The sequence below is a fragment of the Segatella oulorum F0390 genome (genome assembly GCF_000224615.1).
Lineage (GTDB): Bacteria > Bacteroidota > Bacteroidia > Bacteroidales > Bacteroidaceae > Prevotella > Prevotella oulorum.
This window is the reverse complement of sequence record NZ_JH114217.1, coordinates 173,014-230,684: the sequence shown is the minus strand read 5'-3', so window position 1 is coordinate 230,684 and position 57,671 is coordinate 173,014. Positions and strand designations below refer to the sequence as shown.

Sequence of the window (57,671 nt, the reverse complement as noted above, 5' to 3'; positions counted from 1 at the left end):
GTATTTAAAGGCAATGTCGGACCTTGGTGGAACCCACAGACCAAAGAGTTTCATTTGTCAAAAGAGGATGCATATAATATAATAAGCCAATCATTAGAATCATATTTTAGTAAATTTGGATCCTATCCATCAGAAGTGTTTATTCATGCAAGAACATACTTTGATGATGCAGAGTGGGCAGGTTTTGAAGAAGCCTCATGTAACAAATCAAAAATAATTGGTGTAAGAATCAGAAGTAACAACACCTTCAAATTGTATCGGCAATTTTCTTATTGTGTGCCGCGAGGACTAATGCTCCAATATGATGAATATAAAGCCCTTTTGTGGACCAAAGGTTATATTCCAAGGTTTAAAACTCAAATTGGATTGGAAACTCCGAATCCTATTGATATTCAAATCACCCGTGGAAATGCAAATATTGATATTGTTTGCAAAGATATTATGAGTTTGACAAAACTCAATTATAATGCATGTATTTATGGAGATGGATTACCTGTAACATTAAAATTTGCAGACTCAATAGGAGAAATATTGACAGCAGGAAAAGATTTAGACACAGGTGTATTACCTTTTAAGTTTTATATATAAAATTGAGATATGCCTACATTACATTGGATAGGAAAAGATAAGGTTGTTAACCATCATGCGGAGGTACCCTTCCGTGTGTTGGAACACAAATATGGGTATCGAGGAGACAAGCCTTCTGATACTTCGGAAACTCATAGTGGAAATAAGATTATTCATGGAGATAATCTCGAAGCATTAAAGGCATTGTTGCCAGAGTATGAGGGGCGAGTGGATTGTGTCTATATAGACCCTCCCTATAATACAGGCAATGAAGGATGGGTGTATAACGATAATGTGAACGACCCACATATACGCAAATGGCTCGGAGAAGTGGTAGGTGCCGAGGGCGAAGATCTCAGTCGACACGACAAGTGGTTGTGTATGATGTACCCAAGACTCAGGTTATTACATCAACTTCTTTCTCCCAAAGGAGTAATTTGCATTTCCATTGATGATAATGAGCTGTACAATCTGAAACAGATTTGTGACGAGGTGTTCGGGGCAAGTTGCTTTGTTGCCAATGTCTCATGGCAAAGGACATACTCCATGCGCAATGACTCAAAAGGAATTCCAAGTGAGATTGAGCATGTTTTGGTTTATAGTAAACAGCCACAATGGGAGCCATTAAGTCTGCCACGAACAGCTGAAATGGATAGGAATTACAAGAATCCGGACAAAGACGTAAAAGGTGATTGGCAGAATACATCAGCATTTGCTCCTGCTGCAGCGACCCATCAAGGTATGGTTTATGCCATTCAGCACCCTTTCACTGGAGAATTAATTTATCCGACAATGTCCGCGTGCTGGCGATACTCACAGGAAACCATGCTTGAATATATGACGGGTTGGACAGCATATAAACTCGAAGATTTACATGATGATGCAAAGCGTGCTGAAATCTGCGGAGTAAGTGCAGAGGAAGTAAAGAAAAATATTCCAGCTATTATCCTCTCTAAACCGCTGACAGAAGCAAAAAAAGAAGCGCAAACAGTTTACAAAGAAGGTAATTGGCCAAGATTTTTCTTTACAAGTGGAGGAAAAGGTGGCATTCGAAGAAAAACATATCTCTCGGGGCTTAAAGGGAAGAAAGCAACCAACTTTTGGTCATTCACAGAAGTGGGTCATACCGATGAGGCAAAGAAAGAATTGATTTCCATCTTTGGAGGGAAAGCCCCTTTCGATACCCCAAAACCTGTAAGATTCATAGATCGTATACTTTCCATAGCCACTAACAAAGACAGCATTATCCTTGACTCTTTTGCAGGCAGTGGCACTACTGCCCATGCAGTGATGAAGAAAAACAAGGAAGACAAAGGGCAACGTAAGTTTATCTTGGTAGAACTGATGGACTATGCAGAAAGTATTACTGCAGAACGAATACGCCGAGTAATCAAGGGCTACGGAGGAGAGAAAAAAGCAGTTGAAGGCTTGGGTGGTTCTTTCGATTACTACGAATTAGGTTCTCCTTTGTTCAATGAAGATGGAAACCTAAACGAAGAGGTAGGTATAGGAAAGATGCGTGAATATATTTATTACACTGAGACCCACGATTACCTGACAAGTCAGCAAGCAGAAGATTATCCCTATCTGTTAGACTACAAGGACGGTACGGGCTATTTCTTTTATTACGAGCCCAATGAGATTACAACTTTGTCGTATGACACATTAAACATAGTACCCAAGACTGCAGACCATTATGTCATTTATGCTGATATCTGCACGATTAGTAAAGAGCAGCTGGCGCAATTGAATATTACATTCAAGAAGATTCCTCGTGACATCAATAGATTTTAAAGTATGCAACTGAAAGAATATCAACACCAAGTGCTCCGAGATTTGGAGCAATATATTGAGACTTTGAATGGTAGCAAAAGTCTCTCTGTAGCCTATTCTCAATATTGGGGAAACAGAGGGGTTTCGGTGAACGGATTCAGTAACAGCTATCTGCATCCCTATGTCAATACCGTGAACGGTGCGCCGCGTGTAACGCTGAAAGTTCCTACAGCGGGTGGCAAGACATTCATTGCCTGCAATGCTATTAAAATGATTATGGATAACCTGCAAACAGGTAATCCTAATCGGGTTGTGGCATGGTTTGTTCCCAGCGATACCATTCTCAAGCAAACTTTGGAGAAGTTACAGGATGCCACTCATCCCTATCGTCAAACAATAGATGCATTATTTTCCCACCGTGTAACAGTGGTGGACAAGGAGGCTGCGCTGATGGGGCAAGGCATTAGCCCTGTACAGATGCACGATAATCTGACCATCTTCGTGTTAAGTGCCCAGTCGTTTGTGGAAACCATCCGTGTGAAGAAAGACAAAAGTGTAGAGCAATTGAAACCTCGTGCTTTTCGAGAGAATGGAAACTTCCTTGAACATACGCAATATTATGTTCACCCAGACCAGTTGATTGACAATGCAGACCCAACGGCACTCATACAGGTGATAGCCCAGCAGAACCCGTTGGTGATAGTAGATGAAAGTCATAACTTCAAGGCCGATCTAAGAGTAGAACTGCTCAACAATCTATCTCCCCGATTCATATTGGAATTGACAGCAACTCCACGCGACAATAGCAATATCATCAGTTTTGTAGATGCCATGCAACTGAAGCGTGAAAACATGGTGAAACTTCCCGTTATCGTGGAAAATCGCAACTCGCCTAAAGATGTGCTTGTTAGTGCTATCCGAATGCGTAATAGTCTGGAACAACATGCCGTTGAGATGGAAAAGCATGGTGGTAGATACATCCGTCCAATTGTATTATTTCAAGCTCAACCAAAGATTGATAACGACAACATTACCTTTGATAAGATAAAAAACAACCTTATTAGTTTTGGTATTCCTGAGGAGCAAATCAAAATCAAGACGGCTAATAAAGACGAATTAAAGGGCATTGACTTGATGAGTCGTGCTTGTGAAGTAAGATACATTATAACCGTAAATGCGCTGAAAGAGGGTTGGGATTGTCCCTTTGCCTACATTTTGGCAACATTGGCGAACAAAACAAGTCGTGTAGATGTAGAACAAATTTTGGGGCGCATACTCCGTCAGCCATATACCACCCAGCATCAGAATCCTTTGCTCAATCTTTCCTATGTTTTCACAAGCAGTAATGACTTCCGTGATACAGTCGAGAGAATCATTCTTTCGTTACAAAAGGCGGGATTCAGTAAAAAAGACTTCCGTGAAGTAAATATGGATAGTGTTGCTGAAGAAAAGAAAAGTATTCCCAATTTGTTTGATAAGCCACAAAATCAGGAGAAAGAGAATGAGGCAGAGGATGCTATCGAATTATCAATAGAAGAGGTAACTACAATCAAAGAAACGATACAGAACGATGCTCCAAGTAAATATATCCAAGACTTACAAAAGCAGGCGGAGCAGATGGGCAATGAGTATAATCGGAAAATAAATGAACAGTCACAAAGCGGAAACATCGATCCACTTGCGGCTATTATACCAACAGAAATGTATTATCCTATCAATGAAAGTTATAAAGAGGTAGTAGCAGAAATAAACCTCCCTGTCTTCTACACAAAGACTGTTGCATCAATATTCTCCGATGAGGAATGGATTCCTTTGGAAAAATCGATGTTATCGAAAGGTTTTGATTTGCCATCAAAGGATGCTACTGTAGATTTCACCATTGTCCGTCCACAGGGTGTTACTATCGATGTTGCGGAATCAGGCGATGATTATGTGCCAGTGCGTCGCAACAATCAGCAAGCCATAGACTTTATCCGACAGCAATATATGGATAAGTCCGCGAACACTCAGAAAGATATGCTAAGCAAGCAAATTGCAAGTATGATTAAGTTTGACAATGTTGTGGAGCCAGATATTAAGAAATACATAGATAGGGTGATTTCCGGGCTCGATGCCGATGCTATTGCTAGTTTGGTGGACAACCTCTACTTGACACGAGATACCATCAAAGAGAAAATAGAGATTCTCTTAAAGGATTACCAGAAACAGGTTTTCCAGCAATGGTTAAATGTGGGAAAGATTCAACTTAAAGGGCATTATACCTTTATTGATGCTATTGCAATGCCAAAAGAAGAAATGGTCGGCATCGATAAAGGGTTGTATGTTGCCGAAGAAACGGTCAATGACTTTGAATACGATGTCATTTCTGCCATAGCTGATAATCCCAATGTATTGTTCTGGCATCGTAATCGAGAAAAGAAGGATTTCTGCATTAATGGGTATATCAATCATTACCCTGACTTTATCGTTCGAATGAAGTCTGGAAACACTATTCTTGTAGAGACAAAAGGCGATCATTTAGTCAATGATGATTCGAGAAACAAGATTTGGCTTGGTAATAAATGGGCCGACCTTGCTGGAAGCGACTATAAATATTTTATGGTATTCCAGACAAAAGAGATAGAAGGTGCAATTACTGTTAAGCAGTTGTTGCAGTATCTGAATGAACTGTAAACGATGGCAAGACATTGTTCCGAAAAAATAAATGAGTATGGATTTCTATTATTTACCCAAAGAATATCAGCAAACACACAAAATGTGTTTTGAACTCATAGGACAAATAGAAGAGTTCTTGGTCAGAGATGAATATAAGTTCTTACAGGTAACTACTTATCCTATAGATGAAGTAGAGATACCAAACATCCAAAAAGAAGATTTTGATGTTTGGGATTATTTAAGAGAACATAATCAGGCCGGTTTTAGATTGCAGCTAAATAAAAGTATTATCTTGGGGCTATTGAAGGATTTCTGCTATTTTATGCAAGAGTCTCTAGACTGTTCGAACAAGATGCGATTAGTTGTAGCATATGCGTTATTAAGAAGACCGCTCGTGGATAACCTCAAAATATTATTGCGTTTTGTATATGATGATAATTTTTATGATGATTTTATCAAGCGCAATGATTACGATCCTGCCCATCTTAACGATGATACACTTAGGGAATACTTGGATAAAACGGACTCTATAAGGATGGCAAATAGTATTAAAGGATCATTCATATATGAATGTATTTATAAAAAAGAAAATATGGGGTCTATTCTGAATTTATCCAATAGAGCAATTCATCCTGTTACAACAAGACCATGGAATAAAACTGGAGAAATGAATTTTAATTTTATGTTTGCAACCCATGCTGATATTGAACACTTATGGCAACATTATTACGCGTATCTCCCAGCAATATTATTATTTTATGTAGAGTTGTTTAATAACACTATTTTCTGTCTTTTTGAAAGTGAGATAGATAAGGACTTATACCCTAAGAAAATAGAAAAGATAGTTGATATAATGCAAAAGAAACCAAGCAAAACGCAGTAAATGAATATTAACCATATACTATAAATAACGATGTATATATATAAGACAAAAATAGCCGTTATACTAACATATGTAAAGTATTAGAGATGACAATGCAAGAAATTACAACTCGTAAGGAAGACCAGACCTTTGATTGCAAAAGCATTCAAATTGATCCGAAGGCATTAGCAATTACCATTGTGGCATTTGCAAATGCTGATGGTGGAACGATTGCTATTGGTGTGTCTGATAAGACGAGGAAGATAGAGGGTGTGGATCAACATACAGAGAAGCTGAATGAGCTACTGCGCGTTCCTTTAGATTTCTGTAATCCTTCTGTGCCTATTACCAGCGACTTACTGCCCTGTACTGATAAGGAAGGGAACGACAATCATATCTTGTTAATGTATATCCCTGCTAGTTCGGAGCTACACGCTAATCAGGCAGACGAAGCCTATATGCGTGTTGGTGATAAGAGTAGAAAGTTGTCTTTTGAAGAGCGCATACAATTGATGTACGACAAGGGCGAGCGTTACTACGAGGATACGGCTGTGTATGGTGCTACGATAGATGATATTGATATGGCTGCTGTCGAAAGATATAAAGAATTGATAGGTTATACCAAGTCGGCAAAGCAATATCTGCAGGAGAACAATGGTTTCTTGACGATAAATGCAAAGGGAGAAGAGCAAGTAAGCGTGGCTTGTATTCTGCTGTTTGGCAAGTATCCTCAGAAGTTCTTCCCTCGTGGGCGCACTCGTTTCATCCGCTATAAGGGTACAGAGGAGCGAGTGGGTACAGAGATGAACGTGATAAAGGATGTAACCTTTGAAGGAACAATACTTGATCAGGTGAAAGCCACGATAGCTTATTTGGAAACCCAAGTGGAAGAACATACATTTCTTGGGCAACATGGACAGTTCGTTACCAATAGGGATTACCCAAAGTTTGTAATTCAAGAAATGGTCGTCAATGCTTGTTGCCACCGTGCCTACAATATTAAGGGCACGGAAATCCAAATCAAGATGCTTGATAATCGTCTCGTTTTTGAGTCGCCTGGTAGATTACCCGGAACTGTAAAGCCTACGAACATACGTCATACGCACTTCTCTCGCAATCCAAAAATTGCTCAATTCCTCAAAGCATACGGCTTTGTTAAAGAGTTTGGCGAGGGCGTGGATCGTGTGTGCAGAGAGTTGGAAGCTAATGGCACACCACATTTATCCTTCCATCTTGATGATTTTATTTTGAAGATCACAGTACCAAAAGTTATGTCAGAACAAGAAAAGTCTGTGAAAGAGAATGCAGATAAGGTAACTGATACTCTCTCAAAGGTATCTAAAAAGGTTACTGATGAGCAAGCAAAGGTATCTGATAGGGTTACTGATAAACAAACTAAGGTTACTGATAAGCGAGAGACGATCGTAAAAAAAACGGTGGCTAAAGCATTAGAAAATGGTGATAAATTAACGCAAAATCGTATTACCATCTTGCAGCTAATGGCTGAAAATCCCTATATAACCAAGATGGAACTTGCTTCTGCTGTTGGTATTAGTGCGACTTCTATTATGCGTAATATCGAATATATGCGTAATAAATACCTTCGCCGTGTTGGACCAGATAATGGTGGATTCTGGGAAATCATAGAATAATATGGCATTGTAACAAGCCCCAACCAAGTTTCTCGTTTGGTTGGGCTTGTTCCATATGAGACTACTTCTGTTTCCTTTGCATCAAACTATCTGTCTTTTGCTTTAATTCCAAGTCGTAGCCATCAGCTTTCTTCTGGATATTTTTGATTGCAGTTTCGTTTCTATGAATGTCAAACACATCGTTGAGCCATAGGATTTCCTTCGGGCTGCAACCTCGCCATACTCTGATAATTCGGAACTTCAAAGCATCGTCTTTGTATTGCTGTTTGCTTTGCCATAACCAAAAATTGCCGACCAAAGAAGCAAGACACACAACTGCTGTTATAACCACATAGGTGAAGACCTTAGACGATTTGATGTCAAAGCTATGCTTGTGGATATGTTCTTGCGGTTGTGGTTGCTTTTTCTGCTCCTCCCACTCATGTAACATAGTCAATACGCTTGCCACCAACTTATCAATGGATTTAGCTTCCTCATCCTTGATACGCATTTGTATGGCTATATACTTATTGAGTATTTCCTTCGTCCGTAGTTCATACTGTTTGAGCAATTCTCGGTCTTGTTGCTCATTACTTTGCGCTGGAGCAGTAGGTGTAGGAAGAGAAACAGAACTGATGTCCTTTTCTTTAAGTTCCCTTACTTCCTTATAAATTATTTCCAACTTATTCTTGATTTCCTCAAAGAGGACAAATGTATTATTATCTGCCATAGTTATAAATGTATTTTACGTTTTTTCTTTTTCTTCTTTTTATCAAGTGTATTGTAAACTTCCGCTGGGACTGTGCCGTGAGATTGAAATAGGTCTAATCCTCCCTCTATGAAATCATTGACAAGTGTACTCGTAACATCAGCAACATCCGATATAAGATTGACGGTTCCTTGTATCTGCAGACTATTTTCCCTGTCATTCTGCTGCAAGGCAAAATCAATCTTGGAATAACTGCAACTCCTATCCACCTTTGAGCCATTGAAATGGTAGCCGTTCTTCTCAAAGATAATGCCTTGCACTTCCTGTGTATTGCCTTTATACTTAAAGCGCATATCAATCCCTTCTTTTTTTAAGTAAGTAAGCAATGTTTTCCATTCTCTGCTTTTGGGGATCTTATCCCTCAAAGTCTGATAAATCTCATACTTGGTCTTGTCGGGCTCTTTCAAACGATGTTCCTTGATTTTCTCTTTGCCACTGGCAAAGTACAAATCATATTGGACAGTCAGTTCCTTGCAAACCTTCTCACTTCTGAATCTGTCGTTATTGTCGGAAATAGTCTTGCCGTTATTGTCTATCCGATTGAAAGCAATATGAACATGCGGATGTTCTTTGTCAAAATGACGACCAATGATATATTGCGTATCTTTAATACCCATCTTCTCCATATACTCACAAGCTACCTGTACCATGAACTCATTGCTTAATCTTGAAGAATCCTGTGTGGAGAAGCTCAACGAGATATGCCCCACAACCTTACTTACTCTTGGATTTAGATTTGTTTGGTCGATGAAGCTCTGAATGATGTGGCTAATATCATCTGTCCTTACCCCAAAACTGTCTATGAGTTCAGTTCCTTTCTTTGGATCGAGGATGTAATTGATGACACCCTTGAAGCCCGAACCTTTCATAATCTTGGCAATCATCTTCGTATCAAATTTAGGATTTCATCAATCTTGGAAAGGGTAAGTTTATGGAAGGGAGCGATGGTATAGAAGCCCTCCGCATTGGCACGATGTGTCAACTGATTGAGATTGTTTGCCATTCCACACAGCTTGCGAATGAAGTCAGCCTGCTCTATGGTCAAGCGTTCTATCACATTCCCTTTGTCGAGAACTTTTCTTACAAATTCACTCATGGATATACCTGCACTCTTAGCTTTACCTTTGAGGGTATAGTAATCCTCTGTGGTAAGTTTTACCGTGATACGGTATTTCTTTTTTTCGGCTGCGCCTTTGGTTGGGCGACCGCCTTTGTTGTATTCTGATTTAGTCATAACTGTTTCTTTAATTGATTTGATGGAGACCAGCGGGATAATCCCCTACACCTATCTTGGATGGTGGAGCAAGTGGTTTTGGTATGCCCAAAACATAAACTTGCTCCCCGAAAAATAGAAGATGTAAGACATCTACCACATTTATAATCCAAAACCCTTGTTTCTTTTTACTTCTGCTTTCTCTGATTGCTTAATTTCTGCACATAAATACTCGTTGAAGTCCTTAAAGCCATTGTATAGCGTGGAGCAATTAGAAACAGAATCGCCTAATTCTTTGGCTAATTGTTGATAAGCATTCCTGCCTGCATCGTCATTATCCAAGTAGCATTGGATGCTGTCGTAATGCGATAATTTCTCTGTAACCTTATGAATATTTGAGACAGTATTGAGGACTATGTAATCTTGTTGGCTTAGCCCTGTCCGATGCGGATTCTTCAATTTTCTTAATGTCATAAAAGACAAAAAGTCCATAAAGCCCTCGAAAAGAAAGCAAATCTTCTTTGACTCATTGGCATAGAAAACACTAATATCCTTTGGAGCAATGCAGCCTTTGAAGAATGGATTGCGTACTTCATACCCGCCTGCACTATTGGGAAAACCAATCCCGAAATAGTGTTTACCATTAGAGTCGTAATGGAGTTCTTTACATACTGCGGTAGCTACCTCCATATCAATGCATCTTTCATGTAAATATCTGATAAGGGCAGGGTGCGCCAAAGGTAGAACTTTTAAGTTCTCAAAGGGTTGTGTGTGTTGCGGTGATTCCTTCTTTGAATAAGGAAAAGATAAGGGATACACACAGGCTGGGGCATTGCGTTCTATCTGTCTAATAAGATAGGACACATCGGAAGACTTATATAGTTCCTCTGCCAGAGCAATGATGTTTCCACCTTTGCCAATACCAAAATCATACCATTGGTTACGATCGGTGTTTACCTTGAATGAAGCATGGCTCTCCTGACGAAAGGGAGAAAGATACCACAGCTTGTTGCCTTGTTGCTTAGTGGGAGTATATCCCAGACTTGCAAGAAAATCCTGCAACTTTATCGTTTTAATTTCTTGTATATTCATATTACAACGAAGTTGGATGGTTTGAAAAATTGATGATTTGATGAAAATGCACATAACCATTTCATAACAAATAAATTACTTGCTCATCATGGTTTCATCACCGGACTTACCAAAAGAAAAATATGTATTTCTCTTTTGGCCAGTATCGTCTTTTCCTATCATCATTTTTTCATACTGATGAGTGGAAAGATGAACCAAATAGGCATTGCCAATCAATCTGTTATGTATACCTTTCATCATTTCATCAAAATAATGATTAAATGTTTGTGAGTTGTTCCTTGGTTACGGTATAGTATCTGCCTATTCGTTTGATGGGCGAATAGTTTCGCAAACTGTTGTAATCTATCTGATAAGTCAGATATGTCAGCGTGTTGGAAGCAGGAGAAAGTTTCCAAATATCCTGTACAATCCTTCGGACTTGGCTTTTGTCAGCCTTGCAGCCTGTGTTATTCAGCAGACATACCATATCATTGATACAGAAAGAATACTCGGTAACCACCATCTGCTCCATTACCTCTAAGCAGAGTTCAGACATTTCCAACTCTATCTTGTTTCTATTGCTGCGTATTATATGCTGTAAAGCGGGTGTAAAAGTCAGCTTGGGTGCAAACCACATACGACTTTCCTTTTGGGTAGATAGCGTGCGACGCTGCAGGAAATAAAGAAAGGCAGGTATCTCGGCTTTCAGCTTTTGCAGAAAGTCGGTATCATCGCTTTTGAGACGCTCTATCTTCCTTACCCAATATCGGGTTTCTCCCATGTCTATAATGACAGGGAGCAACTCGTTATTGGAGCACAACACGAACTTGGCAAAGAAGGAGATTTCATCTCGGTCTTTGCCCTTGGCTTCCACCTTATAGGAAAGTGTTGTGCTAAGGTTTTTCAATCTTTCACTATCTTCTCTACGGTTAAGCAATACTTCATCCACCACAATAAGTAGTTTACCTGCCCAGTCTGCGTTAAACTGACTGCGAAAATCCTCGTTGGTATTGAACGTTACATTGTTTTGGAAAACAGCTTTGAGAAAGTTAAGGAACGTACTCTTACCTGTATTGCGTTCTTCTGATACCATCAAGAGAATGGGGAGTTTCTGCACGGGTTGGAGATAAAGCAATTGCAAGTAATCCATGCCCAGCTCGTATTGTTCCCCAAAGATGTGTCTTATCAGGGATTTAACGTGCTGAAACTCTCCTTCTTTTGGTTGGTGTCCTATCGGCTCATAGAGATTTAGGAACTTGTCAACCACTGGTTGGTAGTTGACATGATTAGGAACAGTGCAGAAACCATCGTACTTTGGGACGGTGGCAATGAAGTCCTTGCCATAGTCCTGGCGTAGCGTTTCATTATTCCATACTATACGCTTCTTGACAAAACCACCATTAATGCGAGGTTGGTTCACAATCTTATACAAGGTTGTGCCAACACGAATAAAATTCTCGTTTTCCATAGCCTTACTTCTGCATTAAAGGTTTGCTACCCATAATATATCTCTGTGCTTCTTGGGCTATTTGCGCAGAAGTCTTGATAGGATTCTGACGCAGCCATGCTTCGAGTTCTGCTTTCTCAAAATAAAGCATCTTACCTTGTGGCTTATAATGAGGAATCAGATTGCCCGATGTGAGCTTGTAGAGATAACTCTTTGAGAGGTTAAGAAACTTGCTTGCTTCATCAAAGCTAAGCACATTTTTGTTTGTAAAGAGAAGTTGTTCGAGTTCGTAAACTCGTTCCTCTATGGTCTTTTCCATATTTTTTATTTGTTAGGTAAAACGATAGAGGGTACGCACCCTCGTTGCTGTTAACGAGGGCAAAATTAGAAACGATAAAAGTAAATGGCGTTGAGCAATGTTTGAGGTATCAACCTATGCTCAACCTTTTTTCAGTTGTTTGATGTAGTTATCAATGGTTTCCCATCCTTTCGGCTGCTTCATGTTGATTTGGTCTGTTGCGGTGGAAAGGTCGGTGCGTGTCAGTGGCGTATCTTTTGTTTTTCCCAAGACAAGTTCATTACGAGCAATCGCAGATTGCCATTCATCAGTAATGAACCCTCGAAGATTAAGACTTTGCATGAGATATGCCAGCTGGCGATTGTTGTTTGATTTCAAAACACCTTTTAGTTTACAAGCAAAAAAGTCTTTGAGTATCTTGGCAGATATGTGGGTCGTGAATAATTGGATTTCGTTGATGCAAGCGGTAAGAATCTCAATTTGCTCTTCTGTAAAATTAGATTGAAATTGATTTGTTTCTTTGCCAAGAATGACAGGTTTCTTTTTCTGCCCACATGGTTCATCGTTTATCAAAATTGAAGAGAGAGGCTGAACGGTTTGTACCTCTGTCAATTCAATTCGTTCTATTTCTCCCATGAGATATTTTGCATAGCGTTCATATAGAATCGCATCGACAAGATACGAGAACATCGGCAGGACATCATTATATAAGGTGTGTGTCTCAATGTATTTCGCATATTCAAACGAAGATACAGAGAATGAGGCATATTTCTGTTTTTGTTCTTTGGTCAGTGATTCAAAGAAGGAGCTTTCCCACAAAAAGTCATCATCGTTGTAATACTCCTCTACACATGCAAGAGCAGGATAATTCAGATAAATGGAAGATAGTTCATCGGTTATTCGGATATATTCTTTTTGCAAAATCTCTTTGAACTGTATATTGTTGATGCAACCTTTCTTCCTCAGAATATTTCCAATGAGCACATTGTAGGTCTGAGTAATGCAATAGCTTAATATTCGTTGAATACTGTCAAGCTGTATCTTTAGATTGTCATTTTCCATTTTTGCAATTTTCTAAGATAGGTATTGTTTACAAAGATAGGGCATTCGTTGGAGAAAAAGCCAAGAAAGGGAAATAAACAGAATAAAAGGGAAGAGTTGTCGTTAATTAAATATAAATCTGAGTGGCGAAAAACTATAAAAGTATACCTTTCTCATTGTATTGTTATATAGTACACTTTTAGTACATGTTGAAAAAGAAAAATCCCTTGTAAGTCAAAGACTTACAAGGGATTTTAAGTACCCAGACCCGGGCTCGAACCGGGATGCCTTGCGGCACTGGTGTTTGAGACCAGCGCGTCTACCTATTCCGCCATCTGGGCTTTTCCCAAATCCGATGCAAAGGTACATATATTTTTTTAACTTGCAAAAGATTTCACATAAACTTACGAAAAATCTCATATATACTTGCGAAAGATTTCACATAAACTTACGAAAAATCTCATGTAGATGGGTAAAGGGCGTGCGATTGCGGTGTGAAAGATTTCACATAAAAGTACTTATTCGAATAAGATACGAGTAAAAGTTAAGTAAAAATTCGAGTAAAACCCGAATAAGATTCGGGTAAGATCCGAATGAAATTCGAATAAAATTGCAAGTAAGATGATGGATATTCATTAAAATTGCAGCTTTTTCTTGCACATATCAATTAAAATACTTATATTCGTTGGCAGCGTAACGTCTATGTCTGAAAGGGCAAAAGCCCACCACTACGACTGCAAAAGGTGGTAGAAGGCTGGAGAACAAAAGCGCTTCATGCCCCTATGCTCCATTCATGGCGCAGTAAAGGGAGGCAGAAATGCAAAGACAGCAGGCACCATCAGGCCTGGAATTAGGTTCTTCTCAGCACAAGAGGGGTTGGAAGGCAAGACTTCGAGCAAGTAATTACCCCCCCCCTTGGAACAGGATTGTCACACACTAAAATTGTTAAAACAAATGACAACAGCATTCAAATCAATGACACCACCAATAATTGTCACGCACTAAAATTGTTAAAACAAATGATAACAGCATTCAAATCAATGACACCACCAATAATTGTCACGCACTAAGGTTGTTAAAACAAATGATAACAGCATTCAAATCAATGACACTACCAATAATTGCCACGCACTAAGGTTGTTAAAACAAATGACAACAGCATTCAAATCAATGACACTACCAATAATTGTCACACGCTAAGGTTATTAAAACAAATGACAACATCATTTAATAAATCAATGACGCCACCCGTAATTGCCACACACCAAAATTGTTAAAACAAATGAAAACAGCATTTAAATCAATAACACCACCCGTAAATCGCGAACATTACTTCTGCGTTATCCTCGCAGGAGGAAAAGGAAGAAGGCTGTGGCCTTGCAGCCGTGAGCACCATCCTAAGCAGTTTGTTGATTTCTTTGGCACAGGAAAGACGCAGCTTCAACAAACCTATGACCGCATGAAGCGGATGCTTCCACAGGCCAATATCTACATCAACACAAACGAAAGCTATCGCCATTTGGTAGAAGAGCAACTGCCCGAAGTGGCACCAGATCACATCATGGCCGAACCTATCTATCGCAACACGGCACCCAGTGTGGCATGGGCAACCCATCGCATCGCACGTGTTTGTCCACAAGCCTGCCTGCTGATGGTGCCCGCCGACCAAACCGTTGTGCACGAAGACATCTTCGAAAAAGACGTGATGGAGGCCTTCGCGTTTGTCGAACAGCACGCCAGTCTGCTCACCATGGCCGTCAAACCCACGCGCCCCGAGCCTGGATATGGTTATATTCAGATGGGAGAACGCAGCAGTGTCGGTGATATTTACCAAGTAAAAACCTTCACCGAAAAACCCGATCGCGACTTTGCCCAGCTCTTTTTAGATAGCGGCGAATGGTTTTGGAACACGGGAATGTTTGTCTCTCGCCTATCCTTTTTACAAGAGAGTCTATCCAAACTCCTCCCACCCGTGCTGCGTGAGCTCGACGAAATGCACCCCCATTGGACGCTTGATGACGAAGAAAACTATGTGAAACAATATTTCTCGCGCTACCCCAACCTATCCATCGACTTTGGAATACTTGAAAAATCCGAACAAGTATATTTCAAGAATTGCACCTTCGGCTGGGCAGATTTAGGTACATGGCATGGCATCTACGAAGCCATCAGCGATGAAACGACGGACAACATCTGCCTCGATTCGGCTGTCATTTTCGACGAAGCCCACCACAACATCGTCAAACTGCCCCACCACCGTTTGGCCATTATCCACGGATTAGAAGACTATATTGTGGCCGAGGAAGACAATGTGCTACTCATTTGCAAAAAAGAAGATTCATCTTCGCGCATCCGAAAATACATCACCGAGGTGGAATTACAGAAAGGGAAAGACTTTGTATAGCACATGCACATTTAAAATCACACACAAAATAATTTACAAAAAGAGCAAGAAGAGCGCTATACTCCCATCCGTAACAAACGACATTGGCCGACATGCTTGCAGCCATCTTTTTTACAGGCAAGCCCCCTTGCGCCGCGCCCTCAAGCTAAAGCTGCCATAAACACATACATATTACCCACAAAAACGCGCCACTTTGCCACATAATTGCAATGCAATCATGCGGCAAAGTGGCGCATTTTGCTGCACTATTCCACAATAGAGAAATCCAATTGCCGTTTCTCTAAGTTCGCTCCTGCCACTTGAATCTCTATCGCATCGCCTAATTGATAGCGATGATGATGCCGCCTTCCGCGCAAACAGAAGTTGCGTTCGTCGAACTCATAATAATCATCGCTCAGGTCACGCATGGGAATCATGCCCTCACAATGGTTCTCATCAATCTCCGCATAGATGCCATAACTCGTAATTCCGCTGATATGTGCGGCAAACGTCTCGCCCACTTTATCGGCCATAAACTCTACCATCTTATATTTAATAGAGTCGCGTTCGGCATTCTGTGCCACCAATTCCATCTCCGAACAATGCTCACAAAGCTCCTCATAATGCTTCTCATTCGCACTTCTTCCACCTTGGGCATAGCGCGTAAGCAGGCGATGAACCATCGTGTCGGGGTATCTTCTAATCGGGCTTGTGAAATGCGTGTAATAGTCGAATGCCAAACCAAAGTGGCCAATATTGTGCACACTGTATTTCGCTTTCATCATGGCTCTGAGCGCAACCGTTTGAATCATCTTCGCTTCGGGTTTGCCTTCGGTCTCATCCATCAGCTTATTCAAGCTGCGAGCCATCGCTCCTTTTGTGCCTTCGGTTTTCACTTTGTAACCAAATTTCACAATAAATTGACGCAAGGTTTCCATCTTTTGCGGGTCAGGATTATCGTGCACACGATAGGGAAGCGTCTTTGCTTTCCGCCCTTTCTTGGCCTTTCCGATGCTCTCGGCCACGGTTTTGTTGGCCAACAGCATAAACTCTTCAATCAACTTGTTGGCATCGTGCGACCGTTTAAAATAGCAACGCGTGGGCTTTCCCTTTTCGTCAACATCGAAATGTAGTTCTTCGCGGTCAAACTTCACTGCGCCATGCTCAAAACGTTTCTTGCGCAATGCCTTGGCTAAACGGTCGAGTGTGATGAGCTGTTCCGCATTTTCGCCCTTGTATTTCCCATTCTTAGGCACAGGAGCAGGCTCACCCGTACCATCAACCACACCATTTTCTTCTAACAACTGCTGCACCTCCTCGTAGGCATAGCGGCGCTTGCTGCGAATGATAGTGTGCACAATGCGGTAGGTTTTCACATTGGCTTCGTCGTCAAGTGTGAAGATTACGCTATAAGCCAATTTGTCTTCGTCGGGACGCAGGGAGCAAATGAAGTTGCAAAGGCGCTCGGGAAGCATCGGAATGGTGCGGTCTACCAAATAAATACTCGTCGCACGCTTCACCGCTTCTTTATCAATCACGCTCCCTTCCGTCACGTAATGGCTCACATCGGCAATATGAACCCCCACCTGCCACAGCCCTTTGTCGAGCTTTTCGATGGAAAGGGCATCGTCAAAATCTTTCGCATCGTGGGGATCAATGGTGCAAGTGAACGCCGACCTAAAGTCGTCCCGCTCGGCAACATCCTGTGGTGTAATCTCTCCTGTTATCTTATTTGCAGCCTCTTCCACCGCTTTTGGGTAGACATAGGGCAGTCCATATTGTGCCAAAATGGTGTTCATCTCGGTGTCGTTATCGCCTGTCTGGCCAATCACATCCACCACTTCGCCCACCAAATTCTTGTGTTCTGCGTCGGGCCATTGCGTGATTTTCACAATCGCTTTGTCGTTGGTTTTTCCACCTTTCAGCTTGCGTTTCGGAATGATAATGTCGCTTGCAAAGATGTTTTCGGGCGTGATGAGATAGGCAAAGTCCTTGCCTACACGCAGTTTTCCTACGAACTGATCTTTCTTTCTCTGCAAGATTTCAATCACTTGTGCCTCCTTGATATGATGTTGTCGGCGCGCCATGAAACTCACTTTCACGCGATCTCCGTTGGTAGCCCACAACGAATTGCGTTCCGAAACGAAAATAGGAGTGCCGCCATCATCGGGCAAAAAAGCGTTCTTGCCATTTGCTTTGCGCAAGAATGTCCCCTCTTGCACCTGCCCTTTCGTGTTGAGTTTGTAGGAACTATCGGTCACTTTCACCAGAAAATCATCCCATGCCATCTCCTCAATCATGTCGATAGCCAACATTTTCAGGGGGTGCGTGTCGAGCTTCAACGCACGGAAAATCTCTTTAAAACTCAATGTTCTATCACCTTGCGAAGAGAAAAACGCCTGCAATCGTTCCTGCAACTGCTTTCTGCTCATGCGCTTTCCACCTTTTTTTCCTTTTCCCATATTTTGATTTTTTTGTTTCTTTTCTTCACACAAAGGAACAAAAAAGAAACGACAAAAACAATTTTTGCATCACCTTTTCCATGCTTTTTCCGTATATTTGTTCCCAAAAAGCCGGAAATTCCCCGGTTCATCACCTCTATCATCAAACAATATGACAACAGAATTTTCCCCCGAAGCGATTGCCGAATACAGGAAACAAGTGCGCGAATGTATGTTGCTGGCACGAAAACCCAATGGTGAACCTTGGTTAGATGAGAAAGAAGCCGACCAACGTCTGCGCACATTCACTGACGACGAACTGGCTTTCGGCATGCCATTCAATACGCCCGAAGAGATGGCTTCAGTGCTCATTGAAGGCTAAGCTTCAATCGGTGGTTCGAACATCTCCCACCTTATTAATATACATTCACCGGCATTGGTGAAAAAAGACACAAAAAAAATCGGCAGTAAATCACTCACTCCCGATTCCAACAGGTGAGCCATTCTCTGGCTCAACCTTCACTTTTATTCATCTAAAAACCTAAACCTTATAACTAAAAACCAAAAACCTAAATGTGTAATCCTTACTAAACAATCTTTTGCTCCTGAGAGCTTACCTATTGAGTCATGTCAAAATGCAGCCGCATTGCATAGCGGACTTGCGTGTTTCGACGATGCAAAAGTAGAACAATTCTCTCAATAGGCCACAAAAAGGCATAGACTATTTCATCGAAAGCGCCTATTTTTTGACATAAATCAAAACCACAGGCCACACCATAAGCATTTTATCCTGCATGGAATGAAAAACATATCGCTTTAGCTTCGCCTTTAAAACAGGATAGAAAGAGGGACAAAATTTTGAATAAAGCGTTTTTTTCGGTAAAAAGATTTGCACTGTAAGTAATTTTTATTACCTTTGCAACCGTTTGAGAAAACAATATATCTACAAGTTAATTTTTTTATCAAGTTAAATTATTAGTCGTGTAATCAACAAAAGAGGTTGTACATTTAGGGTAACATTTTTAGGAATTAAGCACTATACACCATATATATGTTAGAAGAAGAGGCCACTGCATGATGGCCGAAACCAAATAAAAATCCCAGCTATCCGCTATGCGAACAACTGGGATTTTTTGTTTCACTATCCCTGCATGGGTCACCATTTTAAGTGGAAAACAGGCGGTAAGCGGGGGCGCAACAAACTATTTCTGCGCCCACTTGACAGCATAATCACTGCTCTGTCGCAGCATTATAGCTTTCCAATCACCTTGGTTAGCTGCTCACCCAAGCCTATGGTGTAGCCTTGTGAAAGGAAAACTACACGGTTAAAGGTGTCGGCAATGATGAAGATGGGCAACTGATTGCGCTGCGCAAGCTTCATTTGTGTGGCGATTTCTTCGCGTATTGCACCCGTCTTATCGATGCCAAAGATGGTGTTTTGGGGCAGAAGTCCAAACTCATTCTTCTGTTGTTCAAACTTCTTTGCCGCTGCTTCGTCGGTGAATAGCAGCACAAAGGGGCGTCCCCATTGGTCTAATTTGGCTTTCATCTTGGCAATATCGTGCAACGCATGATTGGTAGGTTCCTGGCCAACGCCTAAGATTCCCAACACATAATAGCCGCGTCCCGTTTGACTCAAGATAGAAACTTCCTTGCCTTCGTGGCTGAAAAGGTTCTCGCTATTGAAGTTTCCAAACACTTTTACGCCCTCGTCTTGTTGCCGAACGATGAGCTTCACCTGCGTAGTGTCGCCCGCTTCGATGCGGAAGAACTGATTATGTGCCAGCACACTTCCATCGGCCATGCGCTGTCCTGATACCAAAAGATAAGTGCCTTCATCGAGGGTTGTGCCGTTTTTAAACACATTATGCCAGGAAATGCCGCCGCCCATATCCACTTGTCCTTCGTCGAAATTCATGAGATAGGTCTGTCCATTGATGATTTTACTAATCGTGAAATAGCTGTAATACTTCGGATCGTCCAAGAAAGGCACGGGCTTAAAATCGAGTTTCAGCGTCCCCGTCTTGGCCACTTGCTGCTCTTCGGCATCGAAATCAACATCCACCCACTGATGATCCTTCTTATATTGCACCTTCCACGACACGTAATCCATGCGTGCTTCGATGTTCAAGCTGCGCGCAACATCCACAAAAAAGATGTCGCGACTGCGCGAATCGGTGAGCCTACTCTCCCAAACACTGATGGGAGTTTGCGGAATACGCATGGCTCTTGTGTCGGGATTGAGCTTGATGTGCTGCCTAATCCACGCCACCAACTGCGCGGGATCATGTTGGAAACGCGCCACCTCTTCCGGCGTAAAGGCTTTCGTTTCGAAGAATTGTTTGAAGGGTTTGAGAATCATTTCATACTCCACCCGAGGCGAAAGTTGGTTGCTTTTGGCCTGCATGTTGTCGTCAAGAATGACCATTGGCATATCGCGCAGGTCCTTATCGGTGAGGGTATTGAGCAAATCGAGTGCCCGTTGCGACTGCTGAGCATACTTCTCTACGAAAGCTTTGATGGTTCTCCAGTTGCCGCGAGCCTTTATAATATAAGGTATAGCATCGGGGATGGGGAAGTTTTTCAGCGTCTCTGCCGTTGGAAACGTAGCCACATAGGCATTGCGCAGCGAGTCTTCGTAGGCCAAACGCACGGCATTTGCGACACGCAACGCCTCGGGAACATCGGGCAAAAGCGCCTGCTCCTTGGGCGGAACAATGTCCAAGTCTTGCGCCTGGGGCACGTGTTGCGCATCATAAGCGAGCTTGATGGTGAGCTGTTTATCTTTACCAAACGTCGCTTTCACATAGCCAAAACGTCCGTTTTTCGATGCCCACACCAACATATCTCCTTTGCCTGCCGAGAGAAAAGTCATGCCTTGTGCATTCGTATATTTCGATGCGGCAGTGTAATATTCGGCATAATTATAGATTTTGAAATCCACTTTCGCATCGGCTACGGCCTTTCCTTGGGGTGTAACCACACGGAAAGCAATCTTTCCCGTGCTGCCATAGTTGTCGATGAGGTTGATTTCGGTGAAGTTATTCGTGCGCAACATCACCTCTTCGGGACCATTATAGTCGCCAAAGGCACGGGTGTGCATGAGCATTGCGCGCGAGGCCGGGGCATTAAACCAACCCAAATTCAACACGGGTTCGGGCTCACAAGCGCCTAAGAAATACCATTTGCCGTCGGCCCAAGCCTCAACCCACGCATGATTATCGTCGGTATGTGCCCAGCGGGGCGTATAGACTTGCCGCGCAGGAATACCCACTGCGCGCAAAGCTGCCACGGTAAAGGTACTCTCTTCGCCGCAACGTCCGCGCGCAGTCATGATGGATTGCAACGGAGAAGAGGTGCGTCCGTCAGATGGTTCATAGGTGACTTTCTCGTGACACCAATGGTTTACCTCCAAAATGGCATCGCGCATCGACAGTCCTTTCACGCGCGGTTTCAACTCATTCAGGAAGATTGCGCGCGAACTATCTAAGGGTTCGTTGTTCACACGCATGGGCAACACGAAATGACGGAACAGCAGTTCGGGCACCTTTTTGCCCCAAGAAAACTCGCGCTGTGTGCGCAAAGCCGACCGCACATTGCCCAGATGATAGGCCGTGGGATAATCGGTTGCATCGGCCACAGGCATATAAGCATAGAGAAAGTGCAAGGCTTCTTGCTCTTGTGGCGTGGCATGCAGCCCGTCCAAACGATAGAATTTCTCGCCGATGAGTTTCATTTTTGCCTGAAAGGCCGCATCCACTTTGGCACGATAGGTGGCATCGGTGATGAAATGTTGCGCTGTTGCCAGCAAGGAAACAAGGCACAAGGCCAGCGTTAGTAGACTTTTTTTCATTGTTTTATTTTTATTGTTCTTACATTTTCTGTTGGTGAGAAAAGCCCCATCGGGGCAGCTTTCATTCGCCATCTGCCAGCAAAGCCGCAATGGTGTGGGCCACCCGGCGCGCCGTTGTCTGCATGATGCAATCCTCTTGTGCACCGGCTGCGCCCATGCTTACCGCCGCATTCAGCAGCTTTGCGCGCGAAGGTTGGGGCTCACGTGCCGAGAAATGAAAGGCCATGACCTGCGTTTCGCGCCTTATCTTGGCAATGTTTTGCTCGTTCACCCCACATCCGGCCATGATGATGATGCGCCCCTTTGCCCAAGCATGGAGTTGAGAGAGCAACGCAATGCCCTGCTCGGCGGTGGGTTGTTGCCCCGAGGTGAGCACGCGTTGAAAACCCAAATCGCAAATCTCTTCCAAGGCTTCCCGGGGCGAGCGACAGCGATCGAAGGCACGATGGAACGTCACCGAGAGGCCTTTTGCATGCGACAAGAGGAAACGATTGGCCTCCTTGTCAACGTCGCCTTCGGGCGTCAGGCAGCCAAAAACCACGCCGTCGACGCCTAATTGCCGGCAGATGTCGATGTCGATGGCCATGCGTTGCAGCTCATCGGGCGTGTAAACAAAATCCCCTCCCCTATTCCTGATGATGACATGCAGCCGCGTTGTGGTGAGCTTCTCGCGCGCCATCTTGATTTCTCCATACGAAGGTGTGGTGCCCCCTTCGGGTATTCCCATGCACAACTCCACGCGATCGGCACCGCCTTCCTGCGCAGCAAGACAGCTTTCCACGCTGTTGGCACAAATCTCTATTTCAACATCATTTCGTTTCATCGTTGGTTTCTACGGCTAAAATGGTAGCTTTTACGCGGTAAAAGCCTATGAATTATGCGCTAATTTGGTAGCTTTTTAATGATATTTTGTATGATATTGCAGGTCGACCTGTCGCTTAAGAACACCGAATAAAGGCCTTGAGGCTCTTGCGCTGGGTCGCCCATATAGGGGTCACCCGGCTGCCATTGCTCGTGTTTGGCTACGGCATCGCCACCCCAAGCCCAAAAGTTGCAGCCCGAGAAGCCACTGCCTTGTTTCGCCTTTTTGAGGAAATCGTCGAACACAAAGGCATAATAGGCATCGCGGTTGCGCGTGGTTGTCTTGGGCGAGAAAGCGTAACCGTCGCGCGGATAGCCAAACTCTTCGAGCACCATGGGCTTATGCAGCGCCTCACTAATGGCCAGATGGCGCGCAATGTAATCGATGGTGTAGGTCACAGCGCGCCGCAAATGCACATCCAATGAGTCGCGATGTGCCCATCCCCAGTTGGCAGGCCAGATGTGAATGTTGGTATAATCCACGTTGGGGTCGCTGCAAATGCGCCGCCAACAGTCTATATCCATCTCGCAGCCCACCTCACCTTCGGAGCCAATCGAAATTAAATGGTTCTTGTCTAAGCTGCGAATGAGCCACGAAGCCCTGCGCAACCACGCCTCGAAGGCGGGCAGAGCCTCACGCGAAAAGGCGCGTGGCTCGTTGCCAATTTGCCACGACATAATCGATGGTTCATCGCGATAACGGCGGCCGGTGTAGCGATTTTTGCGCGTGAGAATGAAGCGCACATAGTTGAAAAACAGTTGCTGCGCGCGCTCGTTGGTGGCAAACTGTGCCGAATAGCGCACGTAGTTTTGATAGCCTACGACGGCCGGTTGCACGGCTTTTCCTGCCCCTGCCTGCTCCAAATAGTAGCCATAACCGCCGCTCCACTCCCAAGAATTGTTGAGATAGAGCACGGCCAACATGCCCCGACGCTCCATTTCTTGCAACAGATAGTCCAACCCGTCGAGCACACTGTCATTATAAACGCCGGGCGCACGTTGCAAAGTGGGCGTCACTTTGGACTTAACACCCTCCTCACCATCGCTCCCCACGAGCACGCGGAGGTTGTTAATGCCCATGCGTTTGAGCCGATCTAACTCAAGACCTAAGCGTCTTCGGTTGCCACCTTTGCCCGGAGAGCCCAGAATAGCGCCATACCACAGGTTGGCTCCAACGAAATAATAGGGTTTATTGTGATACCAAAGGCGCCCATCTTTCACTTGCACAAAGGGCGATTGCGAGGCAGCCGAACAGCCGAGAGCCAGCAAAAGGGCTGCAAAACAGGTGCGTAATCGTTTCATTTTTCTGTCGTTTTATGCCGTCCCGAGGGCGGGAACGCTTATTTTTATCATTTTTATGGCTTCCCGGGGTCGGGAACATCCGTTTTCAAAAAAAATCGTTGTTCCCGAGGGCGGGAACGCTTGTTTTCGAGAAAAATCGTCGTTCCCGGGGGCGGGAGCCGTCATTTTTATCCAATTCAGCTGTTCCCGGGGGCGGGAACGCCTATTTTTTGGTTTCGCTGTCGCTTCATGGTTGGGGGGTTGGAAGCCCTGCAAAGATAAGGCTTTTTCGCAGATTTAAGCCATCAAAGCTCATAAATTCATGCTTTTTACCTAATATTAGGTATTGCAAGACCCATTTTCTCGCGTTACTTTTGCAGCCGATAACAGTATTGATTTAAAAGATTGTATTGAATATGAAACCATTTTTTATCAAATCCTTAGCATGCTTTGCGCTGCTCATGCCGCTGCAGATGCAGGCGCAACGCCATTTGCAAGACTCCACTTTCCAGCTTCACGATGTGGTGATTAGCACCACGCGCATGCCCGAAGCGAAACAAAATGCCGCTGCTTCGGTGACCATCATCAACCATCAACAGCTCGAAGCCGTGAGCAAAGTGGCGCCCGACATGTCGACACTGTTGGGGCTGCTTGCGCCGGGAATGGCACTCTCGAGCAACACAACCAGCTCGCGTTCGCAAACATTGCGCGGCCGAAGCGCACTGGTTCTCATCGATGGTATTCCGCAATCCACCCCGCTGCGCTCCACCGACCGCGACATCCGCACCATCGATGTGGCCGCCATCGACCATATTGAAATCGTAAAAGGGTCGACGGCACTCTATGGAAACGGCGCCATTGGTGGACTCATCAACATCATCACGAAGAAGAATTCGAGTGCAAAAACACTGGCAGGGCAAACCGCTATCGCCGGTTCAACCTACAACTTTTTCAGGCAAAGTAAGGGGCAAGGCTATCGGCTTAACCAGCAACTTTATGGCAAACTGCGCAACATGGACTATTTGGTGAGCGGAACTTTTGGCCGCACCGGCAGCAGCATCGACGGCGATGGACAGTTCATTTCGCCGCGCTATGGCCTTGGAGATACCTACACCAGCAATGCCTTAGTGACGCTCGGTTATCAGCTTTCGCCTAAGAATCGCATGGAACTGATGTACAATTTCTATCGCAGTTTGCAAGACACGCCGCTCATTCCCAAAGGCGGAAAATACCTCAAAAGCCCTGCCATCGGCGTCATTGGCAACCGCGATCCGCAGGCTGTTGACGAGGGAACGCGCTACAATCACAACGGCTATTTGAAATTTACTTCAAAGCAGATTTTCGCACATACCGATTTAGAAGCATCCGTTTTTGGTTCAAGTCTCTACACCATCTTCGATTTCCGACGCGCCAATCCCGCCCAACCGCGTTGGGAAGAAACCAGTGGACAGTCGGCCATCAAAGACCGCAAGTTGGGGCTTCGCGCGCAGTTCAACACGCATTTGGTGTTCTCCGAGCAGGCATTCACCCACATTCTCTATGGCTACGATTACTTGTTTAACAAAACAGCCCAGCCGCTTGTCGACGGACGTTATTGGATGCCTTGGCTCACAAGCGACACACATGCGCCCTTCATTCAAACCAAAACAACGCTTTTTCAGTGGCTCAACGTGAAAATAGGTGCACGCTATGACGCCATCAACGTGCATGTGCCCGACTATCAAGTGCTGCGCAATCGCCTCTCCGACCCATTGGTTAGCGTGAAAGGTGGGCATCTCAACTACAACAATCTCTCGTTCAACGCGGGATTGTCGTTCAACAAATACCGCGCATTTCAACCCTTCGTGGCCTATTCGCAAGGCTTCTCTATCTTCGATTTAGGCCGCACCCTGCGCGCCGCCAAGGCCGATGTGCTGGGCCATATCGCCACCGAACCGGTTAAAACCAACAACTATGAACTGGGCGTTTATTCGGTTCCGTGCAGTTGGTTGCAACTCAATGCCTCGTTCTTCTACACCTATGCCAAGCTCGGCAGCGACCTGAAAATCGACCATGGCTTTTGGGTTGTCAACCGAAGTCCGCAGAAAGTATATGGCATGGAGTTGGATGCCGATGCGCAAATTCTGCCCAATCTCAAAGCCGGAGCCAACTTTTCGTGGTTTGAAGGAAAGCTCAAATCCAACGGAACCAGCTGGGATCACTACATGTCCAACGTGTCTATCCCGGCCGCAAAGCTCAGCATGTATGCGCAATATCAGCCCATCAAGCACACCTATTTGCAATTACAATATCTGCACACGGGCAAACGTCACCGCTTTTCCCCCGATGCTTCGGGCAACTATGCAGAGGGCGAGGGCATTGTTAATCGCATCAATCTGCTCAATCTCACGGCGGGCGTTGACGTGAAGCAATGGAACTTCGTGTTAGGTGTTTCCAATCTTTTGAACTACACCTACTACACACCTTCCTCAATGCTCATGGCACGCAACGCCGAATATGCACATGCCGACGGGCGCAACATCACGCTTACGGCCACCTTTAAATATTAAGCAGGTGCCTTTGCTTCGCAAGTCTCAAAACAAATAACGCTGAATGCTTGCGGAGCTTCGGCAAACGATAAAACAAACATTTTAGCGCTTGCGGAGTTTCCGCAAATAGTAAAACAAACATTTTAGTGCTTGCGGAGCTTCCGCAAATAGCAAAACAAACTTTTTGGTGCTTGCGGAGCTTCCGCAAATAGCAAAACAAATATTTTAGCGCTTGCGGAGCTTCCGCAAATGACAAAACAAACTTTTTGGTGCTTGCGGAGCTTCCGCAAGCACTAAAACTTTGCATGGGAAGGTGGCGCGGGCGAACTTCTCTTGCAAATCAATCGGCAATTCAATAATTCTTTGTAAATTCGCGGTCGATGGAAGATGAAATTTACATGCGGCGCTGTTTGCAGTTAGCCCAAAACGGGAAACAGTTGGCAAAGCCCAACCCTATGGTGGGTGCGGTGATTGTTTCTCACGGCAGAATCATCGGCGAAGGCTATCATGTGCGGTGCGGTGAAGGCCATGCCGAGGTCAATGCCTTTGCACATGTGCGGCCCGAGGATGAGCCTTTGCTCGGCGATGCCACCCTCTATGTGTCGTTAGAGCCCTGTTCACACCATGGCAAAACGCCGCCTTGTGCCGACCTCATCGTGCGCAAAGGTGTGAAGCGATGCGTCATTGGCTGCGTCGATCCGTTTGCAAAAGTCCACGGACGAGGCATTCAACGGCTGCGCGAGGCGGGCATTGCGGTGACCGTGGGCGTGCTGGAAGCCGAATGTCGCGCACTCAATCGCCGCTTCATCACTTGCAACACCGAGCATCGTCCCTACCTCATTTTGAAATGGGCGCAAACGCAAAATGGCTTCATCAGCGACGCTTCGGGGCAGCCTTTGTCGCTCTCCACGCCCGTAACGCGGCGGCTGGTGCATCAACTGCGCGCCGAATGTGATGCCATTCTCGTGGGGCACACCACCTTTTCAACCGACCATCCACAACTCAACACGCGCCATTGGAGCGGCACTTCGCCCCAACGCATCGTGCTGTCGCGCACATTAGCGGCGCAAAACGCGACGCTTCCGGGATGGCGTGTGGCCGGCAACATCGACGAGTTGCTGCCCCAACTTCATGCCGAGCACTGCCAATCGCTGCTCGTTGAAGGCGGAACGGCCACGCTCAACAGTTTTCTTGCGCGCGGCTTGTGGGACGAAGTGCGCATCGAAACGGCACCCATCCTGATCAAAGGGGGCACGCCCGCACCCACAATGCCCACCGATTTTTGCAGCGAACAGCACCAAATCATCGACGGAAACACCATCACCACGTTATGCAAATCATTCTCACTTCAGCCAAAATCATGAACGCTGCGGCCGATGTCGCCGTGCCCTTTGCCACGCAACCTGCGTTTGAAACCGAGGCCAACGAGCTGGCTTTGTCGATCGCTTCATGGTCGGTGGCCGAGCTAATGCAGGCGTTTCAATGCAGCGAAAGCCTGGCGCACGACAATCAACAGCGCTTTCAAAGTTTCTTCAACGCAGCCGAAAAGCTGCCCGCCATCTTGGCTTATCATGGCGAAGCCTATAAACATTTGCGCGCCGAAACGTTCACTTCGGCGCAGTTTCAGCTGGCCCAACGCCACCTTTTCATCACCTCTTTTCTCTATGGTTTGCTGCGCCCTTTAGACCTCATCCATCCTTATCGCATGGAAGGTAACGTGCGTTTGCCCGCCACACAAGGGCAAACACTTTTTGCCTTTTGGCGCGAACGGCTCACCGATATGCTCATTCGTGCCGTGCAAGCCGACGATGGTGTGCTGGTGCATTTGGCCTCAGCCGAATACGAACACCTGTTCGATTGGCGGCGCGTGCAGCGTGAAGTGCGTGTGGTGCAGCCGCTGTTCTATGTTGAAAAGGGTGATAATATGCGCGTCATGCCCTTGTATGCCAAGCGTTGTCGTGGAGCAATGACGCGCCAAATCCTTCAAAAGGGTTGGCAACAGCCCGCCGATTTGCCGCAATTCGCCTACGAAGGTTTTGCGTTTGCGCCCCATTATGGCGACGAAAACCATCCCCATTTTATTTGGAAACAAGGATAATCTCCCTACGGAATTACACCTTATATATATGATAACCCATTAAATGAAAGGAACAAAAAATGGAAATTGGACAAAAACTACCCGAGATTCTTGGCACCGACCAAGACGGAAAAGAATGGCATCTCAGCGATTTCGCCGGTAAAAAGCTCGTGCTCTACATCTATCCGCGCGACGCAACGCCGGGCTGTACGAGCGAGGCTTGCAACCTCAGAGACAACTATGAGCGCTTTCTTGCGCAAGGTTATGCCGTCATAGGTTGCAGCACACAGGATGCCAAGTCGCACAAAAAGTTTATCGAAAAACATCAGTTGCCGTTCCCATTGATTGCCGATACCGACCTGAAGTTGGTGCAGGCGCTCGGCGTTTATGGCGAGAAGAAGATGGCGGGCCGCACGTATATGGGCGTTTTCCGCACCACCTTCATCACCGATGAAGCGGGCGTCGTGACGCAAATCTTTGGTCCTAAGCAAATCAAAGTGAAGGAACATGCCGAGCAGATTTTATAGTCTGCTCGCGCAAAGGTAATGGCGTAACATGCAATGCGAATCGGTTTGAGGTGCCTTTTAAAGAAGAAAGGCCAACACTCGCACGTATAGAACGAACAAAACGCCCCAACACAAAGGATGTGTTGGGGCGTTTTACGTGATAAAAGCACGCTAAAGCCATCAAAACAAAACCTTATATTTTGTCAGCAGCTGTGCTGATGCGTTCGGCAAGATCTTTGAGAGCATTGCGCAATGCAACCTTTTCAGTCTCCGTAAAACCACCTTCATTGCCTTTACTATTGTATCCATCTAACTTTTGATGCAGCCATGAACGGCTACGACCAAAGTAATTTGTAGACAAACGTGCCCACGAAATATCAAGCAAAATATCACTAAGTGTTTGCTTCATTGTTGTGCGTGTCGCTGTTGTTACCGTCTCCATATTCTATCGATTTTAAATAGAATGTAAATCTTTATCGTTGGTGAAAGTCTTTATTTCCATGGCACGATGCGCACAATCTTGGGTTCCTCGTCCTCCTTAAAGGGGGTGGATTCATAGCGAAGGGCAACGGTGTCGGCTGCATTTTTCGAGAAAGCGTAGGTCATTTTCGTCCATGGGTCTTCATCGTTATCTTCGAAGTTCTGCGTTTTGCGCACCCGTTCGACATCTTGCAACGGCCGTCCAAACAGCACTTCCTCGTCACCTCGCACACCTTTCTTGCGCATTTCATCGATCACTTCCTTCGTGAAATAGGACGAAAGCAAAGGCTCAAGTTCGGCGAAGGTAGCTTTATAATTGATTTTTTCGTGGAAATAGATGGCAAACATCTCGCTCAACCGCGTCAGCAGATAACCGATATCGGCACGGTCATCACCCTCAACATTATAGAGTTTGGGCTTCCCTTGTGCCGGAACACAATAGACGAAGTTGAAAAAGCCACAAGCCTCAGGCACATCGTCCGTGAAGTTAAAATAAACCGCTGAGGGCGAAACATGGAGCAATTCAAACGTTGACAGCACATAGTCGCGCGGCTTTCCAGAGAGCATGCGGCTCGAAATCTCTTTGTTTTTCAGCACCACCCGACCGCGATAACGTAGCGTGAGAAACACCGAATTATTCAATTCATAGTCGTCGGGCGAGTATTTAATCTTGTAACGATTAGGCTTCTTGATGCCATAGATTTGCCAATCGCCCACCAACGTGTCGATCACTTCGGTCGAACTGATTATCACGCGCGACGTATCGTCTCCTACTACGGTGTCAATCTCTTCTTCTACGGTGTTGTTTTCCACTTCTGTTGCGCCCGTTCGCGCGTCACAAACACGGTTGTTGCGGTGGGTTTGCCACGAAACAAGCCCGAAAACAACCATCAACATCACCCATCCTAAAATCGTTGTCTGCTTCATATCACTGCTGTTTTGCTTACAAAATTACAGAAAAACCCAAGTCGCATTTAGTGTATTGATGTCGAATCTACAGGATGTACGGCTTGGCTTTCGTGTATGGTTTCTATCACAGCTTTTGTCTTTGTCCGCAAACCACTTTCCGTAGTAAAGCCAAAGATAAAAACAATCACCAGGAGAATAGAGAATAAAAAAGAACTTGCAATGTTCAACCCAATCGTTTTCCAATTGGATATAGCATGTTTTTCCACAACCTTTTCCACATCATCCGTATGCCGTTTCACCACACTGTCAATAGACTTTTGAAAATCAATATCGATTCTTAACAGTTCATCTTGAACGGCTGCCGCAACATTTTCAGATAAGATTGCACGGGCACTCTCCCGATATTTCTTTAGTTGGCTGGGGGTAACAGACGACATAATGAAATATTCGAAGTCGCTATCCTCAGGACATTTTCCCTTCTTACGCTTAAAATCTTCTATGAATTCTATCTTGTGTTGCTTATAAATGCTATAAGCCAACATACCTATCACATCGTCTTTCCCCGTGATAAGTTTGTCGTAAATAGAATAGAAAGGTTGTTCTGCCATTATTTCTTTCCATTAACAATACGTGCATACGACTCGTTTGCACGCTGCGCAATGGTAGCATGTGACATCACAACTCGCCGCATACCAATAGGCGAACGGTAGCTGAATGATACAGAATTGCGGTCTGTAACAATTCCTCTCTGCGTTTTTACATCGTTTGTCATAAGCTTTAATCGATTAATGCATTCCACATAGAACACGTTGCAAATATAAACATTTTCAATGAATGGACAAGCGGTCTACTCCTGAAATAATACAAAAAAATAGCAATATTCGCCCTCGCCCACACCTTTATAAGATAAAAATTTGCAGGTTTGCAAGTGTTTCTCGCTGATTTCCCATGCGAAAGCTGTATATTTGCAGGCAAAAAGACAACGATAACAATGCAGCAAATCATTACTCATTTCACCGACGACGACCTCTATAAGTTCACCATGTGTTGTGCCGTCATCGACAACTACCCGCGTGCGCAGGTGCAATACCAGTTTGTCGACCGCAGCAACCGGGTTTATCCCGCTGGTTTTGCCGATGCCTTGCGCCAGCAAATCAAAGCGTTAGAACAGGTGGTTATCACCGATGAGGAGGTGGATTTCATGAAAAGGCAATGCCCCTACATGCCCCATTGGTTCTTTCAATATCTCAAAGGCTTTCGCTTTTCGAGCGACTGGACGAAAGTTTGGCAAACCGATGAAGGCCATTTGCACGTGGAATTTGAAGGCTCTTGGAGCGACACCATCCTGTTAGAAGTAAAGGTGCTGGCCATCATCTCTGAGCTATACTATTGCATGACGGGCCAAATCGAGCAATTAGACTACGAGGCTTTATACACCAAGACGCGCCTGAAGGCCGACCGTTTGCTCGCAGCAGGTTGTGTGTTTTCAGACTTTGGCACGCGCCGTCGCGCATCGTTTACCGCCGAAGACACGGTGGTTCGCGCCCTTAAAGACAGCGCTTCGAGCCGCGAATGGGCGGGGCGTTTGGCCGGAACGAGCAACATCTACATTGCCATGCAGCACGATTTGAAGCCCGTGGGCACCATGGCTCATGAGTTTATCTGCGCCATCGGCGGCATGTTTGGTCCGCAAATGGCCAATCACATCGCTATGAATGCGTGGCGCAACACCTTTCGTGGCGCCTTAGGCACCTATCTCTACGACTCGTTTGGCTGGGACATTTTCGCCCTAAACTTCTCAGAAGACTTTGCCAACCTGTTCAAAGGGTTGCGCATTGACTCGGGCGATAACCGCGAACAGCTACAGAGAATTGTTGAGAAATACCGGTCGTTGGGCATCGATTCGCGCACGAAGCAGGTGTTGTTCTCCAACGCTTTAGACACCGATCGCGCCATTGAAATTCAGCAATATGCGCAGGCCGTTTGCCAACCCTCGTTTGGTATCGGCACCCATTTCACCAACGATTTCGCAGGAATCGAGCCCCTCAATATCGTCATTAAGTTGGTTGCGGCGAAGATTACCGAGAGTTGGCCCTACTATAACGACACGTGTAAGCTGTCGGAAGACCTCGGAAAACACACGGGGAAGCCCGAAGTGATTGCCCGTTTCATGCAGGCCTTGCACATGAAGGGGCATGAAGCGTGAGCCTATCGCAACTGCAAAACAACGGAAAGCAAGATGGATGTTCTGCCGAGAACGCCCTGCAAAGGGGTTTCTCGGCAGAACTTTTTTCAACATATAAAAGCTATTCGCATAAGTGATTGGCATTTCAAAGGGGTTTCTCGGCAGAACTTTTTTCAGAACTTAAAAGCCACTCGCCCGCGGAAAGCGCGCACCCAAAACACAACGTCCCTTGCCCTCGTCCGCGCAAGTCCTTGCGATCCCCACACCATCGCTATCTTTCGATGTTGCTCCTGCTACCACATTGTGGAGCACTTTGCACCCTTCAATGTAACAAAATAGGCTTCTTTACCCAACAATCTCTATCATATTGTGAGGCAATCTCAACCATTTTAGGAGACAATCTGTTGCATTTTTCTTGTTTTAAAGATTATTAACTGCTAAAATTTACACTTTCTTCATATTTTTTTCTAAATTTGTTGTGACCTTTTGTTACGGGGAAAACTACAACCTTTTACCGTAACCTTAGTGCAAGGCAAGCTGCAATGTGTGTTGAAGGCATAGCCCCAAGACCCATAAAATAAACTCAAACCAGGGTTTCACTATTGCAAACATCACACCATCGCAGTCCATACGTGCAATCGTTAACAAACCAAGCATACCTATGATTAAATTTTATTCGCTTGCAGCCGTGCTGGCTTTGGCTGTAGATTGGCCAGCATCAGCCACAGGATTACCTCCTGCCAAGGCTAACTTAAACAGTAATTTGCGTCTTGAAACGCAACAGCAACAAACGCTTTCGGGCACAGTTACCGACACCAATGGCGAGCCAATTATCGGTGCCAGCATATTGGTGAAGGGCACTAACAGTGGTACCATCACCGACTTAAACGGCCATTTCCAGCTCAATGTGCGGCCGGGTGCCACCCTCGTCATCTCGTATATTGGCTATAAAAAGGTCGAAGTGGCGGCCCAAGCCAATATGAAGGTGAGCTTAGCAGAGAACAATCGTGAGCTCAACGAGGTGGTTGTCGTGGGTTATGGCACCCAAAAGAAGGTGAACCTCACGGGAGCTGTGGCCAATGTTGATGTCGACAAAGCCATCGCCAGCCGTCCGATTACCGATGTGGGCAAGGCACTTCAGGGCATCACTCCGGGCTTAACCATCAACAACCGCATTGGTGGTGTGGGCACAGAAAGCACCATTCGTTTGCGCGGAAGTGTGGGTTCGCTCAGTGCAGCGAGTGGAACCAAGCCACTGATTTTGGTCGATAACGTGGAAGTACCGAGTCTGAACCTGGTCAATCCCGACGACATCGAGACCATTTCGGTGCTGAAAGATGCTTCTTCGGCCTCTATTTATGGTACGAGAGCCGCATGGGGTGTGATTCTTATCACCACCAAGCAAGGGGCAAACAACGACCGCGTGCGCGTGTCTTATTCGAACAACTTTGCATGGAACACGCCCACAAAGATGCCCAAATTGGCTACGGCTTCGGACAATGTTGACTTCATTTGGCAAATCATGCAACGCCAAGGTCTCACCCAAAAGAGTAATATCGGCTACATGATTGACCAGTATGCTATTGAGAAAATCAAAGAGTGGGAGCACAATTATGGCGGCATGTCACAGGCCGATTTGGGCGATATGCAGGCAGGAAGAGACTTTGAAGTGCGCAACGGAAAGACCTATTTCTTCCGCTCTTTCGACCCCATTAAAGAGTTTACATGCAAATGGACGCCGCAACAAAACCACAATCTTTCGGTGACAGGCGGCAACCGCACCACCACATATAACATTAGTTTGAGCTATCTTTCGCAAAAAGGTGTGATGAAGTTCAACACCGATAAGTATGACCGCTACACGCTTCACTCCAACATTACCACCAACATCACCAAATGGTGGCGCGTGAGAAGCAACATCTTGTTTACGCGTTCGGTCAACGATCAGCCCTATCGTTTCACGTCAGGGCAATTTGATGCGTGGTTCTATTTGCTGCGTTGGCCACGCTGGTACCCCTATGCTGACTACGAAGGCAAGCCCTTCCGCTCGGCAGTTACCGACATTAAGGCCGGCAATCGCGAGAGCCTCACGTCGACTTATCTGCGTGCCAACCTCGGAACAGAGCTTAATCCGCTGAAAAATATGACCGTCAATTTCGACTATACCTTCGGCTATGTCAACGATGCTACGAAGCGAAACGGCGGCAGAGTGACGGCCTACGACATGTTTGCCACAGCGCCTTTCAGCAACTATAAGGACTTGTATGGCAGCACACACGACCGCGTCATTCAGCAAAGCAGCTACACCTTGCAAAACATTTTCAAGGCCTATGCCACCTATAAGTTTGCACTTCAAGAGAAGCACGACTTCAAATTCATGGCCGGTTTCGATGCCGAAACGCGCGAAGCATTGGGACATTACTCCGAAAGGCGTGGGCTGATTAGCCTAAATATGCCCGAGATTGCCTTGACAACGGGCGACCAATACTCCTCCAGCACGTGGGGTTCGTTCCACAATGACTTTGCTGCTGCGGGCTTCTTTGGGCGCATCAACTACGATTTCCTGCAACGCTATCTCTTTGAATTTAACGCCCGTTATGACGGTTCTTCGCGTTTCCCACAAGGCAAGAAATGGGCGTTCTTCCCATCTTTCTCGGCCGGTTGGCGCACATCCGAAGAGAAATTCATGGATTGGGCACGCCCCTCTTTAAGCAATTTAAAGCTGCGTGCCTCTTGGGGAACTATCGGAAACCAAGATGTTGCAGCCAACTCTTTCATCTCAACCATGGCAGCTAATCCCTCAGGATGGGTCATTGGCGGCAAGGAAATCACCTCGTTGGGCACACCATCGGTTATCTCTCCGGCCCTCACTTGGGAGCGTGTAACGACGTTTGACGTAGGTCTTGATGCGGGATTGCTGAATAACGAGCTCACATTCACTTTCGATTGGTATCGCCGCATCACGTCAAACATGCACACAGCCGGTGAGGCTTTGCCCGCAACATTTGGTGCCAAGGTGCCCAAAGTGAACTATGGCGAACTCACAGGAACAGGCTTTGAGGTTGGCGTAAACTATCAACACCGCTTCAACAACGGTTTAGGTGTGTCGGCCGGTGCATCACTTTCCCATGTAACCGAGAAGATTACGAAGTATAATAAGGAAGATCGTAACATCTATGGCAACTACGAAGGTAAGCGATTGGGTGAGATTTGGGGCTACGAAACCGACCGTCTTTTCCAGGCAGATGACTTTAAACCCGACGGAACACTGAAAGATGGCATCGCCAGTCAGGCACTCTACGAGAGTGGAACATTCAAGTTTGGCCCCGGAGATGTGAAGTATAAGGATTTAAATGGCGATGGAAAGATTACCTATGGCAACAACACTGTTGAGAATCATGGCGACTTAAAAGTCATCGGAAACGCCTTGCCTAACTTCGAATACAGCTTCAACTTGGGCTGCTCTTACAAGGGATTCGATTTCAATACCTTCTTCCAAGGGGTGGGAAAACGCGACCTTTGGGTAGGTGGTGCCGTGGCTATTCCCAGTGGAGGATCAGGCTTTATGGATGCAGTCTACGCACATCAAATGGACTATTGGACGCCATCCAACACCAATGCCTTCTATCCTCGTCCCACAGACATGTCATGGGTGGACAATGGACGTAACTTTTTAACGCAAACCCGCTATCTCTGTAATATGGCTTATCTGCGCTGTAAGAACCTCACGGTGGGCTATACGCTACCCGATTTCGTGATGAAGAAGATTGCTTTGCAAAGCATCCGCGTATATTTCAGCGCCGAAAACCTGTTTGAATTCGACCACATGAAGGTTCCTATTGACCCCGAAAGCACGCAATATAAATCGGGATTTGGCGACAGTCGGTGGTCGTTTGGACGCAGTTATCCCTACATGCGCACGCTTTCTTTTGGCGTTCAAGCCGTGTTCTAACCCTTAAAATGAAACAACGTTATGAAAACAGCATTTTATTTTGTAATCGCCTCCGCCCTGACGCTTACGGCTTGTAATGATTTTCTCACACGCGATCCGTTAGATGAGATTGCCGATAAGCCCGAGTTTTGGGACGTAGAGTCAAATATCCGTACCGCCGTTTACGACGAATACACCACCTATTTCCCCGGTTATCGCAATCATTGGAATCGCGCAGACTGGTTCTCACAGACCAATATTGCCGACTGGACCGATGACAATGCACAGCAAAAGGCAACATTTTTCACGAAGGTTGCCCCGGCATCTACCTCGGCATCGAGTTGGGATTTCAGCGATGTGCGCGTCATCAACATGCTCATCAATCGCATCAACAGTGCCAACCTGAGCAGCGAAGCCAAGGAACATTGGCTGGGAGTAGCGCGGTTCTTGCGCGCCATGGAGTATGCCAAGTTGGTGAGTCGCTTTGGCGATGTGCCCTATTATGAAGAAGTTTTGGGCAACACCGACTATACAGCGCTTTATCGTCCGCGCGAAAATCGTGTAACGGTGATGAACAAAGTGTTGGACGATCTCAACTATGCCACCCAGCACATCCGCACTTCAGACGGTGAAAAGGGGCTCAACATCACGCGCGATGTGGCGTTGGCCTATGCCTCACGCATCATGCTTTTCGAGGGCACTTGGCAGAAATATCGCGAGAACAACACCGCCAATGCGAAACATTTCTTGCAGGCAGCCAAAGACTTTGCCACCACTTTGATGAGTGAAAACCATTACTCATTGTGCGCAAACTACAAGGATCTCACCACGTCTGAAGACTTAGCCGGTAACCCCGAAGTGATACTTTACCGTTCGTATGTAGAGGGAGTTGTGATGCATAGCCTCATGACTTTCCAAAATACAGAGGTAGAAATCGACAGTCCTTCGAAGTCATTGGTCGAGAGTTACCTCACCAAGAACGGGCTACCCATTCATCAAGCGGGCAACACCCAATATCAAGGCGACCATACTTTCGCTGCCGAAATGACCGACCGCGACCCGCGTTTGGCTGCAACCATCAGAACTTCGGGCCTCTCTTTAACCGGTATCGACGAGGTTTGGGCCATCTCCGGCTACTTTGGCAATCGTTTTGTCAACCCCAACCTCATCGACAAGCCCGGTGGAAGCAGTTACACCTGCATCACCGACGCACCCGTGATGAAGCTCAACGAAGTGCTGATGAACTACATAGAAGCGGCTGCCGAACTGGCCGACATGGGCGCTTACACCCTCACTCAGGCCGATTTCGACAAGACCATCAACACCATTCGTGACCGACCCAGCACACAAATGCCGCATCTTATCTTGGCAGGTAGCAACCTACAAGTGAATGGTGTGACCATCAACGACCCCGAACGCGATGCCGATGTGACGCCCATCATTTGGGAAATCCGCCGCGAACGCCGCACCGAATTGGTCTACGAGGGCATTCGTTTCAACGACCTTCGCCGTTGGAGCAAGCTCCATTATGCCGACATGGTGCGCAATCCCAAGGCCAATCGCGGTGCTTATCTCGACAAGACAGCCTTTGTCGCACAGTATAATGCCACCCACACCACGCCCATTACCGTTGAAACACTGAAAGGCGTGAAGATTGAAGGAGGCGGAACGGCAGGCTATATCCAACCCATTACCAACACGGCTCTGATGCGAACGATGGCCGAAAAGGATTACCTTTATCCGCTACCGCAAGACCAAATCACGCTTTATAAGAGCCGCGGATATGAACTTCCGCAAAATCCCGGATGGTAAAAGAGACTTGTTGTGGCACGGCGCAGTGTGCTAACGCTGCGCAACCACACTTGTTTGCCCAATGAAAAGGGTTTCATTTTTTTCCTCCAAAGCAACGTTTCCTGTTGCTTTGGAGGTTTTCGTTTGCCCTTTCCCTCCCATGCCTGTTGCCGACAATCCGGCCATTGCACCGCCAACCCATACAAAAACACATGCTTTTATTGCGCAATCTACATGCAATTACCCTCCAATCTGCATGCTTTTGCCGCACAATCTGCATGCTTTTCCCGCGCAATTTCTCACGATATTTAAAGGCTTTTGTGGGCGAATGTGCGAAAATATCTGTAATTTTGCGGCATGATGAAGTGGAACATCCTTTGGTTGTTGATGCTCACTGTTGCGGGGCAGCAGGCGAAAGCGCAGGTGAAAGACGAGAAAGGGGCGGCGCATGCGGTGGCTCCCGAGGATCGACCTGTCGACATGGACGACCCCACTTTCGTGCCAATGGTGCGGGTGGGCAAGGTGCTTTTGGGCAGAGACTCCGTGCAATATGTCGAGCTCAACAACATCTATGTTTATCCACAGCCCACGTTTCAAAACGAAGAGCAGCGGCAGGCCTACAACCGTTTGGTGTATAACGTGAAGAAGGTGCTGCCCATTGCCAAAGAGGTGAACCGCATTATTGTGGAGACCTACGACTACATTCAGACGCTGCCCAACAAGAAAGCCAAGGACAAGCATTTGGCCTATGTGGAGAAAAGCATCAAGGAGGAGTATTCGCCACGCATGAAAAAGCTCACTTATCAGCAGGGAAAGCTGCTCATCAAGTTGGTTTATCGAGAGACAGGCAACTCGGCTTATGGCACGTTGCAGGCCGTTTTAGGTCCCGTGCGTGCGGGCTTTTGGCAGGCTTTTGCATGGACTTTCGGTGCGAGTTTGGCCAAGAAATACGACCCCACGGGCGTGGATCGCCTCACCGAACGCGTGGTGTTGATGGTGGAAGCGGGGCAGTTGTAACAACGAACGTATGAAGAAGACAATGAAAATAGCAATGGGAGTGATGGTCGCCGCAGTGGTTTTGGGTGGTCTGCGCTGGTATAAAACGCATCAAACGGCATCGGCTGATGTGGAAGAGACGGCCGAAGTGGAGAAATTTTCGCCCGTGGGTCCCACGTTTAATGCCGACAGTGCCTATGCGTTTACGGCGGCACAATGTGCTTTTGGCCCACGCGATATGAACAGCAATGGTCACGACCGCTGCGAAAAGTGGATTGTGGCGCAGTTCGAACGCTATGGCTGTACGGTGGAAACGCAGAAAGCTGTGCTCAAAGGTTATGACGGAACGCCACTTCGCAGCACGAATATCATCGCCCACATTCATCCCAAAGCCAAGACGAGATTGCTGTTTTGCGCCCATTGGGACAGCCGTCCTTGGGCCGATAACGACCCCGACAGCACGCAATGGCGCAAGCCTATCTTGGCAGCTAACGATGCAGCCAGTGGCGTAGCCGTGATGCTTGAGTTGGCCAGAACCATTCAACAAGATGGCAAGCTCAACACCAATGTGGGCATAGATTTCGTTTGTTTCGATGCCGAAGATTGGGGAACGCCGCAGTGGTCGTCGCAACCCGACAACGAGTCGACGTGGGCTTTGGGCGCACAATATTGGGCCAGTCATTATGATGCCGCGGTGAAGCCGCGCTTTGGTGTGCTGCTTGACATGGTAGGTGGCATGGGAGCGCAGTTCTATCGCGAGTTGAAATCGCTGGAATATGCCCCCGACGTGGTGAAAAAAGTGTGGCGTGCGGCTCGGCAAGTGGGCTTTGGCTCGTTCTTTCTCAAGCAAGATGGTGGCGGCATTATCGACGATCACGTGCCCGTAAATGAATTGGCGGGCATTCCAACGATTGACATTATTCCGTTTTATCCCGATTGTCGGCAGAGTAGTTTCGGCCCCACTTGGCACACAATGGCCGACAACATGGCGAATATCGACAAGCAAACGCTGCGTGCAGTGGGGCAAACCATGGTGCAGGTGATTTATTCTGAACAGCCATAGTAGAGGTTTTTTGCACATGGGAAGAAACAAATTCTCGGCCAAGGAGATTGCAGAAATCAAGAAGTTGCTGCGCCTTAAGAACGCCGGTAACCGTTTAAAACAGAAATTAGTGCGCCATGATTTGCGCGTCGGCTATGGGTTTAGCATCTCAGATTTCAACCAACCCGGCAAGGCTTTCGGCGAAACCGAACTGCAAGCCGCTATCGATCGCGGTGCCATTCAGATTTTAGACGAGGCCACCATCGCTGCCATGAAGGCGAAATGGGAGCAGGTTCGTGCCCGCGAAGCTGCTGAACGGCAGCAAGAAGCCCTCGACAATGGTGCCACCGATTGGCAACAAGCCATGGAAGAGTGGCAGCAATGGGAAAACGAAACGCAAGGAAAAACGGCCGAATAGCGGTGGCTTTTCCTTGCGTCTTGTGCTGTTGCATGCGCAATGATGCGCTGCAACGGGGTGCAAACGCTTCTTTTTAAAGGTAGAATTTACAGGGCGATGTGCTCCACACCCACCTTTTCGTGCAGGAAAATTTGTGCACTTTCCTGGAATTTCAAGGGATTTTCGGTGGTCAGATAGTGGCAGGTTCCCTCCTTGGTGACCCTGCTTTCCATTTCAGGATGGCGCGAGAGGTAGTCCTGAAGGCTATGGGCTACATATTCACCTTGCGGAACAATGCGCACATTGGGGCTGGCATATTTCTTAATCTTGGGCAGCAACAGCGGATAGTGCGTGCAACCTAAGATGACAGTATCGATGAGAGGGTCGCGCGCCATCAGCTCATCCATTCGTTTTTTCACAAAATAATCGGCCCCGGGACTGTCGGCTTCGCCATATTCTACCAATGGAACCCAGAACGGACAAGCCACACCTGTGACCTTGATTGCCGGCCAAAGTTTCTGTATTTCGAGCGTGTAGCTATTGCTCTTCACGGTGCCTTCGGTGGCCAAGAGCCCCACATGGTTGTTCGATGTGAGCGTCCCGATGACCTCAGCTGTCGGTCGAATGACGCCCAATACACGGCGATTGGCATCGAGATGAGGCAGATCGCGCTGCTGAATGCTGCGCAAAGCCTTGGCCGATGCGGTGTTACAACCTAAGATAATCAGTTGGCAACCCAACTCAAAAAGTTTGATGACTGCTTGGCGGGTGAACTGATAAACCACGTCAAACGAGCGTGTACCATAGGGCGCACGCGCATTGTCTCCCAAATAAAGGTAGTCGTATTGCGGCAGCTGTTGGCGGATGCTATGTAGGATAGTGAGCCCGCCGTAGCCCGAATCGAACACCCCTATGGGACCGGGTTGTTGCGAAAGGGGCATCACTGCTGGCGATTAACGATGTCCTTTACCAAGGCATTGATGTCTTCACCCATCGCTTTGTTGACGAAAGGCACGGCATCATTGTCGGTGTTGAGGATGAAAGCATAGCCGCGATCGGTGCCAATGCGGTTAAGAATGGTGCGCAAGCGTGCCAAAACCGGTGCTTTAGCGTCTTGCTCAGCCTGCTCTAATAGTCGTTTAGACTCGGCAGCAAAGGCCGCATTCTTCTCTAAAAGCTCTTGAATTTCGGCCTGACGTTTGCGCAAGATGGGTAGCGGAAACGTGCGCTGACCGTCTAAAAAGAGCTCATATTTCTTGTTGAACTCATCTTCTACGCGCTGTGCTTCGGCTTTATACTTGGCTTTTAAGTCGGCCAAATTGCGTTCGGCTGCAGCATAATCGGGCATGGCTTTGAGGGCGGTTGTAAAGCTCAGATAGCCATATTTGAAATTGGTTTGTGCCTGCACGAGCGTGCAAACGCAGGCGAAGGCGAGCAATAAAAATGTTTTCTTCATCTTGATAATGGGTTGTTGAGCATGCCGTTGCAAGGCCATCGGCATGGTGTTGGCCGTTGAAAAACACGAAGAGGACATGTCGAGTCACATTCCTGATACGAAAGCAGGGACGCACCTTTCGGGCGTCCACATGGCTGATGCCCTGCATCTCATACGCTATCGGCACACGATGAAGTGTGTTCTGCGTCTCGGCATCTCCTCTTTTTTGCGCGGTTGGCGCTGTTTTATTTCATCTTGTTGAGCTGCGCTTTTACGTCAGCCGTAACATCTTTGCTCAAAGTAGTGCTGATGTAGGGGATGCCTGCGCTGGTGTCCATGATGTAAACATAGCCACCTGCCTGGCCAACAGCCTTGATAGCGTTTACCAATTTGGTGGTGATGGGCTGCATTTTGTCCTGCTGCTCCTTGGCCAACGACTGTTGATTGTCTTGCAAAGCCTGCTGATACTTTTGATAGAGGTTGTTGAGCTCGGTCTCGGTCTCCTGCTGTTTGGTAGCATTCATCGTCGACTTGTTCTTGTCGTACTCCTGGCTCTTGCGCTGCAATTCATCTTGCATGGCTTTGAGATCGTTCTCATATTGCTTTGCTTTGGCTTCCATTTCGCCGCGTGCTTTGATGAACTCGGGCATTTGTGACATCACTTCCTGTGCGTTGATGTGACCAAATTTCTGTTGTGCAAATGTTGCTAAAGGTGCAAACATGAGCAACATTAAAACTAACTTCTTCATGTTGTTTTATTTTTATTGTTTATACTAATTAAATCATTCTTTCTACCGATTGTAGCCCAAGCGTTGCAACACCTCGTTGGAAATGTCGATTCTGGGGCTGCCAAAGATGATGCCTTGGTCGCTGGAACGGTCGAGCACGAGGCTATAGCCCCGATAATCGGCCACCTCTTTCACAGCGTTATACACCTCTTCCTGTATGGGAGCCATGAGACTTTCGCGCTTTTTAAAAAGCTCTCCCTCGGGACCGAAGTAGCGTTTCTTGAGGTCGGCAGCAGCTTTCTCCTTGTTCATGATTTGCTCTTGCTTAGCCTTTTTCTGCTCTTGCGAGAGAAACATCATCTCGTTTTGATAGTTCTTATAAAGCGTGCTGGCCTCGTTGTTGAGGGCTTCGACCTCAGCTTGCCACTTTTTGCTGGTTTGATTGAGTTGTTCATTGGCGCGCTCATAGGCGGGAATATTCTTTAGAATATATTCCATGTCAATCAAAGCAAACTTCTGTGCGTGTGCCATTGCGGGCAAGAGCGCCATGGCAAGCAGCGCCATCAACAGGCGCAAACCATTTTTTCGAATGGGGTTCTGTTTCATGTTCACATCCTTTCTTCTTGTTGTTTTATAGTCCTGCGGATGAGTGCGTTACCGAAAGGCATCGCAAAGTGCGCCATATTGCGGCATAAAGTGCACTGCATTGTGACACCATTCGATAGCTTTTGTCATCCCATCTGCATGCTTTTACTTTTTATATGAGTTATTTTAAAATTCCTGTCCTAAAATAAAGTGGAACTGACTGCCACCTTTTCGGTTGTTGACGTTGTCGCGATCGAAACCGTAAGCCCAGTCGATACCCATCAAACCCACCATGGGAAGATAGATGCGCACGCCGAGACCGGCACTGCGTTTCATGTCGAAGGGATTGAATTTGCGGGTGTCATCCCATGCGTTTCCGGCCTCAACAAACCCCAGTCCATAGATGGTGGTGTTGCCAAGCATCAAGGGATAGCGCAACTCCATGGAGAAACGGTCGTAGGCATAGCCATTATAAGCGAGCGAACCGTTTTCATATCCGCGCAGTCCTATGGTCTCATCGGCATAGGTTGAAGAGCTTCCGCTCATGCCATCACCACCGACATAATAGGTTTCGAAGGGCGATTTCTTATATTTATTGTAGCTGCCTAAGAGGCCAAGTTCCATGCGAGTCATGAGCACAAAGCACTTCTGTCCGCCGCTTAATGCCGTGTATGTGCGGGCTTTAAACTTCCATTTGTGGTATTCTATCCACCGATATTTCTCTTGTTGTTCGTCAGAGAAGGTCGGCGAGTTGGGGTTCATCGCCAAGTGGCGATAGTCTTTTTTGTTCCAAAGGCTCCAAGGTGGCGTAACAGTTACGCTGGCTGTGAAGTCAGAACCATAACGGGGAAAGAGCGGATTGTCGGTTGATGTGCGGCTCAACGAGATGCTCAAGTTGAGGTTGTTGGCTGCACCGTTGCTCATGAGGAAGTATTTCCAGTTCTTCAACTCATAGCGTTGATAGCCCAACTGCGCGGAGAGCACAAAGTAATCGTCGGGCCACCGCAAGCGTTTTCCCCATCCAACGCTGACACCATAGTTCAACATATAGGTGTCGGGATCGAGATAATTCTGATAGAAGCTGCCCGAATTGTAGCCATAGCCGTAGTTGCCGTAGTAGGAACTGAGGTAGTTTTGGCGGTAGGCATCGTTGTAATAGTTGCTCGAGACATCGGTCATCTTGCTGAAATAGCCGCCAAGACTGAACTGATTGGGGCGCTTTCCGCCGAGCCAGTTGGTGGAGTAGCTGGCGTTATAGCTTTGATAATATTTACCATTCGTCTGTGCACCGAGGCTCAACACCTCGCCATCGCCAATAGGCATAAAGCCCCTATGCTCTTTATTCTTGCGGAAGAGGTTGGCCATCGAGAAGTTATTGAGTTTCAATCCCACGCGACCGATGACACCAGTCTGTCCCCATCCCAACGAGAACTCCACCTGGTCGTTGCTCTTTTGCTCGAGGTTGTAGGTAATATCCACGGTTCCATCGTCTTGATTGGGCGTCACATCGGGGTTCGAACTCTTCTCGGGATCGAAATGACCCATGGATTGTATCTCGCGCAAGGAGCGCATCAGCGCCTCACGTGAGAAGAGATCGCCGGGCTTTGTGCGCAGTTCTCGACGCACAACATTCTCATAAAGGCGCGTGTTTCCGTTGATACGCACATGACTTAAATAGGCTTGTGGACCCTCGGTGACGCGCATTTCAAGGTCGATGGAGTCGCCATCGATGTTGACTTCGGTGGGCTCGATGTGCGAAAACACGTAGCCATGGTTGTAATAGAGGTTGGAGATGGCATCGTCATCCGAACTGACGCGCTTGGTAAGCAGCTTCTGATTGTAGACATCTCCTTTCTTCATGCCGAGCTTTGTCTTGAGCAGTTCGGTGGGATAGACCGTGTTTCCCACCCAAGTGACATGGCGCAGGTAGTAGCGTTGGCCTTCCTTTACCTTCACATACACATTGACGTGGTTGTTGTCTGCCGTCCAAACGCTGTCTTTTAAGATGGTCGCGTCGCGGAAACCATTCTCATTATATTTGTCGATGAGGTTCTTCTTGTCGGTTTCCCAGCGCTCGGGTGTGAATTTCTTTGCTTTTAAAAAGCTGCCCAAGGTGCCGGCTTCATGGATTTTTGCAAATGCACCTTTCTTTAACAGTCCACCTTTTATCTGCGTCAGGGTGAGCGCTTTGTTGCCCTCAATGATGATGTGGCGCACCTTCATCTTCTGCTTTTTATCCACATTCACATCCAAGATGACTTGCCCTTTGTTGGCCACATCTTCGCGTTGTGTGATGTTGATTTCGGCATTTTTAAATCCTTTATCGTCGAAATAGCGCTTAGCTAAAATCTTAGCACGGTCAATCATGTTGGGCGTTATCTGCGAACCTTTCAGCAGCCCCAACTTGTTCTCCATGTCGTCGCGCTCGCTTTTCTTCAGTCCGGTGTAGTTAATGGTCGACACCCGAGGGCGTGTTTGCAAGGCAATGTTGAGATAAATCTTGTTGCCGACAATCGAATCGGCCGAGATTTGCACATTGGAAAACAGCCCATGTCGCCAATAACGCTTCACGGCATTGGTGATATCGGCTCCCGGAACGGTTATCTCTTGTCCCACTTGCAGGCCCGAGATGCCCGTGAGCATGTAATCTTCATAGCCTTGAATGCCCGACACTTTGATGCCACCTATCACACAAACGCGCGGCGTTCCGGCATAGGAAATGTCGGGAAACACGATTTTGTCTTGTGCATAGAGGGCTGTGTGATGGGCAAACCCAACAGCTAAGATGAAAATTACCTTTCTTATATTGTTCATTATCGATACTATTTCGAAACGTTGTTCTTACTTGTTTGTGGGTGCTTCAGCATCGATTTGTGCGCCCGTTTTGCCAAATCGGCGTTGGCGATGCTGATAGTTTGCGATGGCTTTGTGCAGATCTTCTTCTTTAAAGTCTGGCCAATAGGTGTCGCAGAAATAGAGTTCTGAATAGGCTATCTGCCACAACAGATAGTTACTCACGCGCAGTTCGCCCCCCGTTCGAATGAGTAAATCGGGGTCGGGCATGAAGTTTGTGCACAGGTGTTGCGCCAAAGTCTCTTCGGTAATGGGCGGTTCAGGCCGGCCTTCTTGCCGTGCTGCCTGCTGTTCGGCTACGATTTTTTGCACGGCTTGCGTGATTTCCCAACGCGAACTGTAACTCAATGCCACCACCATCGTCATGGTGTCGTTGTGCTTTGTGCGCTCCTCTGTCTCGTGAAGTTTCTGTCTTACGTCTTCAGGTAAGCGCGAAAGCTCGCCCATTACGCGAAAGCGCACGTTGTTCTTCATAAAGATTTCATCTTCTAAAGAGGTGAGCACTAAGCCCATGAGTGCACTGATTTCGTCGGCAGGACGGTTCCAATTCTCGGTCGAAAAGGTGTAGAGCGTCAAATATTTCACACCGAGGCGTGTGGCTTCGGCAGCAATTTTCTTCACCGCATCAACGCCAGCTTGGTGGCCATAGCGGCGGGGTTGTCCCTTTTCTGCCGCCCAACGCCCGTTGCCATCCATGATGATGGCTATGTGTTGTGGAATTTTTGTTCTATCTAACGACAATTCATTCATAACGATTCTAATCTTTATTACACGTCGCACACTTTGCTTTGAAACTGTAGGTGAGTGCGAATTGCAGCATCGAATAGGCATCCGTATTCTTCCAAAGTCCACTCGATGGAATGCCAACGGGGTCTTTTATGCCGTCCAACTTGTCGCTCGTGGCGAAATGAATAGCCCACGAGAGTGCCGCATTGACGCGCTTGTTGATTTTATATTTTACACCGATTCCGAGCGGAATATTGGCCGTGAAAAGCTTTTTCTGCGTGCCATTGACATAGGTTGCGCCCACACCTGCGAAGAGATAGGGTGTGAAACGTTGCGCATGATAGTAGTCATGGCCGGTGCCATAAGGCCAAAAATGATACTCAAAGGTGGCATGTGCGTCGACCAACGTGTGGCTAAACTGAGCCGGATAACGGCCCATTGTCGGCGTGTATGTGGTTGCCTGACGCGCTTTTCCTTTCAGTTGACCGATGCCTGCGCCCCATTCTATGGCCGTATAGGGATTGAAATTGCGGCGCATCGATAGTGCAAACATCGGTTGTAAGCAACGAGTGAGGTTGTTGTTGTAGTCGCCTAAATAGCCCAATAAGCCTATTCCGCCGCCCATCTCCATGAGATATTGGTCGTCGGTTTGTGCCGCAAGGGTCGTAAACGGCAGGCTGAAAAGGAGCGTAAATAGGGTTGTTCGCACGATGAAACGATTTTATGGGTTGCGCAAACCAGCCGTATTGGTTTTCCACACCTTACCCGTTTTCGAGGTGATGAGCCACACATTTTGTTCATCATCGAGGGCAATGGTTGCCGCAAGCTCGTTGCTTTCGAAGCCGGTTGGCTTCTTTAGGTCGGCATTCTGATGCCAAGTGAGACCTTGATCGCCGCTGACATAGAACTGCTTAAACGCGGTTTGCGTGTTGGTTCCGAGGCCTTGTCCGCCAAAGGCAATGAGGTTGTCGCCGATTTTCACCACTTGCAGTTGTGCTAAGCGTGGCGCTTGCCATGTCGATTGCGCCAATCCATAGTAGCTCCATGCGTGGGTTGCGGCGGCATTGTTGAGGGTAGTGCTCCAGAGTTGCGCCTGTGCGCCGGTGGAAACACTTGTTGCCGGGTTGCCGATGAGCACGAGATTGTGCACATGGGCATTCACTCTTGAGGCGAAAGACAGCAGGTGAAGACAGCTTTGTGGTAGGTCGTTGCTGTTGTCTTGCAGCGTTTCGGCGGTCCAGTTGGCTCCATTGTCAGCCGAAACGAGCAAGGCTCCTGCGCCCACAGCATAGAGCTTTCCGTCGTCATAGCCCGCGATTTGTTGCAGCGTAGGCGTGCCCATGAGCTGCCATGTCTGCCCGTCTGCACTGCGATACACGCCGCCGTTGCTATAAGTAAAGAGGTGTTGCCCGTCAGTTGTGAGGCTGTTCACGGCCGTTTCGCCCATCACAACGTTCATTGTTAGCTCGCTCCAGCCCGTGGGTTGGTTGTTGGCTGTGGCATAAAGGTGCGCCTGTCCGTTCTTAAAGCCCATGACAAAGAGACGATGATTGAGCGCCACGGCCTTCATCATCGTGAGCCCTTGCAAGGCAGAAGCGGCGTAGGCGGTGGCATTCCACGCAAATCTTCCTTCGGGATAGCGGCGCACATTCACGCGAATGGTGTAGTCGTTGTAGGCCGAACTGCCATCGGGACTATAGACACGAAACGTGCGTGGCTGCGTGAAATCAATGAAATCGTTGGTCGAGAAATACTTGAACTCGGTGGAACCTGCGGGCTGATAGACCACCACGCCACCGTTTTTGGCCGCAAGACTGCACACCACTTTCTTCGCATCGACACCATAGGGCAGCGAGTCGGCATTGTAAATCTCGTGCCGAAGCTGATCGATATAAAAGCGATAGGTTGCACCATTGAGCGTAGTGTGGGCGATAGAGTCGTTGCCACGCTTGTCGTTCACCAACCTGTTGTATTTGAGTGTACCCACAGAGAAAGCCGTAATGGCCGCATCATGATAGATGATGCCGTCGTTATCGCTACTTTTCAAGCACGAAGTCAGCGCACACAGTGTGGTGCAATATATGGTGAAGAGGAATAATTTCTGTTTCATTGCATTGCTTTCCTAATGGGAAATCAGGAGTAAATCCTGTTATTCGACTGATTTTTGGCTGCAAATTTAAGTAGAATTCTGCAAATAGTGGGCGTTTTGTGGGCTTAATTATGCAAATTAAGGCTTAATCATTTGTTTTTTAAGTTTGTTTTACTAAAACGGAAAGGCTTGCCGAAGCCACCTCTGTTGCGGCCACAAAAAGCGGTGTTGCTTACGTGTAAGCAGGGCTAAATCAAGGCAAAATGGAGCGACTTACGCGTAAGTCGGCACAAAAAGAGCAAAAATGGGCCTGCTGATGCGTAAGTCACGCCGAAAAAAGTAAAAACGCTTCGACTTACGCGTAAGCAGGGTTGAAATGGCAAAAAGTGGGCTTGCTTACGCGTAAGTCGAGGCAAAACGAGCAAAAGCAGCGCGACTTACGCGTAAGTCGGCACGAAATGGCGCCCCGCAAGCTGCCTGATGGGTGAGCAATGTGAAAGCAAACGCGGGCCGGTGTGCAGCGTTCTGCCACGCAACAGCACACAAAAAGGGGGCGCATCCCCATCAAAAATGGTCGTGCGCCCCTACATTAAAAGCTAATGTTCTTTCTTGTTTGCTTTTACAAACCTCTTAATCAAACCTCTTGGCAACAACCTATTTGTTGCATTGATGCTTGTTGTCGCACTTCTTTACAGCAGCCTTTCCGCCGCATTGCTGTTGCTTGTCGCACTGCTTCTTTGCAGCATCTTTCTTGCAACAAGGCTTTTGGTCGGCCTTTTTCTGGTCGCAGCAAGCCTTCTTTTCTTTGCAACAATCCTTCTTCTCGGCGCATTGCTTCTTGTCTTTAGCGCACTGTTCGGTCTTGTTTTCTTTCTTATCGGCGTTCTTTACGTTTTGTGCTGTTGCAAAACTAAATGCGGCAACCAACAGGGTTGCACTTAAAATCATCTTCTTCATAACTTTGTTGTTTTAAAATTGATTGCTGCAAAAGTAGTGTATTCTTTCAAATTGAAGAAAGGATTTACGAAAAAGCAAACTATTTTAAACTTATTTTCGCAAAAAACTTCGAATTAGAAACCACAGATGCACCGCGCAAGTGGTGAGCAAACCATAGTGTGTGCGCATCACATGGAAGCGCGCTTTGAGCGACGATCGGTGATGTTTTATGCTCATGCCGCCATCCAAATAGTTGACCACAACGGCATGGATGGGACGCAAAACGAGGCCTTTTTGCTCGGCCATTTTCATCACACGGATGCACCAATCCACGTCGGCCGAAAGGCCAAACTGCAGACGATAAGGCGTGCGTTGTGCAAGGTCTGTGCGGGCATAAAAGGCTTGATGGCACACCAACATGCCCCATTTGAAGTCGCGCCACGACAGGTTTTCGGGCGGCACGAGACGGCGATGGCGCAGAAAACGCCCCGTATTGTCCACAACATCGGTGTCGCCATAGAGCACACCGGGCAGCACTTCGCCCTCGCCAACGGCACCGGCCACTTGCTCAAGGGTGTCGGTTTGGGGAAAGGTGTCGCCAGCATTGAGAAACAACACATAATCGCCCGTGGCGCGTTGCAGCCCTTTGTTCATCGCGTCATAGAGTCCTTTGTCGGGTTCCGAGCGGTAAACCGTGCGGTGAAGCGACTCGGGTTGCGTGCGTTGTGCAGCGATATACGCCTCGATGAGCGTGGTGGTTTGGTCCCGCGATGCACCATCTACGAGCACATGTTCTACATGCGGATAGGTTTGTTGCGCCACACTTTCGAGGGTGCGTTGGATCTCTTTTTCGGCTTGAAACGTGCAGGTGATGATCGAAAATGTAATCATAGGTAGGGGTTTTTGTGGGTCAATGCTTGCCGATAGACTTCAATATATTGCTTGGCCACCGCCTGTTGCGAGTAGTGTGTGGCCACTTTGTGCAGCGCTTCGCGGCGCAACTGGTCATAATCGGCCTCGCAAAGCACCCAGCGAAGACCGCGCGCTAAGTCGTCAACGCTGCGGTATTGTGCGACATACCCATTTTGCCGGTGGTCGATTTCCTCAGGAATGCCGCCCACATCGAAGCCTACACACGGCACACCGCAGGCCATAGCTTCCATGATGGTGTTGGGAAGATTCTCGGAAAGCGAGGGCAAAACAAACACGTCGGCAGCGTTGTAGCAGGCCACTAACTGCTGGGTGTCGCTGAGATAGCCGAGGTTATAAATCTCGAAGTCGAAGATATCGGCTAATTTTCCGCGCGCTTCGCCCATCACAGCAATGGCCGTTGTCTGCAGCATCTCGGGGTGTTCGGCAGCCAATTTGTGGCAGGCGTCGCAAAGATAGAAGAAACCTTTGTTGGGATTGCTCACACGTTGGGCGGCAAACAGAACGATTTTCTTGTCCTGTGGCAGCCGCATTCGCTCGCGAGCCTGCTGCTGATTGCCGGGACGAAACACGCGGGTGTCGATGGGATTGGGAATGGCTTGTATTGTCTGATGGGCGAGAATGCCGCTCTTGCACGCCTCGTCGGCAAGCCATTGGCTGCACGTAACGATGGAAATCGGTGCGCCGTGCAGCAGCTTTTTCTTGCGCATGAACACCCGATAGGATAGGTCGTGCCGCGAACCTCCATGCGGAAGCAGTCGGCAATGCCCGCAAGTGGTGTGGAAATGTGTGCAGTCGAGCGTGACATGACAGATGCCTGTGGCGAGCCAAATGTCGTGCATCGTCCACACAACGGGCTTGCCACTGCACAGGATTTTGCGAATGCTTTTCAGCGAGAGCATGCCTTGGTTGATCCACGACAGGTGGATAATGTCGGCCGATTTAAATTCGGGTAGAGCCGTGATGTCGGCACCTGTGTTGGCGATATCGACTTCAAAGAGATGCGTTCGGCTGAAATGTAGGTGGCAAAACACGCACCAACGCTCCCAAAGGAAGCGCAATCGATTGCGCCAAGAATGGGGCAATGTCGCCACGGTGATGTCACTTGTCTGCTTATCGCGCACAAGCATCGTTGCCTTAACGCCATTGTTGTTGAGGGCATCCATGAGGTGATTGGCCGCCAAAGCAGCTCCTCCGATGCGCTCACTTGTGTTTACAATTAAAACTCTCATGCGTTTCTTTCTGTCTGTAGCCATGCGGCTGCCACCTGTTCGCTGCGCCATCTTTTCCACCTTATATATATAAAGGGCCTGAATTTCAATCTTGCTGCCCGGCTTTGCATAAGCAAGGCGGCACTCTGCCATTCGAACATTCATGTTCATGACGCTCATTGGCACTTGCTTATGCAAAGGTATAGTTTTTCTTTCATTCTTTTCTTCGTGGGCACATCTTTTCCGCTTTTTCCCCATTCTGCAAGATTGTTTTCAAAGCCTTTGTGCTGTTTACGGAATGAAGTGCAACGGCTGCGTTGAAAACGAATTTATAAGCCACACATACTTATTTTGGGATTTTTCTAAGCCTTTTTACGTTTAAACTTTTGATTTATATCAAGAAAAAGCAAAAAAGTGCATCATTTTCGTTCAAATGCTTGCGGGTTTCTCAGCAATCCCCTAACTTTGCAATCACAAAAGGTTAATAGATTGTTTAGGTTAGTAGTATTTAGTTTAGGTTTTAGTTATTTAAAAGGTAAAGTTTAATAGATTGTTAAAAGGATAATAATGGGGACCGTGAGGTTACCATTATATTTTGAAAGAGTTTTTCTTTAAAATAAAAAAGGTCAGCATTCATTTTTGATTGTTGGCTTTTTTTATGTCCGTCACTTTATAATTCCACACCGATGATGGCGCAGCAGAAGTTCAATACGCCTTTGATAGCCAATGGATTGCCGAGAAACGCGCCTACCCCGGGCGCACAACAAGGCCGAGCCGTCACCCCTGCTCTCCCCTATTATCTTTCCACCCGACTCCTATCACCAGACAATATCGTAGAGATTGCCCGACAACCTCCATGTTTTTGCCCCGAAAAATGGTGCATATTACCCGAAAATCTGCACCACTTTCCGCCCGCCTTAGCCCCACCTCAACAGAAAAAACGAGATTAAAAATTGGTGCTCTACCATAAAAAAACTATCTTTGCAAAACAATCGTTAGAAGCGTTACAACATGAATCAACTGAAAAAAGATTTTGCATCGAAACTCTTACAGGTGCAAGCCATCAAGCTACAACCCGCAAATCCCTTCACGTGGGCATCGGGTTGGCATTCGCCTATCTATTGCGACAACCGCAAAGCGCTCTCGTTTCCCCAGCTCAGAAGTTATGTAAAGTTGGAACTGGTGCATGCCATCTTGGCGCAACATCCTCAGGTTGAGGCCATTGCTGGCGTGGCAACGGGCGCCATTGCGCAAGGCGCTTTGGTGGCCGAAGAGCTGCATTTGCCCTTTGTCTATGTGCGCTCGAAACCCAAAGACCATGGTTTGGCCAACCTCATCGAAGGCGAATTGCCCGCAGGAGCGAAGGTGGTGGTGGTAGAAGACCTCATCTCGACGGGCGGAAGCAGCTTGAAAGCCGTGGAAGCCTTGCGCCAACAGGGGGCCGAGGTGTTGGGCATGGTGGCCAGCTTCACCTATGGTTTCCCCGTAGCCCAGCAGGCTTTCAGCGAAGCTCACGTGGCGCTGACCACGCTAACCGACTACGAACATGTGATTGAAGAGGCGCGGGCCACGGGCTATGTCCGCGAAGAAGAGGTGGCATTGTTGCAGCAATGGCGCAAAGATCCGGCTCACTGGAACGTGTAACACCCGCTTTTCCCCCAAACACCTGCCTGGCTTTAGTGCCAAGGCAGCATGTAAGCATAAGAAAAATGACAACATTTGAAAGTACAGTTCGACAGATAAACTACCCCCAACAGCAAGTTTTCAACATGCTGAGCGACTTAACCAACATCGAAAAGGTGCGCGACAAGTTGCCCGAAGACAAGATAAAAGACTTGCATTTCGATGCCGACACGCTGTCGGTGCATACGCCTGTGGGCGACATCAAAATGCGCATTGTGGAACGCGAAGTGCCCAAAACCATCAAGTTTGCCAGCGAAGAAAGCATGGTGTCGTTTAATTTCTGGATTCAGCTGGTGGCGGTCGATGCGCAAACCAGCAAGATGAAGCTCACCATTAAGGCCGACCTCAACCCTTTTATCAAGGGTATGGTGGCCAAACCGCTGCAAGAAGGCATCGAAAAGATTGCCGATGTGTTGCAGCTCATCCACTATGAATAGGCGCATGGGGCAATCTTTCAGGTTGCTCTTCATCGGTCTTTCGGCGCTGCTGTGGGCAGCATGCGGCCCCGTGGAGAACGAATTTAGCAGCGAACGCATCTTTTTTGTGTTCGATAACAGTCTGCACCACAACGATGCTTTGGCCGAAGCCATGGTACCCAACAGTGGCATTTTCTGCACCATCCGCCAGCAGATGCAAGGCGGAGTGAATCAATATGTGTGCCACAACACGGCCGGTCGCACGACAGCCACTCCCCTTTCGGCCGTCGATTTGCAACGCACCCACATGTTAGGCCTTAACAACGGACTCATTGTGGGCTATGGCAATCTCAACGATCCACCCACATTTTATGCCTACGACCGCGAGTGTCCCAACTGCTTTAACCCGCAAACGATCCCGCTAAGAAGTCGCCCTTTGCGCCTTGAGGCAGGCGGATTGGCCACCTGTGACGTGTGCCATCGGCAGTATAGTCTCAACAACAATGGCCTGATTGTGCAAGGCGAAAAAGGCAAAAAGCTCACCCGTTACCGTGCCAACACCACCGGCCCCTATGGCGTTTTGTCGGTGAATTGAGGGCGATGAAACACTGCATTTATACTGATTATTATATCATCAATAAGAAAATATATGGCAACAAATCAAGAATGGGCATTAAAAATGATTCCTGTACTTGTGCGATGGGCACAAGGAACATGGGTTTCCAAGGAAGCGTAACCATAGACGAGATGAAGAACGAAGTGTTATTCGAGAGAAAAAGAGCCGTCTATTGCCCGGCATTTGGGCTATTCCTCTTTGCTTCAACGTTTTAACACAAGCCGCACGAGTACGAAATTCAGGGGCACGGTGATGGCAAACATCGGCAAAGGAGCGAGCGTGGGTGCCATACCGAGGGCGATAGCGGTGTGGAGGATGAGCTGTTGCAGGCCATAGTTGACCACATGGCAGAGGGCGAACCCCACGCCCTTGCGCGCCGATCCCTTCACTTTGAAGGTGTAACGCGTGCTGGCTAAGAAGTTGAACAAGAAGCTCACGCCATAGCCTATGGTGTTGGCTATGAACGCGTTGACCACTAAAAGCATGAGTGCATAGACGCCATATTGCAACGCTACGGCCGTGATGCCCACCACAGCGAAGCGCAACACCTCGCCAAGGAGCGCGCGATGCTCAGGCGCGAAAGGGTTTAAAATGGGCTTCATCGGCATAGCTTAGGAGTTCTTTGTCGCCCCGACTGTCGCCAAAGGCCACGATATAATAGTGTTCGCGGGGCTGTTTGAGCACGGCTTTCACACGGTTTACCTTCTCCTCGCCATAGCAGTTGGGCGTGAGAAACTTGCCCGTGAGGCGGCCGTTGCGCACATCGATCTGCGTGCCGAGCACCAAAACGTTCTGAAAAAACGGTGCCACCCAGTTGTCGATGCTGGCACTCACGATCATCACCAAATGGCCTTTGCGCTGCACCTCGCGCACAAACGCTGCCCCTTCGGGACGCAACAACGCCGCATGTTGCAGGGCGAAATTGTGGCAATGCACATTGAATTGCTCCACGGGCATGCCGCGAAAGCAATGGGCAAAGAGCCGTTCCTTGGTGCGGCTGTTGCTATAAAGCCTGAGTTTCATCAGCACCAAGAGGGGCGAAAACAGCAACAAGGCGGCATAGAAGCGCAGCCGTCCCACGACAAACGGGATGAACTTCAGCAGCGTGTCGTGCGTGGTGAGGGTGCCATCGAAGTCAAAAATGTAAACCTTTTCTTTCATATTTTTTTTAATCTTTTGGGGTTATCGTTCGTGAAAGGTGCCCCTGTGTGGAGCATCTCCGCAGCAATCATGCCGCAAGGGCAGCATGTTGGCGCATTCCCATCGCAACGGTTGTGGGGCAAGCATGCGGCCATGGTGTGCACATCAAATGGCTTTTACGCATCGCTCCCCCACGATTTGCGCTCAAGAGGTGGCCTTCAGGCGTCGTTCTAAGGGCGAGATGAGCCGGCCAACCGCCGCATTTAACAGCCAAGCAACGGGCAGCGTGATGCCCAGGCACACCCAAAATTTGGGCCAATAGCCCCAGTCGCGCGGCAGATAGGCCAAGACAAAATGGATGTGGAGCAAGTAACATTCCAAGCTCAGGCTGCCCACAAAGCGGAAGATGCGGTTCGCACGGTCGGGCAAACGACGGAAGATGCGGTTTAACAACAGCACGGCCGTCACCGTGAGGGGGATGTAAAGCATGCGCTCAACGTACAAAGGAAACAGCCCATGACGCTGCTGTTCTAAGAAAATGCTCGAGAGCAAGGTCATCAAAAACAGGAGGATAATCATCCAAATGCCTGTGCCATCGATGGTTTCCTTGCGTCGAATGGCCTCGCCCATGTTGATGCCTATGAAGAAAATGGGCATGCGGCTCCAGAAAATCTCGATGTGCCCGACGGCCTGATGAATGGGCGTGACATATTGAACGAGCACGCACCACAGGATCATCACCACGGGCAACCACCGATAAACAGGGTGCCGGCGGATGAGCATCATGTAGAAAGGGGCCAGCGCATAGAGCATCATCGTGGCCGGAATATACCAAAACGTGAGTTCGTCGTGCAGCCAAAAGTCCCAGTTGAGGGCGATGTCGCCCACGAGGTCGAGCCACATCCAGGCGTCGCCTCCATGAAACCGCGGGATGTAGTAAAGGCAAGCGACAACGAGCCACGCGGGATAGATGCGCAGATAGCGGCGCAGGAAGAAATGTTTGAGCGAGGCATTTTTCATCCACGCATACCACAAGCCCACGCCACTGAGAAACAAAAAGATGTCGACGCCAATGTTACCCATGCGCCGAAGCCCAAAGAACAGGTCGTTGCGGGGCAGACTCACGTGGAAAAGGATGATGAAAAGCATGGCCGCTCCCATCAGCTCGCCCCGGTATTTCGAGATGTTGAAGAGTTCGATGTCGTTGATTTTCATAGCAAAGGAATACGCTTCATGAGTTCGCGAAAGAACCAAGCCAAGGCCAAACTGGCCACCACATAGAGCAGCAAGCCCACATAATAGTCGCCTTGCCGGCTCAAAGGAATGAAGATTTTG

General features: G+C 47.3%; 51 protein-coding genes and 1 tRNA gene (2 of these 52 only partly in view). 20 read left to right on the top strand and 32 right to left on the bottom strand.

The window, feature by feature from the left end:
- The 5 genes from HMPREF9431_RS10155 to HMPREF9431_RS10135 form a co-directional block, all read left to right on the top strand.
- On the top strand, positions 1 to 588 hold the end of the coding sequence (locus tag HMPREF9431_RS10155; protein ID WP_004381192.1) for an argonaute/piwi family protein. 921 nt of this gene lie to the left of the window's left edge; only the last 588 of its 1,509 coding nucleotides appear in the window; its start codon lies beyond the left edge, outside the window; the stop codon is at positions 586 to 588.
- Between the two features lie 9 nt (positions 589 to 597).
- Positions 598 to 2,361 (top strand): site-specific DNA-methyltransferase, encoded by a 1,764-nt coding sequence (locus HMPREF9431_RS10150; RefSeq protein ID WP_004381191.1) that lies wholly within the window; start codon positions 598 to 600, stop codon positions 2,359 to 2,361.
- A gap of 3 nt (positions 2,362 to 2,364) precedes the next feature.
- Positions 2,365 to 5,013 carry a DEAD/DEAH box helicase gene (locus HMPREF9431_RS10145; protein ID WP_004381190.1) on the top strand — a complete coding sequence of 883 codons (2,649 nt, stop codon included), beginning with the start codon at positions 2,365 to 2,367 and terminating at the stop codon, positions 5,011 to 5,013.
- Positions 5,014 to 5,050: 37 nt separating this feature from the next.
- A complete protein-coding gene (locus HMPREF9431_RS10140) occupies positions 5,051 to 5,878 on the top strand; it encodes a hypothetical protein (protein WP_004381189.1) in 828 nt (275 codons plus the stop codon).
- A gap of 86 nt (positions 5,879 to 5,964) precedes the next feature.
- Positions 5,965 to 7,509, top strand: coding sequence for an RNA-binding domain-containing protein (locus tag HMPREF9431_RS10135; RefSeq protein WP_004381187.1), 1,545 nt, complete (start codon positions 5,965 to 5,967; stop codon positions 7,507 to 7,509).
- A gap of 61 nt (positions 7,510 to 7,570) precedes the next feature.
- On the opposite strand, the gene HMPREF9431_RS10130 is transcribed toward HMPREF9431_RS10135, so the two are convergent.
- From HMPREF9431_RS10130 to HMPREF9431_RS10095, 9 genes are all read right to left on the bottom strand, one after another.
- Positions 7,571 to 8,218 (bottom strand): hypothetical protein, encoded by a 648-nt coding sequence (locus HMPREF9431_RS10130; protein WP_004381184.1) that lies wholly within the window; start codon positions 8,216 to 8,218, stop codon positions 7,571 to 7,573.
- A gap of 2 nt (positions 8,219 to 8,220) precedes the next feature.
- Positions 8,221 to 9,141, bottom strand: coding sequence for a relaxase/mobilization nuclease domain-containing protein (locus HMPREF9431_RS10125; RefSeq protein WP_004381182.1), 921 nt, complete (start codon positions 9,139 to 9,141; stop codon positions 8,221 to 8,223).
- Positions 9,138 to 9,491, bottom strand: a complete 354-nt coding sequence (locus tag HMPREF9431_RS10120; RefSeq protein WP_004381180.1) for a plasmid mobilization protein — start codon at positions 9,489 to 9,491, stop codon at positions 9,138 to 9,140. Before HMPREF9431_RS10120 ends, HMPREF9431_RS10125 begins: the two co-directional genes overlap by 4 nt.
- 141 nt (positions 9,492 to 9,632) lie before the next feature.
- Positions 9,633 to 10,562 carry a toprim domain-containing protein gene (locus tag HMPREF9431_RS10115; RefSeq protein ID WP_040561562.1) on the bottom strand — a complete coding sequence of 310 codons (930 nt, stop codon included), beginning with the start codon at positions 10,560 to 10,562 and terminating at the stop codon, positions 9,633 to 9,635.
- 75 nt (positions 10,563 to 10,637) lie between these two features.
- Positions 10,638 to 10,802 carry a hypothetical protein gene (locus tag HMPREF9431_RS13025; protein ID WP_155813017.1) on the bottom strand — a complete coding sequence of 55 codons (165 nt, stop codon included), beginning with the start codon at positions 10,800 to 10,802 and terminating at the stop codon, positions 10,638 to 10,640.
- 16 nt (positions 10,803 to 10,818) lie between these two features.
- Positions 10,819 to 12,009 carry a primase-helicase family protein gene (locus tag HMPREF9431_RS10110; protein WP_004381178.1) on the bottom strand — a complete coding sequence of 397 codons (1,191 nt, stop codon included), beginning with the start codon at positions 12,007 to 12,009 and terminating at the stop codon, positions 10,819 to 10,821.
- 4 nt (positions 12,010 to 12,013) lie between these two features.
- On the bottom strand, positions 12,014 to 12,307 hold the full coding sequence (locus tag HMPREF9431_RS10105) for a helix-turn-helix domain-containing protein (RefSeq protein ID WP_004344933.1): 294 nt from the start codon (positions 12,305 to 12,307) through the stop codon (positions 12,014 to 12,016).
- 120 nt (positions 12,308 to 12,427) lie between these two features.
- A complete protein-coding gene (locus HMPREF9431_RS10100) occupies positions 12,428 to 13,348 on the bottom strand; it encodes a hypothetical protein (RefSeq protein WP_004381177.1) in 921 nt (306 codons plus the stop codon).
- A 238-nt stretch (positions 13,349 to 13,586) separates the two neighbouring features.
- Positions 13,587 to 13,668: transfer RNA gene (locus HMPREF9431_RS10095), tRNA-Leu, on the bottom strand.
- A gap of 941 nt (positions 13,669 to 14,609) precedes the next feature.
- On the opposite strand from HMPREF9431_RS10095, the gene HMPREF9431_RS10090 reads away from it, so the two are divergent.
- Entirely contained in the window at positions 14,610 to 15,731 is a 1,122-nt protein-coding gene (locus tag HMPREF9431_RS10090) for a mannose-1-phosphate guanylyltransferase (RefSeq protein WP_004381176.1), read from the top strand.
- A gap of 245 nt (positions 15,732 to 15,976) precedes the next feature.
- Here the strand turns inward: HMPREF9431_RS10090 and rnr are convergent, their stop codons facing one another.
- Positions 15,977 to 18,172: a ribonuclease R gene (rnr, locus tag HMPREF9431_RS10085; RefSeq protein WP_004381175.1), complete on the bottom strand. Its 2,196-nt coding sequence runs from the start codon at positions 18,170 to 18,172 to the stop codon at positions 15,977 to 15,979.
- Between the two features lie 151 nt (positions 18,173 to 18,323).
- Between rnr and HMPREF9431_RS10080 the strand changes: the two genes are divergently transcribed.
- Entirely contained in the window at positions 18,324 to 18,533 is a 210-nt protein-coding gene (locus HMPREF9431_RS10080) for a hypothetical protein (RefSeq protein WP_004381174.1), read from the top strand.
- 867 nt (positions 18,534 to 19,400) lie between these two features.
- On the opposite strand, the gene HMPREF9431_RS10075 is transcribed toward HMPREF9431_RS10080, so the two are convergent.
- The 3 genes from HMPREF9431_RS10075 to HMPREF9431_RS10065 form a co-directional block, all read right to left on the bottom strand.
- Positions 19,401 to 22,004, bottom strand: a complete 2,604-nt coding sequence (locus HMPREF9431_RS10075; protein WP_004381173.1) for a transglutaminase-like domain-containing protein — start codon at positions 22,002 to 22,004, stop codon at positions 19,401 to 19,403.
- A gap of 61 nt (positions 22,005 to 22,065) precedes the next feature.
- A complete protein-coding gene (locus tag HMPREF9431_RS10070) occupies positions 22,066 to 22,827 on the bottom strand; it encodes a copper homeostasis protein CutC (protein ID WP_004381172.1) in 762 nt (253 codons plus the stop codon).
- A 59-nt stretch (positions 22,828 to 22,886) separates the two neighbouring features.
- Positions 22,887 to 24,167 (bottom strand): glycoside hydrolase 5 family protein, encoded by a 1,281-nt coding sequence (locus tag HMPREF9431_RS10065; RefSeq protein ID WP_004381171.1) that lies wholly within the window; start codon positions 24,165 to 24,167, stop codon positions 22,887 to 22,889.
- Between the two features lie 440 nt (positions 24,168 to 24,607).
- On the opposite strand from HMPREF9431_RS10065, the gene HMPREF9431_RS10055 reads away from it, so the two are divergent.
- From HMPREF9431_RS10055 to HMPREF9431_RS10035, 4 genes are all read left to right on the top strand, one after another.
- Positions 24,608 to 26,695 (top strand): TonB-dependent receptor, encoded by a 2,088-nt coding sequence (locus HMPREF9431_RS10055; protein WP_050795671.1) that lies wholly within the window; start codon positions 24,608 to 24,610, stop codon positions 26,693 to 26,695.
- 359 nt (positions 26,696 to 27,054) lie between these two features.
- Positions 27,055 to 28,038 (top strand): bifunctional diaminohydroxyphosphoribosylaminopyrimidine deaminase/5-amino-6-(5-phosphoribosylamino)uracil reductase RibD, encoded by a 984-nt coding sequence (ribD, locus tag HMPREF9431_RS10045; protein ID WP_004381169.1) that lies wholly within the window; start codon positions 27,055 to 27,057, stop codon positions 28,036 to 28,038.
- Complete coding sequence (locus HMPREF9431_RS10040) at positions 28,005 to 28,772, top strand: YaaA family protein (protein WP_004381168.1); 768 nt, start codon at positions 28,005 to 28,007, stop codon at positions 28,770 to 28,772. Before ribD ends, HMPREF9431_RS10040 begins: the two co-directional genes overlap by 34 nt.
- Before the next feature lie 59 nt (positions 28,773 to 28,831).
- Complete coding sequence (locus tag HMPREF9431_RS10035; protein WP_004381167.1) at positions 28,832 to 29,278, top strand: peroxiredoxin; 447 nt, start codon at positions 28,832 to 28,834, stop codon at positions 29,276 to 29,278.
- Between the two features lie 172 nt (positions 29,279 to 29,450).
- Here the strand turns inward: HMPREF9431_RS10035 and HMPREF9431_RS10030 are convergent, their stop codons facing one another.
- Genes HMPREF9431_RS10030 through HMPREF9431_RS10015 form a run of 4 tightly spaced genes read right to left on the bottom strand, consistent with a single transcriptional unit; the run spans position 29,451 to position 31,418 of the window.
- Positions 29,451 to 29,699, bottom strand: coding sequence for a DUF5053 domain-containing protein (locus tag HMPREF9431_RS10030; protein WP_004381166.1), 249 nt, complete (start codon positions 29,697 to 29,699; stop codon positions 29,451 to 29,453).
- Between the two features lie 50 nt (positions 29,700 to 29,749).
- Positions 29,750 to 30,664, bottom strand: coding sequence for a hypothetical protein (locus HMPREF9431_RS10025; RefSeq protein ID WP_004381165.1), 915 nt, complete (start codon positions 30,662 to 30,664; stop codon positions 29,750 to 29,752).
- A 47-nt stretch (positions 30,665 to 30,711) separates the two neighbouring features.
- Positions 30,712 to 31,254, bottom strand: coding sequence for a hypothetical protein (locus HMPREF9431_RS10020; protein ID WP_004381164.1), 543 nt, complete (start codon positions 31,252 to 31,254; stop codon positions 30,712 to 30,714).
- Positions 31,254 to 31,418 (bottom strand): hypothetical protein, encoded by a 165-nt coding sequence (locus HMPREF9431_RS10015; RefSeq protein ID WP_004381163.1) that lies wholly within the window; start codon positions 31,416 to 31,418, stop codon positions 31,254 to 31,256. The genes HMPREF9431_RS10020 and HMPREF9431_RS10015 overlap by 1 nt, the downstream gene beginning before the upstream one ends.
- 219 nt (positions 31,419 to 31,637) lie before the next feature.
- Between HMPREF9431_RS10015 and pncB the strand changes: the two genes are divergently transcribed.
- From pncB to HMPREF9431_RS09985, 6 genes are all read left to right on the top strand, one after another.
- Entirely contained in the window at positions 31,638 to 32,852 is a 1,215-nt protein-coding gene (gene pncB, locus HMPREF9431_RS10010; protein ID WP_004381162.1) for a nicotinate phosphoribosyltransferase, read from the top strand.
- A 640-nt stretch (positions 32,853 to 33,492) separates the two neighbouring features.
- The gene (locus HMPREF9431_RS10005; RefSeq protein ID WP_004381159.1) at positions 33,493 to 36,783 is read left to right on the top strand and encodes a SusC/RagA family TonB-linked outer membrane protein; all 3,291 of its coding nucleotides are present in this window, start codon (positions 33,493 to 33,495) and stop codon (positions 36,781 to 36,783) included.
- Between the two features lie 21 nt (positions 36,784 to 36,804).
- On the top strand, positions 36,805 to 38,574 hold the full coding sequence (locus HMPREF9431_RS10000) for a RagB/SusD family nutrient uptake outer membrane protein (protein ID WP_004381158.1): 1,770 nt from the start codon (positions 36,805 to 36,807) through the stop codon (positions 38,572 to 38,574).
- Between the two features lie 339 nt (positions 38,575 to 38,913).
- Positions 38,914 to 39,570, top strand: coding sequence for a DUF4294 domain-containing protein (locus HMPREF9431_RS09995; RefSeq protein WP_004381157.1), 657 nt, complete (start codon positions 38,914 to 38,916; stop codon positions 39,568 to 39,570).
- 10 nt (positions 39,571 to 39,580) lie between these two features.
- A complete protein-coding gene (locus HMPREF9431_RS09990) occupies positions 39,581 to 40,612 on the top strand; it encodes a M28 family peptidase (protein WP_004381156.1) in 1,032 nt (343 codons plus the stop codon).
- Between the two features lie 16 nt (positions 40,613 to 40,628).
- On the top strand, positions 40,629 to 41,009 hold the full coding sequence (locus HMPREF9431_RS09985) for a hypothetical protein (protein ID WP_004381155.1): 381 nt from the start codon (positions 40,629 to 40,631) through the stop codon (positions 41,007 to 41,009).
- A gap of 86 nt (positions 41,010 to 41,095) precedes the next feature.
- On the opposite strand, the gene murI is transcribed toward HMPREF9431_RS09985, so the two are convergent.
- The 11 genes from murI to HMPREF9431_RS09925 form a co-directional block, all read right to left on the bottom strand.
- Positions 41,096 to 41,929: a glutamate racemase gene (gene murI, locus HMPREF9431_RS09980; RefSeq protein ID WP_004381154.1), complete on the bottom strand. Its 834-nt coding sequence runs from the start codon at positions 41,927 to 41,929 to the stop codon at positions 41,096 to 41,098.
- Positions 41,929 to 42,444, bottom strand: a complete 516-nt coding sequence (locus tag HMPREF9431_RS09975; protein ID WP_004381153.1) for an OmpH/Skp family outer membrane protein — start codon at positions 42,442 to 42,444, stop codon at positions 41,929 to 41,931. Before HMPREF9431_RS09975 ends, murI begins: the two co-directional genes overlap by 1 nt.
- Positions 42,445 to 42,668: 224 nt before the next feature.
- The gene (locus HMPREF9431_RS09965) at positions 42,669 to 43,172 is read right to left on the bottom strand and encodes an OmpH/Skp family outer membrane protein (RefSeq protein WP_004381152.1); all 504 of its coding nucleotides are present in this window, start codon (positions 43,170 to 43,172) and stop codon (positions 42,669 to 42,671) included.
- A 42-nt stretch (positions 43,173 to 43,214) separates the two neighbouring features.
- Complete coding sequence (locus tag HMPREF9431_RS09960) at positions 43,215 to 43,757, bottom strand: OmpH/Skp family outer membrane protein (RefSeq protein WP_004381151.1); 543 nt, start codon at positions 43,755 to 43,757, stop codon at positions 43,215 to 43,217.
- Positions 43,758 to 43,922: 165 nt separating this feature from the next.
- On the bottom strand, positions 43,923 to 46,550 hold the full coding sequence (locus HMPREF9431_RS09955; RefSeq protein WP_004381150.1) for a BamA/OMP85 family outer membrane protein: 2,628 nt from the start codon (positions 46,548 to 46,550) through the stop codon (positions 43,923 to 43,925).
- A 27-nt stretch (positions 46,551 to 46,577) separates the two neighbouring features.
- Positions 46,578 to 47,339: an isoprenyl transferase gene (locus tag HMPREF9431_RS09950; RefSeq protein ID WP_004381149.1), complete on the bottom strand. Its 762-nt coding sequence runs from the start codon at positions 47,337 to 47,339 to the stop codon at positions 46,578 to 46,580.
- A 7-nt stretch (positions 47,340 to 47,346) separates the two neighbouring features.
- On the bottom strand, positions 47,347 to 48,024 hold the full coding sequence (porG, locus tag HMPREF9431_RS09945) for a type IX secretion system protein PorG (protein ID WP_004381148.1): 678 nt from the start codon (positions 48,022 to 48,024) through the stop codon (positions 47,347 to 47,349).
- A 12-nt stretch (positions 48,025 to 48,036) separates the two neighbouring features.
- Positions 48,037 to 49,425: a DUF6242 domain-containing protein gene (locus HMPREF9431_RS09940; RefSeq protein WP_004381147.1), complete on the bottom strand. Its 1,389-nt coding sequence runs from the start codon at positions 49,423 to 49,425 to the stop codon at positions 48,037 to 48,039.
- Between the two features lie 633 nt (positions 49,426 to 50,058).
- On the bottom strand, positions 50,059 to 50,361 hold the full coding sequence (locus tag HMPREF9431_RS09935) for a hypothetical protein (RefSeq protein WP_004381146.1): 303 nt from the start codon (positions 50,359 to 50,361) through the stop codon (positions 50,059 to 50,061).
- A 90-nt stretch (positions 50,362 to 50,451) separates the two neighbouring features.
- A complete protein-coding gene (locus HMPREF9431_RS09930) occupies positions 50,452 to 51,231 on the bottom strand; it encodes a glycosyltransferase family 2 protein (RefSeq protein ID WP_004381145.1) in 780 nt (259 codons plus the stop codon).
- The gene (locus tag HMPREF9431_RS09925; protein ID WP_040561670.1) at positions 51,228 to 52,502 is read right to left on the bottom strand and encodes a glycosyltransferase family 4 protein; all 1,275 of its coding nucleotides are present in this window, start codon (positions 52,500 to 52,502) and stop codon (positions 51,228 to 51,230) included. Before HMPREF9431_RS09925 ends, HMPREF9431_RS09930 begins: the two co-directional genes overlap by 4 nt.
- 990 nt (positions 52,503 to 53,492) lie before the next feature.
- On the opposite strand from HMPREF9431_RS09925, the gene pyrE reads away from it, so the two are divergent.
- From pyrE to HMPREF9431_RS09905, 3 genes are all read left to right on the top strand, one after another.
- Positions 53,493 to 54,125, top strand: coding sequence for an orotate phosphoribosyltransferase (gene pyrE / locus HMPREF9431_RS09915; RefSeq protein WP_004381142.1), 633 nt, complete (start codon positions 53,493 to 53,495; stop codon positions 54,123 to 54,125).
- A 65-nt stretch (positions 54,126 to 54,190) separates the two neighbouring features.
- Positions 54,191 to 54,601 carry an SRPBCC family protein gene (locus HMPREF9431_RS09910; protein ID WP_004381141.1) on the top strand — a complete coding sequence of 137 codons (411 nt, stop codon included), beginning with the start codon at positions 54,191 to 54,193 and terminating at the stop codon, positions 54,599 to 54,601.
- 4 nt (positions 54,602 to 54,605) lie between these two features.
- Complete coding sequence (locus HMPREF9431_RS09905) at positions 54,606 to 55,175, top strand: hypothetical protein (protein WP_040561668.1); 570 nt, start codon at positions 54,606 to 54,608, stop codon at positions 55,173 to 55,175.
- A 224-nt stretch (positions 55,176 to 55,399) separates the two neighbouring features.
- Here HMPREF9431_RS09905 and HMPREF9431_RS09895 read toward each other — a convergent pair whose 3' ends face one another.
- The 4 genes from HMPREF9431_RS09895 to HMPREF9431_RS09880 form a co-directional block, all read right to left on the bottom strand.
- Entirely contained in the window at positions 55,400 to 55,798 is a 399-nt protein-coding gene (locus tag HMPREF9431_RS09895) for a GtrA family protein (RefSeq protein ID WP_004381139.1), read from the bottom strand.
- Entirely contained in the window at positions 55,767 to 56,357 is a 591-nt protein-coding gene (locus tag HMPREF9431_RS09890; protein ID WP_004381138.1) for an HAD family hydrolase, read from the bottom strand. The genes HMPREF9431_RS09895 and HMPREF9431_RS09890 overlap by 32 nt, the downstream gene beginning before the upstream one ends.
- Before the next feature lie 183 nt (positions 56,358 to 56,540).
- Complete coding sequence (locus HMPREF9431_RS09885) at positions 56,541 to 57,551, bottom strand: acyltransferase family protein (protein WP_004381137.1); 1,011 nt, start codon at positions 57,549 to 57,551, stop codon at positions 56,541 to 56,543.
- Positions 57,548 to 57,671 carry the end of an acyltransferase family protein gene (locus tag HMPREF9431_RS09880; RefSeq protein ID WP_004381136.1) on the bottom strand. Its footprint extends 950 nt past the window's final position, so 124 of the gene's 1,074 nt are visible here — the last part of the coding sequence; the start codon falls outside the window, past its right edge; it ends in the stop codon at positions 57,548 to 57,550. The genes HMPREF9431_RS09885 and HMPREF9431_RS09880 overlap by 4 nt, the downstream gene beginning before the upstream one ends.

What these genes read in the sequence shown, in the direction of transcription:
- HMPREF9431_RS10150 (WP_004381191.1), top strand. Translation starts at nt 598, where the DNA reads ATGCCTACATTACATTGGATAGGAAAAGATAAGGTTGTTAACCATCAT.
- HMPREF9431_RS10145 (WP_004381190.1), top strand. Translation starts at nt 2,365, where the DNA reads ATGCAACTGAAAGAATATCAACACCAAGTGCTCCGAGATTTGGAGCAA.
- HMPREF9431_RS10140 (WP_004381189.1), top strand. Translation starts at nt 5,051, where the DNA reads ATGGATTTCTATTATTTACCCAAAGAATATCAGCAAACACACAAAATG.
- HMPREF9431_RS10135 (WP_004381187.1), top strand. Translation starts at nt 5,965, where the DNA reads ATGACAATGCAAGAAATTACAACTCGTAAGGAAGACCAGACCTTTGAT.
- HMPREF9431_RS10130 (WP_004381184.1), bottom strand. Translation starts at nt 8,218, where the DNA reads ATGGCAGATAATAATACATTTGTCCTCTTTGAGGAAATCAAGAATAAG.
- HMPREF9431_RS10125 (WP_004381182.1), bottom strand. Translation starts at nt 9,141, where the DNA reads ATGATTGCCAAGATTATGAAAGGTTCGGGCTTCAAGGGTGTCATCAAT.
- HMPREF9431_RS10120 (WP_004381180.1), bottom strand. Translation starts at nt 9,491, where the DNA reads ATGACTAAATCAGAATACAACAAAGGCGGTCGCCCAACCAAAGGCGCA.
- HMPREF9431_RS10115 (WP_040561562.1), bottom strand. Translation starts at nt 10,562, where the DNA reads ATGAATATACAAGAAATTAAAACGATAAAGTTGCAGGATTTTCTTGCA.
- HMPREF9431_RS13025 (WP_155813017.1), bottom strand. Translation starts at nt 10,802, where the DNA reads ATGATGAAAGGTATACATAACAGATTGATTGGCAATGCCTATTTGGTT.
- HMPREF9431_RS10110 (WP_004381178.1), bottom strand. Translation starts at nt 12,009, where the DNA reads ATGGAAAACGAGAATTTTATTCGTGTTGGCACAACCTTGTATAAGATT.
- HMPREF9431_RS10105 (WP_004344933.1), bottom strand. Translation starts at nt 12,307, where the DNA reads ATGGAAAAGACCATAGAGGAACGAGTTTACGAACTCGAACAACTTCTC.
- HMPREF9431_RS10100 (WP_004381177.1), bottom strand. Translation starts at nt 13,348, where the DNA reads ATGGAAAATGACAATCTAAAGATACAGCTTGACAGTATTCAACGAATA.
- HMPREF9431_RS10090 (WP_004381176.1), top strand. Translation starts at nt 14,610, where the DNA reads ATGAAAACAGCATTTAAATCAATAACACCACCCGTAAATCGCGAACAT.
- rnr (WP_004381175.1), bottom strand. Translation starts at nt 18,172, where the DNA reads ATGGGAAAAGGAAAAAAAGGTGGAAAGCGCATGAGCAGAAAGCAGTTG.
- HMPREF9431_RS10080 (WP_004381174.1), top strand. Translation starts at nt 18,324, where the DNA reads ATGACAACAGAATTTTCCCCCGAAGCGATTGCCGAATACAGGAAACAA.
- HMPREF9431_RS10075 (WP_004381173.1), bottom strand. Translation starts at nt 22,004, where the DNA reads ATGAAAAAAAGTCTACTAACGCTGGCCTTGTGCCTTGTTTCCTTGCTG.
- HMPREF9431_RS10070 (WP_004381172.1), bottom strand. Translation starts at nt 22,827, where the DNA reads ATGAAACGAAATGATGTTGAAATAGAGATTTGTGCCAACAGCGTGGAA.
- HMPREF9431_RS10065 (WP_004381171.1), bottom strand. Translation starts at nt 24,167, where the DNA reads ATGAAACGATTACGCACCTGTTTTGCAGCCCTTTTGCTGGCTCTCGGC.
- HMPREF9431_RS10055 (WP_050795671.1), top strand. Translation starts at nt 24,608, where the DNA reads ATGCCGCTGCAGATGCAGGCGCAACGCCATTTGCAAGACTCCACTTTC.
- ribD (WP_004381169.1), top strand. Translation starts at nt 27,055, where the DNA reads ATGGAAGATGAAATTTACATGCGGCGCTGTTTGCAGTTAGCCCAAAAC.
- HMPREF9431_RS10040 (WP_004381168.1), top strand. Translation starts at nt 28,005, where the DNA reads ATGCAAATCATTCTCACTTCAGCCAAAATCATGAACGCTGCGGCCGAT.
- HMPREF9431_RS10035 (WP_004381167.1), top strand. Translation starts at nt 28,832, where the DNA reads ATGGAAATTGGACAAAAACTACCCGAGATTCTTGGCACCGACCAAGAC.
- HMPREF9431_RS10030 (WP_004381166.1), bottom strand. Translation starts at nt 29,699, where the DNA reads ATGGAGACGGTAACAACAGCGACACGCACAACAATGAAGCAAACACTT.
- HMPREF9431_RS10025 (WP_004381165.1), bottom strand. Translation starts at nt 30,664, where the DNA reads ATGAAGCAGACAACGATTTTAGGATGGGTGATGTTGATGGTTGTTTTC.
- HMPREF9431_RS10020 (WP_004381164.1), bottom strand. Translation starts at nt 31,254, where the DNA reads ATGGCAGAACAACCTTTCTATTCTATTTACGACAAACTTATCACGGGG.
- HMPREF9431_RS10015 (WP_004381163.1), bottom strand. Translation starts at nt 31,418, where the DNA reads ATGACAAACGATGTAAAAACGCAGAGAGGAATTGTTACAGACCGCAAT.
- pncB (WP_004381162.1), top strand. Translation starts at nt 31,638, where the DNA reads ATGCAGCAAATCATTACTCATTTCACCGACGACGACCTCTATAAGTTC.
- HMPREF9431_RS10005 (WP_004381159.1), top strand. Translation starts at nt 33,493, where the DNA reads ATGATTAAATTTTATTCGCTTGCAGCCGTGCTGGCTTTGGCTGTAGAT.
- HMPREF9431_RS10000 (WP_004381158.1), top strand. Translation starts at nt 36,805, where the DNA reads ATGAAAACAGCATTTTATTTTGTAATCGCCTCCGCCCTGACGCTTACG.
- HMPREF9431_RS09995 (WP_004381157.1), top strand. Translation starts at nt 38,914, where the DNA reads ATGAAGTGGAACATCCTTTGGTTGTTGATGCTCACTGTTGCGGGGCAG.
- HMPREF9431_RS09990 (WP_004381156.1), top strand. Translation starts at nt 39,581, where the DNA reads ATGAAGAAGACAATGAAAATAGCAATGGGAGTGATGGTCGCCGCAGTG.
- HMPREF9431_RS09985 (WP_004381155.1), top strand. Translation starts at nt 40,629, where the DNA reads ATGGGAAGAAACAAATTCTCGGCCAAGGAGATTGCAGAAATCAAGAAG.
- murI (WP_004381154.1), bottom strand. Translation starts at nt 41,929, where the DNA reads ATGCCCCTTTCGCAACAACCCGGTCCCATAGGGGTGTTCGATTCGGGC.
- HMPREF9431_RS09975 (WP_004381153.1), bottom strand. Translation starts at nt 42,444, where the DNA reads ATGAAGAAAACATTTTTATTGCTCGCCTTCGCCTGCGTTTGCACGCTC.
- HMPREF9431_RS09965 (WP_004381152.1), bottom strand. Translation starts at nt 43,172, where the DNA reads ATGAAGAAGTTAGTTTTAATGTTGCTCATGTTTGCACCTTTAGCAACA.
- HMPREF9431_RS09960 (WP_004381151.1), bottom strand. Translation starts at nt 43,757, where the DNA reads ATGAAACAGAACCCCATTCGAAAAAATGGTTTGCGCCTGTTGATGGCG.
- HMPREF9431_RS09955 (WP_004381150.1), bottom strand. Translation starts at nt 46,550, where the DNA reads ATGAACAATATAAGAAAGGTAATTTTCATCTTAGCTGTTGGGTTTGCC.
- HMPREF9431_RS09950 (WP_004381149.1), bottom strand. Translation starts at nt 47,339, where the DNA reads ATGAATGAATTGTCGTTAGATAGAACAAAAATTCCACAACACATAGCC.
- HMPREF9431_RS09940 (WP_004381147.1), bottom strand. Translation starts at nt 49,425, where the DNA reads ATGAAACAGAAATTATTCCTCTTCACCATATATTGCACCACACTGTGT.
- HMPREF9431_RS09935 (WP_004381146.1), bottom strand. Translation starts at nt 50,361, where the DNA reads ATGAAGAAGATGATTTTAAGTGCAACCCTGTTGGTTGCCGCATTTAGT.
- HMPREF9431_RS09930 (WP_004381145.1), bottom strand. Translation starts at nt 51,231, where the DNA reads ATGATTACATTTTCGATCATCACCTGCACGTTTCAAGCCGAAAAAGAG.
- HMPREF9431_RS09925 (WP_040561670.1), bottom strand. Translation starts at nt 52,502, where the DNA reads ATGAGAGTTTTAATTGTAAACACAAGTGAGCGCATCGGAGGAGCTGCT.
- pyrE (WP_004381142.1), top strand. Translation starts at nt 53,493, where the DNA reads ATGAATCAACTGAAAAAAGATTTTGCATCGAAACTCTTACAGGTGCAA.
- HMPREF9431_RS09910 (WP_004381141.1), top strand. Translation starts at nt 54,191, where the DNA reads ATGACAACATTTGAAAGTACAGTTCGACAGATAAACTACCCCCAACAG.
- HMPREF9431_RS09905 (WP_040561668.1), top strand. Translation starts at nt 54,606, where the DNA reads ATGGGGCAATCTTTCAGGTTGCTCTTCATCGGTCTTTCGGCGCTGCTG.
- HMPREF9431_RS09895 (WP_004381139.1), bottom strand. Translation starts at nt 55,798, where the DNA reads ATGAAGCCCATTTTAAACCCTTTCGCGCCTGAGCATCGCGCGCTCCTT.
- HMPREF9431_RS09890 (WP_004381138.1), bottom strand. Translation starts at nt 56,357, where the DNA reads ATGAAAGAAAAGGTTTACATTTTTGACTTCGATGGCACCCTCACCACG.
- HMPREF9431_RS09885 (WP_004381137.1), bottom strand. Translation starts at nt 57,551, where the DNA reads ATGAAAATCAACGACATCGAACTCTTCAACATCTCGAAATACCGGGGC.